We start from the raw sequence: 52240 nt of genomic DNA on the forward strand, positions 1-52240 counted from the left end.
GTGGAGGACCGAACCACATGACCGTTGAAAAGGTCTGGGATGAGCTGTGGGTGGCGGAGAAATTCCAATCGAACTCGGAGATAGCTGGTTCTCCCCGAAATAGCTTTAGGGCTAGCCTCAAGGGAAAATCATACGGAGGTAGAGCACTGAATGGGCTAGGGGCCTTACCGGGTTACCGAACCCTATCAAACTCCGAATGCCGTAATGATGTTACTTGGGAGTCAGACTATGAGAGATAAGTCCCATGGTCAAAAGGGAAACAGCCCAGACCATCAGCTAAGGTCCCAAAATCACAGTTAAGTGGAAAAGGATGTGGGCTTGCTAAGACAACTAGGATGTTGGCTTAGAAGCAGCCACTCATTCAAAGAGTGCGTAATAGCTCACTAGTCGAGTGAGCCTGCGCCGAAAATTACCGGGGCTAAACTGTGTACCGAAGCTATGGATCAGCGTGCATCCAATAGTATCGCCTAGCAAGTAAAATAGAGCTAGGTAATTTCACCAAATGTATCATATGAAAAATGATTCAAAACATTTGGTCAAATTATCTCATAGCTAAACTGTGTACTAGGAGATAGTATTGGATGCACGAGGGTGGTAGGGGAGCTTACTGTTGTAGGTTGAAGCAAGATCGAAAGGACTTGTGGACGAAGCAGTAGTGAGAATGCCGGAATAAGTAGCGAGAGTAAAGTGAGAATCTTTACCGTCGAAAACCTAAGGTTTCCTGGGGAAGGTTCGTCCGCCCAGGGTAAGTCTGGACCTAAGCTGAGGCCGAAAGGCGTAAGTGATGGACAACAGGTTGAAATTCCTGTACTACCGTTAATCGTTATGAGAGAGGTGGGGACGCAGGAGGATAAGTCAAGCGATCAGCTGGAAAAGATCGTGCAAGCGAGGTAGATAATCCGGTAGGCAAATCCGCCGGATGTTTCGAAGACGTGATGCGGAGGGAAAACAAGTACCGAAGTGACAGATTCCACACTGACGAGAAAAACCACTATCCAGATTAAAGGTACCAGTACCGCAAACCGACACAGGTAGGTGAGGAGAGAATCCTAAGACGAGCGGGAGAAGCGTTGTTAAGGAACTCGGCAAATTGACCCCGTAAGTTAGCGAAAAGGGGTGCCTCAAGCAATTGAGGCCGCAGAGAATAGGCCCAAGCAACTGTTTATCAAAAACACAGGTCTCTGCTAAATCGAAAGATGAAGTATAGGGGCTGACGCCTGCCCGGTGCTGGAAGGTTACGGGAATTGCTTAGGGGAAACCCGAAGGCATGAACTTAAGCCCCAGTAAACGGCGGCCGTAACTATAACGGTCCTAAGGTAGCGAAATTCCTTGTCAGGTAAGTTCTGACCCGCACGAATGGCGTAATGACTTGGGCACTGTCTCAACAACGTACCCGGCGAAATTGTAGTACTTGTGAAGATGCAAGTTACCCGCGACTAGACGGAAAGACCCCATGGAGCTTCACTGTAGCTTGATATTGGGTTTCGGTATTTTTTGTACAGGATAGGTGGGAGACTGAGAATTGGTGGCGCCAGCCATCAAGGAGTCGACGTTGGGATACCACTCTAAAAGTACTGGAACTCTAACCTGAGACCATAAGCTGGTCTAGGGACACTGTCAGGTGGGCAGTTTGACTGGGGCGGTCGCCTCCCAAAGAGTAACGGAGGCGTCCAAAGGTTACCTCAGCGCGGTTGGAAATCGCGCAACGAGTGCAAAGGCATAAGGTAGCCTGACTGTGAGAGAAACACCTCGAGCAGGTACGAAAGTAGGGCTTAGTGATCCGGTGGTATGAAAGTGGAATTGCCATCGCTCAACGGATAAAAGCTACCCTGGGGATAACAGGCTTATCTCCCCCAAGAGTCCACATCGACGGGGAGGTTTGGCACCTCGATGTCGGCTCATCGCATCCTGGAGCTGTAGCAGGTTCCAAGGGTTTGGCTGTTCGCCAATTAAAGCGGTACGCGAGCTGGGTTCAGAACGTCGTGAGACAGTTCGGTCCCTATCTGTCGCGGGCGCAGGATATTTGAGAGGATCTGTCCTTAGTACGAGAGGACCGGGATGGACGAACCTCTAGTGCACCAGTTGTCATACCAATGGCACAGCTGGGTAGCCAAGTTCGGCAGGGATAAACGCTGAAGGCATCTAAGCGTGAAACCCACCTCAAGATGAGATATCCCACTAGCAATAGGTAAGACCCCATGTAGACTACATGGTTGATAGGTCAGGAGTGTAAGCATAGTAATGTGTTAAGCTGACTGATACTAATAGGTCGAGGGTTTGACCCAAAGAAAACAGGTATTCAAAAGTAGAAGGTCTTAACCAGACAATGAGAGCTTTACATCTTCTTAAGAGAATAACATTAATCAGTTCTGAAGGTACAAAAGTATCTTAAAAAAAGTTAACAAAATTGTCAGAAGCGAGTAGTACAAGGAAGATGAGTGATGAGGAGCGGAGTTTATACACATAAATGAGCACCACAAGAACTAAATCTGACGCAGTAATACGAAGCTTATCACAATTTTAAATTTTCTGGTGGAAATGACGAGATGGATACACCCGTTCCCATACCGAACACGGCAGTTAAGCATCTCAGTGCCGATAATACTTGGCTGGAAACGGCTCGGGAAAGTAGGTCTCCGCCGGATTTATATGAAAACCTCAAGCTTATAGCTTGAGGTTTTGTTTTGCTTTAGGCGAAGTCATAGCATTCATGACTGTGTAATTCAGAAAAAAGATTTATCTAGAACCTTTGAGTAATAAAATACCTTCTTAAGTTTCAAGCAGGAAAATTTGCTAAAAAATAATATAAGTTTACTAATAGTTCAGGATGTAAGAGAATAGCCTTATATGTGAACATGCAGTTTATATAAAACTGTGATGCAAATTATGTAAATATATAATACTAAAATGTGAATTATCATGCATTATGTCAAAATATAAAATAAATTGTAAAATATAAGATATGATATAAAATTTTACAAAACTATTGATTTATGGGACTTTCAGTGCTATAATACTTTTGTGGCATTGACCACACACTTCTCTCACATTAGGGTTAATCAATCTTAGAATGACATCCTCACGTATTAAAGATTTTTTTATGTTTAACGGCAGTATAGACATTTGAAAATTAGAATTTGGATAGGCAACATTAGTATAGTTATGTTAACTTGACCTTCCATAAACTTGTCCTTTTGCAACCTGCAAAAGTTATCCTGACAAGCATAATATTCAAGTAAAAAACGTGACAGATTCTAACTTTACTACCGTTAAACAGAAAAAATTAGTCACTTAAAATCAAAAGTATTTCAAACCATCAAAAAAGAATAGGTCACTTAATAATTTTTCTTTTGGTACAAGATTAAGTACAATGTAAGTCAAACAAAGAAAAAATAAATTAAGGTGGCCTATTTTTCATTAGTTTCCTAAATATGTAAACGATAAGCTATACATAAATTCTATTTAGTCGACTGTTACGGAAATTAAATTTGAAATTAATACATATAAATGGTAAATTATTGTTATTACAGCTATAAAATGAAAGGGTTTGGTAATGTTGAAAAAGGCAGTAGTTTTATTATCAGGAGGTATGGACTCCACAACAGCTTTATACATAGCAAAATCTCAAGGATATGAAATATATGCTATATCTTTTAATTATGGACAAAGGCATTTTAAAGAGCTTGAATGCGCCAAGATAATTTCAGAAAAAGCTGGTGTTAAAGAACACATTATTGTAAATACAAATATGGATGCATGGGGTGGCTCTGCGCTAACAGACTCTAGTATTAGTGTACCCGACAGTAATATACATAATGGTAAAATTCCAATAACATATGTACCGGCACGAAATATGATTTTCTTGTCCTTTGCAGCATCTTACGCAGAAGTAATCGGTGCACAAGATATATTTATCGGTGTAAGTGAAGTTGACTATTCGGGGTATGTTGATTGTAGACAAGAATTTATTGATGCTATGGAAAATGCTATTAACTTTGGTACAGTATGTGCTGTAGAAGAAGGTAAAAAAATTAAAATTCATGCTCCTCTGGTATGTATGACTAAATCGGATGAGATAAAGTTAGGTATTAAATTAGGAGTAGACTATAGCCTTACATGGACATGCTACCGTGGCGAAGAATTGGCTTGCGGAACATGTGACAGTTGTTCCTTGCGCTTGAAGGCTTTTAAAGAAGCCGGGGAAAAAGACCCGCTACAATATACCGTGATTTAGATGAAGAATTGAACCTTTAATATTATGTTAAAGTTAGGAGAGAACTGATTGGGTAAAATATCTATAACTAAAGAATTTTCTTGGGATATGGCGCACATGTTATCAAACCACAGAGGGTTGTGCAGTAACCTACATGGTCATACATATAGAATGCAGGTTCAAATATCGAGAAAAGATAAAGGGGTACTTGAAGATACTCTTCACTCAGATGGAATGGTAATGGACTTTTCTGACCTTAAAGCAATAGTTCAGAGAAAAATAATTGAGCCTCTTGATCATGCATTTATGTTTTGGTGTGATACGAATGATTCTGTAGAACGTCAGATAGCAGAATTATTAAAGAGCAGCGGAAAGAAAGTTGCATCAGTTAAATATAGACCTACCGCAGAGGAAATGGCAGCAAGTTTTTTTGATGTTCTTACTCAGGAATTAGCTGATAGTGATATTGTGGTTGATAAAATAAAAATATGGGAAACTACCACTAGTTTTGCTGAAGTTATCAGAGAGGTATAGTATGAAGTTACAGGATTTTGAACAGAGACGAATACCAATTATTGAGATTTTTAACAGTGTTTCCGGTGAGGGTATATCTGCAGGTTCAGTTGTGACATTTGTAAGGGCGGCAGGCTGTAATTTGAGGTGTAATTATTGTGATACTAAGTATAGCTATAACGAGTTAGGCAATGGCATTCAAGTACTCAAGCCGGATGGAATTGTCAATATATTGGAGAGCTATAATTGCAAGAATGTATTGTGTACCGGAGGAGAGCCTCTTGAATTAAATAAAGCTAAGAGATATCTTCCCCTATATCTGGCTTCTAAAGGATTTAAGGTGCGGATTGAAACTAACGGGAGCTGCCCTTTGTATAGTAAGACCGAGTTAAATGATTTTGCAGTAGATAATATTAGCTTTTTAACACTAAACTATGCTTTAGACGTTAAATGTCCTGACTCCGGAATGTCCAACTATAATATTTATAATGAGAATTTTGAGTTATTAGGCCCAGAGGATGAAATAAAATTTATAGTTGGCACCAGGAGAGATTTAAAATTCGCATTTGAAACCATTAAGGAATATAGTAATATTCTATCTAAAACAGGTGTTACTATTAATTTTTTGCCTGTTTTTGGGAAGCTGGAAGCTATTGAAATAGTTAATATGTTAAAAGAAAATAATGCGTACTTTGAGAAATACGGATTAAATGTGAGATTGAGTCTTCAAATACACAAATTCATTTGGCCCCCTGAAGCAAGGGGGGTATAAAGTATATCTGGTTTGTCCTCAATATTTCCCAAATTTATAAAAAACAACAATGTTCAGAGAAATAATTAAAAGCCTAAAAGCACATATTTACTTTTACAATCAGTGTACATGTGAAACAGGTGACAACTATAAAACATAAATAAGAGTACTACATACCTATTTTTTTACAGGTATGTAGTACTCTATTTATATGTTAAATTTTATTAGGGTAATGCATTGTAGGATATTACATAATTAGGATTGTAAAATGTACGGCCACTATATGTCACCTTGTTACCTGAAAACGATGTTACGTAACCATAGTACCCACCATCTGAATTAAGTGAATCTATAATTGCAAAATGAAGGTGAACTCCAGTAGCAGCTGAACCGGTTTTACCAGCAACTCCGATTTGTTGTCCGGCACTAACGGAATTACCTTTTGAAACTGAGTATGAACTAAGGTGAGCATAAAAACTATAAACGGTTGAGGAGCCTATTCTATGTTCAACAACGACATAGTTTCCGTTTGAACTGTTAAATCCAACTGCAGCAACGGTGCCTGTAGCGGCAGCATATACTTTTCCTGATGTGCCATATATATCAATACCAACATGGTAGTTACGTCCTGAACTATTACTATTATAATTACCCCAACTTAAGTTTGTCGAAGAACTCCATGTGCAGTAATAATTATCCATTGGATACCTCCAAGTTGAAGAAGATGTTGTTGCTGCATAAATCCAGCCAATTTTATATCCGCCGGATGTTGGATAAATTATTTGCGCCTTTCCACTGGAAATTGGAGATAACATATAAATTGTATCAGTTGTATATACAGTACCGAAATGGGTACTCATATCTGATTTAGTGTAAACAGTAGTATTTTCACCCATACTAATTCTTTTGCAATAGCTCGTATTGTTAAGTATATTAGATTTATTGCAATAAGCTGTCTTAGAACCATTAGATGTGGGGTAACTAACTTTCCAATAGGTGCCTGTTGCGCTTAGCACTGTACAAAGGTCATTCGGATATATTGAACCAGATACCGTTGTACCTGAAGAAGACGTATAAGTAGTTACATTTGATGATCCTAATATGTAGAACTTGGCGTTTGTAAAGTTTGCAGTTCCGTCATCTCCAACTGAAACCGTCACGGCAAACGTACTCAGTGTTGACGCAAACATAGTTGTCAATACGAGTAATAGACTTACTAGGGATAAGAGCTTTTTTGTTTTTAAATTTTTCATACTAATTTCCTCCTAAAGTAAAATATATTAAATGCCGTAATCATTATAGCTCATTAAAAATTAAATGTAAAATAATTTAATAAATGTAAATATATGGATTAAAACTAATGAGAGTATTTTATGAAATTGGATAATCAAAATGAGAATGGAAAGTTTAGTATTTTGTATCTGTTTCTACGATATAGTGTTAATTCAGAAATGCTTGATGATTATGTCAATTTGGCTAAACGGAACGCTGATGATTTAATGGCAATACAAGACCAAACCTATGAATATATTAAAACAGCATAACGACTATTTCCCATACCTATTAGAGGATTCCTAATATATCAGAAGTTAACTGATGTTAATCAAGTAAAAAATAGTATTCTGCTGAAATTACGCTTTTACATAACAATAGCCACTTTCGAGAAACCTCGAAAGTGGCTATTTACTTGGCAGGGGAGACAGGACTTGAACCCGCAGCCGACGGTTTTGGAGTGCGCAAAATATATTTATTTCTTTTTATTTTAAATCGTATATTCTTGATATATCAAGTGTTACATGGAATTCAATTTATTTGTTCTTATCTTTAATATGTAATATTTAATTAAATATTTTCCCCGAATTTTCCCCAAGTTTTCCCCGATATCTTTCGATGTATTAAACTAGTTTGATTTATTTAATACATGCTATATAATTATTTTATTAATGATTTTAAATAGGAGTATAGAATGAGAATAATAGAGAAATTATCATATAAAAGTGCTAATTATTTTGCTAAACAGCTCGGTCTAAATCATCAACAAAGAACAATACGCTATTTCGGGTTTCAATCATTGTATGGAGATGTAGTTAAAATCTTGATTATGGCAATAGTATCTTTAATAATAAAATCATTTTTAGCAACTATGTTAGTTGCTTTTTCATTTGCTATTCTAAGAAGAAATGCAGGCGGGTTTCACATGAAAACTGAAATAGGTTGTATAATATTTACAACTTTAATTTGTGTAATTCCCGGAACCATAATCAGCTACTTTCAATTATTATCAAATATATTAACCATAATCATTTTAATAATTATATTTATTTTTTGCCATATATGCTTATTCAAATATGCTCCTAAGGGTTCTAAAAACAATATGATAACAGATAAAGATGAAATTCTAAAATTTAAAAAGAAGTCTATAACAACACATCGGTTTTTATATATATGGGTTATTTTATTTCTTGTACTAAATAAAAATTACATATCTATATCAATAAGCATTGGTTGTATGTTGGAAGTTCTTACAATTTTACCGATAATTCAAAATACAAACAGAATGAAAAAGACAATCAAACTATATTGACTGTCTAGCGTAAATTTGGTATTATTAATCGACAAGAAATTATATTTATTGGCAACTTTCTCCGTAAAGTTGCTTTTTTTTACTTTTTAATCTTTTTTAATGCTTTTGGAGTTTTAGGTTGATATCCCCAAAGGAAACAAAAATTGTCTGCTTTTGTTTCTGCAACTTTAGTAACTCCTGAATCAATAAGTGATAATATTTTTTTAGTGTTGTCCATTTTCAACACTCCTTTCTATATGATATTTTGAAACCTTTGTTATAACCTTTATATAATGATATAATATCACAAAATTTAGAAGTCCACTACATGCACAACATAAACCTAGCAATATTTTTGTATCCAAGCTAAATACTGGGAAATAAGCAATCACAATTTTAGTAAGATTTAGTTCAATGAAAAATAAAGTGAAAACAATAAATATAAATCCTTTAAGCCCAATTTGATATTGCTTTAATTTTTGTATTACTGAGCTAAAGTTCCAAAAAGAAATTATAGCAATTATTTGTACGATTCTTTCAGGTATAAAACATAAAAATATCTTTAGTGCCGGAGAGTTTAATAAATTAGCTTCGCTACCATTATAAAAATAGCGAATGCAGTAGGGGACATATAATGATTCAAAACTAATAATAAGAATGGAAAAAGCTGCTACACCTAACAACGATTCCATCCATGTAGTATTGTAGAAATATTTCAGTATTATGCAATATACTACCATATATGCAATTGATACTATATTCATGCTAGGAATAAAAGTACCAATAAAAGAGCCAATAAATGAAACTATGCTCGCCAAAAATAATATTTTCAGTAAACTAATGATAAATTTGTTTGAATCACATTTAAAAGGGACTTCACTTCCCTTGCCGATAACGACTAAAGAAAACATAAAACAAAGGAAAAATTGCGGTATTGATAAAATACAAGTGTTTAATATACTAAAATTCTCCATAACAAACCTCCGTAAATTCATTTACATGACAAGAAATAAATTAATTAAAGTTTTCTTGCAATAATTATATTATCCAATGGTATTCCAGAGTTTTTTATTCTTATTGCAATATTCATAAATTCTCTATTATCTAAATTTGCAGCGAATTTTATTAATTTGTTTTTTTCAGTGTTATCTTCAGAGTATGGTTGATTCTGACCTAATAATTTATAAATACTAACACCAGAAAGATTAGCAATTTGGTTAATTGTATTTATATCTACTGACTTACCGTCTTCAATGTCTTTAATTTCTTTTACTTTTAAATCATTATATAAAGCAAATTCTTTCTGGGATAAATTCATGGTTCGTCTTAATTCTTTTATAGCTGAAGCTATATAAGTTACATCAACTGTATTTAACATATCATTAATGTCTTCAATATCACATCCTAACAAATAATCAATACTAACATTAAAAATCCTCCTTAGCTTTTTTAAATTTTCAATACTGGGATACCTGCCTTCTTCTGCCAATAGTTTACTTATCGCTGATGGAGTAACTCCCAATTCGTTGGCTAAGTCGGCTGGCTTTAAATTAAACTTTTCCATCAACAATGCAAGTCTTCGAGAAAACATTTCAACTCCTCCATATATTATACTTTAAGTATAATAATAGACTGGCAGTCAATAAATGTCAAGAAAAAATGAACTATAGTCAAAGAATGTTTAAAAAAATGGAATAATATTCATAAATCATCCATAATTATGAATTATAGTCAATATTCAAAATTGCTAATAATTGACTGATAGGATAATATGTTAATGAAAGGAAGTGATAAACATTTGAGGAAAACAAAGGTAGATAAGTTAAATGCTTTAGGCAGACTTCGAGAAAATGTTGGATTAAAAAGGGAGGATGTTGAATCTAAAGTAAAAGCCCTACAAAGTGCAGAATTGAGTTGTTCTATCTCTTATCTTTGCAAATTAGAAAAACTAGGAACAGACAAAAAACCTTCGTTACAGTTAGCTTTAGAGTTGTGTAAAATGTACGGTTGCAAGCTCGAGGATATATATCCAGATTTGAAAGAAAAACTTAGAGAGTATCAAGCTAGTTGATGAATCTTAGAAAGCAGGTTAGATTATGGAAGAAAAAAACTTAACAAAGGAACGTGTAACCTGGGATGCAAAGACTGCATCAAATTATTTAGGAATATCCTATGGATTCTTACTGAAATTGGCTAGACAAAAGGAAATACCGTTCATTCATGTCGGAAGAATATACTTGTTTCGCAAAGAATCATTGGATATATGGTTAAGAAATCAAGAAACACAGGCAATCCAAACTGAATCCACACAGCTATACGGAAAGTTAAGAAAAGTTCAAGAATAATTTCAATGCAAGCGAGAAAGGAGGCGATTTAAATGTTAACTATTAAAATAAAAGAATTGAAGGAAGTACTTCATTGTGATGAAGCTAACCTCCTTCTTAACAGGGGATGGGTACTCCTTGATGTTACTATCAATGCTAATATAGTGTACATGATGGGAAGACCTGAAAACGTGGAGTATTAATCCTTTTGATTTTGAAGGATTTCAACATTTACTTTTCCGGGGACTATTTTCTTAGTGTTTCCTAAGATGTACACGGTTTCGGAATATTCCTTATTGGTTCTAAATCCGGCATTTATAAGATGCCAACCTTCATTAATACGCTGCTGTGCAATTTGACAACTACTAACTTCAGTGATGGTTTGGTATAAAGCGTTTAATTCAGTCATAGAACATCTTCCTTTCTATTTACTCGGCTACTGCAATAGCCTGTGAAAGGATTATACCACAAAATACAAAAGATTGAAAATTTAGGAATTTAAAGAAAGGAGGCGAGCTAGATGGATTATAAATCAGTAATTGAAGAACAGATAAGAACCCTTCAAAAGCTACAGGATAATGCAACTAAAAATGAGTGTTTTGAAATTTCCTGTAAGTTAGCTGAAACAATATCAAAACTTTGTTTTCAGGCAAGAGATATTTAGAAAGGAGGCAGTTTAATGGGATTCAATAGAAATTTATTACATGATGGCATTTGCAGTATGGTAAAAGGTTCTGAACTTCCTGTAAGTACAGTATTAAGTGTCCTTGAATCTGTAAAGGATACAGTGTTAGCTGAAACCGTGGCATTTGATGGAGAAACTGAAAGACAAATTGTTGTAGTAAGTAAAGAAGAAAATTTAACGGCAGCGGACATTGGTAAGTAATTATTTTTTCAAAGTTTTAATTGTAAGTTTTGTTGGTTCAGGAGTGTATATCTCTTTTACCAACCTACGTACTTCTAAATATTGGTCACAATAAGATTTTGTTAATTCCTCAATATCGCTAGTTTTATTGAAGTCAAAGCGATTGAGAATTTCAGTAATAATGCTGTGAAAGTTTTCGTTTAAAATTTCAATATTAGTTTTTTCTCTCTCCATATAAATCCTCCTTGGTAGTCCGCTGCCAAGTACATTTTACCATTAATTGTTAAATACTAAAAGAAAGGAGGAAACCCCTTGAACGAATTATCAGAATTAAACCAAATGACTTCAATGGAAATCGCAGAGGTAACTGGGAAACAACACCCACATGTAATGAGAGATATAAGAGATGAAATCGAAAAGCTTGTATCCGGTGGGATTGAGTACCAATCCAAATTTGGATTGGTTGAATACAAAGATGCAAAAGGTGAAAAAAGACCATACTACATACTTACCAAAGAAGGAGTACTTCAATTAGCAGCCCGGTATGATGCTGTAGTCAGAGCGAAATTAATTGAACTGGCCATGAAACATGAGCCTAAACCACAATCAATAGAAGACCTGATTATAATGCAAGCTCAGTCAATGAAAGATTTGAAATCCCAAGTCAATACGTTGCAGTTAACTACTCAGACAATAAAAGATACTGTAATAAGCACACCGGATAAGTGGAGAGATGATATAAACCGTATGCTCAATAAGATTGTAAAGGCCGTTGGGAACTCGAAGTACCGGGAGTTAAAAACAGAGAGCTACAAACTACTGGAAGAACGTGCTCATGTTGATTTAAACCGCAGGCTTAACAATCAAAGATACAGGATGAAGATTGAAGGAGCTGCGAAATCAGCAATAGATAAAGTAAATAAGATGGACATTGTTGAATCAGACCCAAAGCTTCGTGAAATATATTCAGCAATTGTAAAAGAGTACACAATCAAATTTGTAGCCTGAAAGGAGCCACCACCATGTTAAAGAAAATCGAAACAAAATGTCGTGAATCAAATTCTTTCGCTTGGGGATTTACCGGATTCGGTATCTTACTGATGATTCTAATTTACTTACTGTAGGAGGGTAGTATGAAGTATCGCAAAAAGCCTGTAGTGGTTGAAGCTTTTAACCAGAATCAAGAAGAAACGCCAGATTGGTTTATCGAGGCAATAATAAGCGGTGCAATTAAATATATAACGGTAGCCTCTGGTATTAAAGTACTTATTAAAACGTTAGAAGGGCCTATGTTAGCCGATAGTAACGACTACATAATCAAAGGTGTTAACGGTGAATTTTACTCATGCAAGCCTAATGTCTTTGAAAAAACATACGAACCAGTAACAAACGAGTAACCATCAATTTACTTCTGACAAGAGCTAAAGAAACCAAAGAACTATATTAATTTTGTCAGGAGTCGGAACAATGAAAATTCTAAGTCAAGACAAGGATTTAATCTTTAATTTCAATTCATTTTCAAAAATTTATGCACAAGACAAATACATAAACGGCAGGTACTACGGGACTAACATATTTGGCAAATCATTATTTAAGAAGCACCTTTTAGGTACATATGAGGACGGCGAAGCTCAACTTGTAGTGACTGAGATTTATAAGCTGTTAAAAGCAAACAGCAAAGTTTTTTACACAATGCCGGAGGTAGCATTGGATTTAACAGAACTATTTTTGTAAGGGAGGTATCAGGATGAAAGATTTTAAAGTTAGGTGTGTAAAAGGTGATTGTCCATATTTCACTAAAGGTAAAGTTTATAAAATAGAAAACGGCCATTTCATTACCAACCAAGGAATTAAAAGTTTTAAATCATATAACAATGTCGAAGAAATAAACGAGTCTTGTTGTGCCAAATTCGAACTTGTCCCCGAACCGCAAAAGTTCACAAAGGATATGTTGAGGACGGGAGATTTAGTTATTTCAAGGGATGGCACATTTAATAAAGTAATTTTAGACCCTGCAAACGTTCTTTTAGATGTAGATGAGTGTTACTTAAATATTTCTTTATTAACTGATGATTTAACAGTAGATTCTAATCACACTTTGGACATTGTTGAGGTGTTAAGGCCAAATCGTCATTACTATAGTTTATCTTTTGACAAATCAAAACATCATCTTCTCTGGCAACGTCCCGAACCCCGGAAAATTAATAAATCTGAAGCTGAAAAGTTGCTTTCAGAACACTTGGAAGAATTGATTCAGATTGAGGGGTGATTGGAATATGAAATGTCCGTATTATGAGAACTCTTGCGACAAGCTCAAGAAGATAAATTGCAAACGTGGAACAGAGCGGACAAATTTTCAAGGAAAGGGATACGATAATCAGCTTAAAAGCTACTGTGATAATACATATAACAAGTGTTGGTGTTATCAACATTTAGAGGGCTTGTGGTAATGAAAGGAGGTCTATAGTTGGGTGGCGGAAGAAATTATGATAGCAAAATATTTCAAACAAGTTGTCCGGAATGTTATTCAACAGCTGAATTAGTTCAACTTCTTAAAATTGATGTTTCATGTATAACTATGAATCAACTTAAACAGCTGTGGAACTGTACGGATATATACATTTACAATTGCATGGTAGAAGGGATGCCACACACTGGTACCGGTAATAAAAGCACGTTTAATCTTGATAAGTGCCAACGGTGGCACAGAGGTGAAGAAGTTATTTAAACAAAAAAATATTTTTGAAAGGTAAAGGTGAATGATTATGAAAAGTACAGGAGTAGTAAGGAAAGTAGATGAATTGGGAAGGGTTGTTCTGCCAGTTGAACTCAGGAGAACAATGACTATTGAAGAGAAAGACCCGTTGGAAATCTTTACAGAAGGTGATTGCATAATTCTGAAAAAGTATACTCCCGGATGCGATTTCTGCGGAAATGTTGACGAAAATTTGAAAACATTTAAGGGTAAAAATTTCTGTCCTGCTTGCTTAAAGGAGCTGAAAAAGCTGTGAGAAAGCGAAGATTCAGGATTAAAAAGCCAGTAGCCCTAATTATTGCATTTGTCTTAGGAGTTTTATTATTACCTTGGGCGGTGGATTATGCAGACAAAGTTAGAGGATATGATGGCACAGGTAGTGAGTTTTTATTGCCTTTGGTATTTGTGGCAGCTGTTGTATTGATTTATGAGGTAAGGCCAGAACAAAAAGAAAACACCTAATTTAAGGTGTTAAGAAAATAAATTCAAACAGATTATATATCGAAAGGACGGTAATGTAAAGATGGATATTATGAAAGAGGCTAACAATGCTATTAATAAAATGAGTAAAGAGGACTTGAAAGAAAATGTGATGCAACAGTTTAAGGTGCATTTTTTAACTATTGGATTAGGGTTAATGCTCATATCAGATGAAAATGGGAAAAAAGAAATTATTAACAGTACTGCGGATAAGTTTGATGGAGAGCTTAAAGCACTTGGATTTAATCCCCCAGAAAGCATGGTTGCATGTTTATTAATGGCTGCAATTGCTAGAGCAGGACGAAGAGACAGGGAAAATTTATTTCAGAACGGAGGAATTATAGTGATTGGGAAAAACATAAAAAAGGCTTTAACTGCAAAAATAGAGGATTGGTTGAAATATGTGGACGATACAGAAATAGTTAAAATCCTTCGTGAAAACATTATTATTACAGGTGGTTGTATTGTTTCAATGCTTAATGGAGAAGAAGTTCACGACTATGATGTGTATTTTAGAACAAAAGAAGCATGTCAAAAAGTTGCTGAATACTATGCTAAAAAGTTCAATGATACGCATTGTAGCGAAGTAAAAATTGAGGATAGAGATGATAGAATACAGTGCTTTATTCGAAGTGAAGGTATTGCAAAGGACGAAGAATTCGAGGAAGAACAGGAATCAAATGGGATATCTGATGAAACTGAACCTTATGCCGAATCACCAACAATAAATGATGATAAGCCCAAATATAGACCAGTTTTCTTTTCTACTAATGCTATATCTTTATCAGACAAAATTCAACTAGTAATAAGATTCTACGGTTCGCCGGAAGAAATACATAAAAACTATGATTTTGTTCATTGCACATGCTGCTATTCATTTTTTGATAATGAATTAACTCTGCCATCCCGGGCTTTAGAATCAATTATTAATAAAGAACTGTACTATATTGGTTCCAAGTACCCTGTATGCTCGATTATACGCACAAGAAAATTCATTTCAAGGGGTTGGACTATCAATGCAGGTCAGTATCTAAAAATGTGTTTACAGGTCGGTGAATTAAATCTGAAAGATTTTAAAACATTCAAAGACCAGTTAGCCGGGGTAGACAGTGCATATTTTTCTCAGGCAATCGCTTGTATGGAAAAAAAGGCAGAGGAAGATTCTAATTTCAAAATTGATAACACATACCTTTTTGAAGTAATAAATAGGATTTTTTAATTATGATTCTCCATGATACAGAAGGTGCTCCTGTGCCGGTATTGTGTGTAATGAACTGTAAGAAATATGAGATATGTAGGCTTAAATATAGAGCTAAAACATGTGAATTTGTGAAGGAGGTTCGAACAGTGAGGATAACACTCAAGCAATTGATAATAAAGAACTTTAAAGGTTTAAAAGAGTTCACCCTAAATGTGGACGGCAAAAATGCTGACATTTACGGAAATAACGGTAAGGGAAAGACCACAATTAAAGATGCTTTAAACTGGCTGTTATTCGATAAGGATAGCCAGAATAAAAAGGACTTTGCAATCAAGCCACAGGATGAAGCAGGAAATGCAATTCACTTTCTGGATACAGAGGTTGAAGCTGTCATGGACTGTGACGGTAAAGAAGTCAAGCTAAAAAAGACATTCCGTGAAAAGTGGGTAAAGAAAAAACGGCAGGAGTTGCAGGAGTTTTCCGGCCATGAAACTGATTACTGGTGTGATGATGTTCCTTTGAAAAAAGGTGAATATACAGCCAAAATTGACAGTCTGATAAATGAAAACCTTTTCAAACTGATTACGGACCCATTGTACTTCAATACTCAACTTAAATGGGAGAAAAAAAGAGAAATATTATTTGAGCTTGCCGGAGCCAATATTTCGGATGAAGATGTAATTTTCTCAAACCCGGATTTAAAAGACTTATCAGTAATCCTGAATGGGAAATCAATCGAGGACTATAAAAAGATAGTATCTGCAAGATTAAAAGCCTTCAATGAACAAATGACCAAAATTCCGACCAGAATAGATGAAGTTACAAAAAGTATGCCGGTTGAAGTTGATTTATCCGAAGTCGAAAAGGATATTCAACAACAACAAATTGCTTTGCAGGCAGTTGAAGCAAAACTAATGAACTTTGATGAAGCAGCTAAGGAATACATAGAGAAGCAGCAGAAATTGAGCAACCTAAAAATTCAGCTCCAACAGAGGGAAATTGATTTAACAAATGCAGCTAATAAAGCTGCTAATGAAACAATTCTAAAGAAAAACCAACTTCAATCAACAATTTCATCGGTGAAATCAGAAATTAAGAATCTTGTATCCGACAATGAAAGATATGGTGTTGAAATTGAGGACTTGGAGAAAAAGAACTCTGAACTGAGGAATCAATGGATTGAGGAAAATGCAAAGAAATTTGTTGAGCCTACAGGGTTAACATGTCCTACATGCAGTCAGAATTTACCCGATGATATGGCAGGAGCTAAGACGGAAGAACTTAGAGTAAAATTTGAAAAACAAAAGTCAGCAACACTTGATTTAATTAACAATTCAGGAGTACCAAATAAAAAGAGAATAGAAACTTTGAAAGAACTTATTCAAAAAAATCAGGAAAGCATGGTTGTTAAACAGGGTGGACTTGATAAATTTACAGAAACATTGAATAGCCTTCCTGACGTTCAAAAGGTAGATGTAGACCTTGATTCTGACGAGGAATATAAGAATATTTCCGAACAGATAAAAACCTTGCAGACAGAATTACAGAAGCCTGCGGAGGACAATACCTCTGAATTGAAACAGTCAAAGGCAGTAATAGAAAGTAAAATTGCAATTCTTAATCAACAGCTTGGAAACAAAGACACAATTGATAAGGCGAAAGCTAGGATTGAAGAGTTAAAGCAGGAGCAAAAGAACACTGCTCAACAGATTGCTGACCTTCAAAAAGACGAATTCCTTATTGAAAAGTTCACAAGGTCAAAATGTAATCTCTTGGAGGATTGCATAAACAATAAATTCTCTCTTGTTAAATTCAAGTTGTTTGACACACAAATTAACGGAGCTGTGGTTGAATGTTGCGAAACTCTTATTAATACAAACGGCTCTTACGTTGAGTTTAACAGTGCAAACAATGCCGGAAGGATAAATGCAGGACTAGATATTATAAAAGTTCTTAACGGATTCTACAATGCATCAGCACCGATTTTTATTGATAATGCTGAAAGTGTAGTTGATTTAGCACCTGTAAATGCACAGGTTATAAGGTTGGTTGTTAGTGATACTGATAACAATTTAAGAGTAGAAGGGAGGGATATATAACAATGGACGGATTAAATATTTTAAACCTTGCAAAAGGTGCATTGGTAGAACAAGCAGATATTGAGATTCAAAAAGTACTCGAGAATATTGCAGACCCAAATACTGATGATAAAAAGGCTAGAAAGTTAACCATAACGATGACTTTCAAGCCACTTGACAGGGAATCCGCAGCAATTGAAGTTGTAACGAAGTCTACAGTCGCACCTTATAAGCCTGTTACAACTCAGGTGTTCATTGGCAGGGATGATGATAGTGGAGTGGTAACTGCTAAGGAATACATTAAAGGTCAGGTGAAAGGCCAAATGAGAGTTGTTGACGAGGACACCGGGGAAATTCTCGAAGATAATGCCGAGAAGCAAAGTTCAGGTAAGAAAATCTTAAACATAAATAGATAATGATGGAGGTATGAAAAATGATTAAGGCAGCATTACAGTATTTGATGAGTTTGAAAGACACTAAGGTTATGGAAGTAAACGGGGAATCGTATTCTACGGAAGAACTTCACCGTATCGGTAAGGTGTATGACCCAACACCGATTGTAAGTCCAGTCAGAATTTCTACTCTTACCGGGCTAGTTGATTACATAAAGGAAAATGTTGATAAGCTCACCGGGCCACTCGTTGTACATGTAAACTCACCAATAAGTGTAAGTGTATATTCCGAACTCAGGGACGATGCACGTAGGCATCAATATATTGAGTGCGAAGCGTGGACACCAAGGATTCGTTATGGGGAATTTATGGACGTTGAAAATTTCAATATTATGTTACAGTCTTGCTTTTTGGAAAACCCGGACCGTGCAGCTATATTAAAGGTTGCCGGAAATATTGTTGAGGAAAACAATGTAACCACTAAGGACGATGGAGTATCACAAAAAGTTGTTGCAAAAGCTGGTATAGCAAGAGTTGAAGAAGTTGAAGTTCCTAACCCTGTTACCCTCTGCCCATTCAGGACTTTTGCAGAGGTTGAACAACCCGAAAGTAATTTTATATTCCGTATACAGGCAGGCCCCAGAGCTGCAATATTTGAAGCAGACGGCGGTATTTGGAGATTGTATGCAATGCAGAATGTAAAGGCCTATTTGAATGAAAAGCTTGAGGAATGCAACGTAAAGATTATTTCTTAAAGGGATGGGGAGTATATCTCCCCCTTAACCCTTCTTATTGAAAGAGAGGTTATATAAATGTCGCAGGTTAAGAAAATAGTAAACTACTATGTTGTATTACCAAAAGATATATTTGTTTTTTTGGTAAGTAATAATGCAAACGGACTGGAATTTACAAAATTTAGTGAGAACGCTACATGTTTTTCTAAAGATGAAGCTTTTAAAATTGCTAGTGATTACGGACTCGCTGTTCTCGAAAGAACTGTAACTACAACAATAGAAACATGGGATAACGTAATAAAAGTGGAGGATAAATAAATGGATAAGGAAACATTAAGGCCTGTAATAGTTGATATTCCTGATTGGTCAGGTTATACGCAAAAAGGTATTAACACAGGTATTCAAGAGGGATATTTTCATGGATTCTCTGAGGAAGGTACTAGAGAAGATGGCTTAAACAGTATTGCCATAGTCGAATTGAGAAATGGCAATATTGTAACGGTAATCTCTGAAAGAATAAAATTTGCAGACAGGAAGGATACGTAAATGACAGAACAAAACGCAACAACGGCGGTTACAAAAGCTGCACCAAAGAAGTTGAATGCAAGTGAAAGATTTACGGCAATGGTTATGAAAGAGTTTTCAAGTGGTGTCGGTGAAATACAACTTACAGACTTCCAGAAAAGGTTAGCTCGGAACTATTTTATTGTGCTTGATGCAACTTTAAAAACAGCTGAGGCAAAGAGAATAGTAAAAAATGAAAAGACTACAAATGAGAAGTATAAAGAAACATTGTCTTTTTCATGGGAAAACATCAATATGGAAATCTTAGCAAGGAATGTTGTCTCATATGCACGAATAGGTCTTGACCCTGCTCAAAAGAATCATATCAATATGATTCCCTACAAGAACAATACTACAAAAAAATATGATATCGGTTTTATTGAAGGATACCGAGGGCTTGAATTGAAGGGTAAAAAGTACGGCCTTGATATTCCTGACAGTGTAATTGTTGAACTTGTTTTTTCAAAAGATGTTTTTAAACCCATCAAAAAGAGTGCTTCAAATAAAATTGAAAGTTACGAATTTGAAATTACAAGTCCTTTTGACCGCGGGGAAATAGTCGGTGGTTTTTACTATCATATTTTTTCAGGAAATCCCGAACATAACAAACTTGTTATATTTAATTTACATGATATTGAAAAAAGAAAGCCTCAATATGCAAGCGTTGAGTTCTGGGGCGGTGAAAAGGATAAATGGGAAAACGGTAAGAAGGTCGGCACAGAGAAAGTCGAAGGTTGGTATGAACAGATGTGCCACAAAACGATTTCAAGAGCTGCCTACTCTGATATTACAATTGACAGCCAAAAAATTGATGATGATTACATGAGATTGAAGCAAAATGAAATTGCCTTTGCTGAAGCTGAACTTGCAGAGGAAGTTGACAAAGAAATGTGTTCTGAAACAATTGACGTTTCCGGTGCTGTAGATGTTGAATCTCAACCAGTTAATGATTCAGGACCCGAACCAGAACTACAATCAGAGAATACACAAGACGGCTCACAGAATGGACCCAAATTTTAACTGAGGGGTGAAAACCCCCTCCCCGTGGAGGGATTATGGATGTTTTATTAAATCTAATTGGAGTCGTTATATTCTTTGCAATACTTACTGTTGGTGTCGTAATTGCAGCTATTATTGCAGCAAATAAAACAAATAAGATTACGGAGGATTCAGACGATGAAAATAAAAGTAGTTGGAAGTAGTTCTTCTGGCAACTGCTATATATTACAATCCCCAACTGGAAAGTTAATTTTTGACTGTGGAATGCCATGGAAGGACACGTTAAAAGCCTTAAATTTTGATTTAAGTAATGTGGTGGGGTGTTTAGTAACCCATTGTCATAAAGACCACTCAAAAGCTATTTTGGACGTTCTGAACAATGGCATAACAGTTTTAACGGATAAAAATACCGCTTCAATCACTGGGACACAGTACAGCCTTATAGGAGTAGAACATAATAGTCAACATGTAATGGGTGATTTTCTGGTAATTCCATTTAATATTGAACATGATGTGCCTAGTCTTGGATACATAATCAAGTATATTCCTACCGGGGAAACAATTCTCTTTGCTACTGATACATACATGATTCGATACAACTTCAAGGGACTTAATTATATTTTGCTAGAGACAAATTACTGCAAAGATACCTTGGATAAAAATGTAGCTGACGGATTTATTGATGTATCAATGAAAAAGAGGCTTCTAAAATCTCATTTCAGCCTTGAAAACGTAAAAATATTTCTGGATAGAACAGATTTAAGCAAAGTACAAAAGATTGTCTTATTACACCTTTCAGACCGTAACAGCGATTCTGACAGGATTTTGAGAGAGGTTAGCAAATATGCTGACACTGTAATTGCAGAGCCGGGTATGGAGATTATTTTGGGGTGTGAGTGGTAAAGGAGAAATGACGGTGGTTGATGTAATCGGTTATGGAGGTTGATAGGGAATATGCCAATAGAATATAAAGTTTATGGTTGTAAGTTCAAATGTGGATATAGACACAAAAGCAATATTAAAGATATAGAAGAACATGAAAAAATATGTTGGTACAATCCAGACAATAAAACTTGTATAACTTGTGCACATGGAAGTATTGTCCATGATTATTGCGACCATCCGGAATTACCGGGAGGAGATACAGAACATTGGTTGTACAGAGAATGTAAGATAAATTCAGAATTAGAGTTTGAGAATAATATCTATAAGCAACCTATAAAACCTAAAGTGAATTGCAAAAATTGGGAACCAAAGGAGGAATGACGTATTAAAATATCATTTAAATTATTTTTATGGAGAGTTTCCATAAGTACAAAAAAATTGGATGAAGATGAAAAGATAAAATACCTTGCAAATGAATTGGTAAAGTCGATTCAAGCCAGTGGAAGAATAGTATCACTCCAAAATGTGGGAGAAGGTTTTGGCAGAATCGATATAAATTTATTCAATATAGGTACGAAAAAGGAAGAATTATGTGTTGAAAACATACTTAACAAATGGTCAATTTCAACCAAACCTACTTTTGGAAAACTGGAGGTACGTAATGAATAAATCAATACTTATGGGCCGATTGACTAAAGACACCGACCTGAGATACACCAGTGGAAACAATACAGCGGTTGCGAGCTTTACTCTTGCCGTAAACAGGCGTTTTGCAAAAGAAGGGCAGCCACAGGCAGATTTTATTAATGTAGTTGCATGGGGGAAAACTGCCGAATTTGTAGGCAAATACTTCACAAAAGGACTACAGGTTGTTGTGGTTGGTAGGATTCAGACCAGAACATGGGACGATAATGAGGGTAAAAAACATTATGTTACAGAGGTTGTTGCAGAGGAAACTTATTTTGCAGACAGCAAGAGAACAGCTCCAATTGCTAATAAGCCGGATAGTTCAGAACCTACTGTAAGTGAATCCGGGGACGGCTTCTATCCTCCTATGGAAGATGATGATTTGCCTTTTAACGGAGGGTTAGACTTCCCGTAAATAAAAAGTTAACATAAATCTTTTTGACCGCCAAACATTATTTATAGTAGTAGGATTAATAGCAATAGGAAGGAGGAATACGACTATGAATTTAAAGGAACTCAGAAATAAAAAGGGACTTACACAGATTGAGGTAGCGGTAAAAGTTGGTGTTTCTGTTTCAGCATATATTTTGTGGGAAAAAGGCGGTTGCTCTCCATCTCCTGAAAATCTGGAGAAGTTGAAGGCAGTTTTAGGGGTTGAGGGGTGAGATGATTGATTCAACCCGTTGGATATTTTAAAACTTGGCGAGAGTTATTTACCAAACCTATATGGCTGAAAAGTACACCTGAACAAAAAGCTATATTAGTTACTTTATTAGCAATGGCAAATTTTAAGCCAAAACAATGGGAATGGGAGGGTAGAAAGTTTGAAGTAAGTATAGGTCAATTTGTTACAAGTGCAAATTCAATTATTGATTGTTGTGGTGTTGGAATCACACGACAGAATGTAAGAACTGCTCTAGAAAGATTTAGAAAACTTGATTTTTTAACCTACAAAACAACCAAGACAGGAATCCTTGTAACCATTATAAATTGGGAGTTATACCAAAGTGATAATGAAGAAGCTAACCAACCAATTAACCAAGACCTAACCAACAGCCAACCAAGACCTAACCAAGACCTAACCACTAGAGAAGAAAGAAAGAAAGATAAGAAGGTAAAGAAGGTAAATAATAATATACCTTTCCAGTCTATTATTGATTACCTCAATCAAAAAGCAAATAAGAATTATAAACATACTTCAGCCAAAACACAAACCCTTATATCAGCTCGGTGGAATGAAGGATTTACGGTACAAGACTTTTATACAGTAATAGATAACAAAGTAGACACATGGCTTAATGACCCCGTGATGAATAAGTATCTTAGACCGGAAACTCTATTTGGTACAAAGTTTGAAGGGTACTTGAATGAGAAAGGGAGTAAGAATGGATCCAATAGCGGAAATAATCAACAAAATACAGAAGGGGAGTATGACTTTGCTAAAGTCATGTTTAACGGAGACACAAGTGCAGCAGACGAAGAAGTCGACTTTTGATTGTGAATTGTGTCAGGATACAGAGTTTATATTCAATGCGGAATCTAATAGTGCTGCTCCATGTAAGTGCCGAGAGTTGAAGTTTTACAAAAGAATCATGGCAGCAAGTGGAATATCTGACAGTGATAAATCTAAAACAGTTAATGCTTATAAGCCTAAACTTGATAGCGAGGGCAAAGAACACATTGAACAAAAAAAGGCTAGAACAATAGCAACTGAGTATTTACATAACTTTCAGACTATCAAATTAGGACGAAATAATTCTATTGCTCTGTTAGGTCAACCCGGCTCAGGTAAAACACATTTAACAATAGCAATAGCAAATGAACTGCTGAAACGTGGCATTGGAGTGCTATATATGCCTTATCGTGAGGTGGTAACACAGCTCAAGCAGATAATAAACGATGAAGAAGAATACCAATCACGAATGGATAAATTTAAAATGGCCCCGGTTTTGCTGATAGATGATTTATTTAAAGGAGCAACTAAAGACGGAAAAATGAATGAATCAGAAATGCGAATAATGTTTGAACTTATTAACCACAGATATCTGAAGCAATTACCTATACTCGTTTCTTCTGAGTATTATTCTAGACAATTAGTTGACTTTGATGATGCAACCGGGAGCAGGATTATTGAAATGTGTAAGGGACGAATTGTTGAATTAAAGGGAAAGGAATTAAATCACAGAATGGAGGGCTTATAATGCGACAAGGACTAATCAATGATGCGGAAATGTTAATACATAATGAACTGGTTTGGAGCTACGATGAACACGGAAAGTTTCCAAGTCAATATCACGGGATAGCTATAATTTATGAGGAATTGCAGGAATCTCAAGAAGAATTACAGAGAGTAATGGACGGCTTTGAAAAGGCATGGGAACTTATAAGAAATAATTTGGACGCAGCTGAACAAATTAAACAACTTGGGGAAAATGCAAAGCTTTTAGCCTGCGAAGCAAGTCAAATGAGTGCCATGGCTCTGAAATTTATTGAAAGTTCGGAGGGGTGGAAGTGAGCGAGATACAAAGAGCCCAAAAAGTAATGGAACAACACAAAGGTCATTGGGAGGATGATATTGTAAAAGTTATATTTGATTCTCTTGAAAAGCAAGTGCCAAAAAAAATACTAGACATAGATAATAGGAATGCATGTCCACACTGCCGCAAAAAATTACCAAACATAGTATTTGAAAATTTGAGCTGTTGTTCACATTGCGGGCAAAAACTAGATTGGAGTGAGCCAAATGAGTAATAGATTTATCGACACTATCCGTGAAAATGTTAAATACCCTAACTCAGACGGAGTATATGGAAATTGGGATATTTTAAACATAGGACAACGGAAATTCATGATTGAATGTGCGGATTACATGGAAAGTATGGAACATGTGATTGAACAATTATTCAAAGAACAGCAGCAACAAAGGTGGATACCTGTAAGCGAGAGGTTGCCGGGTAATCCTAATCCTGAAAACGGAGAGCCTAAAGCATATTTGGTAACAATCAATAAGTTTGCGATAGTGCCAACTACTTTGTACTACATGGGTGATGGCAGATGGGTTAGAGAGTGGGATGAACCGTCAGAAATATACACCAATATATTAGCCTGGCGGGAACTACCAGAACCATACAAGGAGGGCAACCATGAGTGACACATTGCAGATTATCGGAATCGGATTGATGATGCTTTTCATGTTAATAGCGGGATTATATGCCTATGGGCAAAAAATTAAATGGTTAAGGGCTTTATGGTGCATGATGACTGCTTTAATCCTGGGGGTGATTTTGTTTTGATAAAACTGACAATACCGGGTGAGCCGTGTGCAAAAGGTAGGCCAAGAGTAGGTAAGTTTGGTACATATACACCTGAAAAGACACTTAACTATGAAACATTAGTTAAAGAATTATACATTATTCAACACGCCAATAAGAAACTTCAAGGACAACTCAAAATTGATATAAAAGCATATTTCAAAATCCCACAAGGCGAAATTCCCAAGGCTAAAAAACCAAAGCCCCAGACATTACAAAGATATAACGATATTCTTAACGGCAAGATAAGGCATACGAAAAAGCCTGATTGGGATAATGTCGGGAAAATTATATCTGATGCCCTCAACGGTCTTGCATATGATGATGATAGCCAGATTGTAAGTGCTATAGTTGAAAAATTCTATAGCAATGACCCAAGGGTTGAAGTAGAAATTTCAGAGGTAGCAGTATGATTACTGAACAGCAGAAAACAGACTTAATTCTCTTTGCTGCAATTTGCGGATATCTGACCGAAGGAGTAATGCAGTTAGGATTAAAAGGCAATGAAGTCGAAGAAGCTCAAGAACTCGGGAAGCATGGTTTAGAGTTGTTTCAGGCGATTGTTAACAGGATACCGGCTCAGGACTGTAAGAAGATATTGAAAGCAACTAAGACCTGTGAGATTGCTGTAATTCCACCGGATAAGGTTAAAAAGAAGGTTGGAGAGAAGGAGCTCACTGTAAAACGTGAACATCTCGATGAACTGACGGAGCAGGCGTTGACTGTCTGTGAGACTTGTACCAGAGATTACAAACGGTGCAATTTGAGGAAGACATTGAAGAAATTAGAAGTTGCACCTTGCCACGATGAAAAAGGCAAGTGTGAGTTTAAGGTGTAGTAGACAATAGCAAAATATTACGCACAAAGAAGGTGATAAATTGAATGTTGCAATAGCAGATGCAGACTTAATTGCAAATGTAAATCATAGATTCCCCAATTCATGTTGCATGCGAATAAGCGGGTACCACTTGGGGCTAGGAGATACAACGGAACTTATAACCGAATGGAAACAAGTACACAAGTTTGACAAAGTATACATATCAAAGGTATTCACTGGAACAATTGTACCTGATGAAATATTAAATTTACCAAATGTAGTATACGGCGGTACTGGCTTTTATTATCCTAAGACAGCCCCGAGACTGCCACCCGAGATTGAGCACCATATGCCGGATTACAATTTATATTCTGAATGGGTTAAAAGAATGATTGATAAAGGTTATAAAAAATCAGAATTTTTCTTTTACACTAGCTGCTCAATCGGGAAACTAACAGATGGTTGTTTTATGGGTTGCTCATTCTGTGTAAACAAGGATTGTACAAAGGTACGTTTCAATGCTCATATAGAGGAATTCCACAACAAAGATTACGGGGTATTCATTTTTCTGGATGACCAGTTTCTTGGGTATAAAGATTGGGAGCCCTTGTTGGACGAAGTAATAAAGACAGGCAAGCCGTTTCAATTTAAACAGGGCTTAGACATAAGGCTAATGACTGACAAGAAAGCCGAGAAGCTCACAAATGCAAATTATTACAAGGATTTTATTTTTGCTTTTGACAATATAAATGATGAACCAATTATAAGAGAAAAGTTGGCATTGTGGAGGAAATACACTCAGAAACGAACTAAGTTATACACTTTCTGCGGATATGAGGAAAAAAGAAACAAACTCCAAGAATATGAAACTGAATTTTGGGTAAAGGACTTGAACAGCGTTTTTAAAAGGATTTTTATTCTAGCTGAATATGATTGTGTTCCTTACATAATGCGGCATTTAGACTACAAACTAAGTCCATTTTCAGCTATCTACAATGAAATAGCAAGTTGGTGTAATCAGCCTTGGGCGTTAAGAACAATGACATATAGACAATTCTGCATCGGACGGGGTATGGGCAAAAGATATAAGCAGTACAAACATGACCCTGAAAGATACTTGCAAGACGGACATAAAAAAGGTTCTTCTTGGGTTCAGATGGAGAAGTTTGAACAGATGTATCCCGAAATTGCGGCAAAGTATTTTGACAAAAAGTATTCGGATGCATGCATGAAAGCAGCATAGAAAGGGGCGTGAAACCATGAATTTAATACCTCAGTTACAAAAGCGGTTAGACAGGTTTGTAAAACAGTCTGAGAAAAACGACAAGGAATACACCGAAAACAAAAAAAGTTTTGAATGCTATTTTTCCGACAGATTCGAAATTGATAAGAAGATCAACGGAGTGTTTGAGCTTCAGAGAAAGAAAATTCGAGAACAGGAATTCTCTGACAAGCAACTGGATATATGGTTGATGAAAATAGCGAACGAGAAGAAGCCGGGTAAGTTAGTACGGAATATAGAGGAAGTGCGAAAGGAAGTGAACGACATTGGGTAGTAAAAAATGGGAGCAGAGTGGAGACAGGTACGTATTGTATTTTCGCCCATTCTACGATGATGAAAAAGTAGCGGAATTATTTAAGGATGAAGATGGAGATTGGTGTTATTCTTCGCCAGTTACTGACTCAACAGAGGAATTTGTTTCTGACGGGAATCGCTGTTTGCATGATGTAAAAATTGAAGTAGAAGATGCAATATATAAACACTATGAGGATGAAAGAAATTACTATCAAGACATATTAGACAGATTTAGTGAATGATAGGCCAGAGGCCGGAAAGTGAGGATTTTATGAGAGTAAATGACACCGCAAAAATAAAAACTGGGCCTTGTGCAGGTATTGAAGGTCTTGTTACAGGAGCTGATTTTCAATTATACAGGGTTACAATGAGACTTTCAGATGGAACATATATAGAGACTAATTGGGAAAACGTCCAGCAAAAAAGTGAGGACACTGATACAGGTGAATCCTTGTGTAGAATTTGCGGGAAACCAGTGAGTCAATGTGACCGAGGATAAAGAGAGGGAGTGAGGACGTTGAACAAAAGTAAAATTGAGTGGTGCGACAGCACTTGGAACCCGGTAACGGGGTGTCTGCATGGTTGTGATTACTGCTATGCTAAAAGAATAGCTGAAAGATTTGGGCAAGTGCCTTGTGAAAACGGCAATTGTAACATAAGCGGTGATTGCGAGATTGAACCATCGTTTAACTGCAAAAGATATTTACAATATGAAAAAATTCATGATTTAGAAGTAGCTATTAGAAATTTTAAGAAAAGGACACAACATGGGAAAGGGATAATACAAGCTTACCCTTATGGCTTTGACCCAACCTTCCACAAATACCGCCTCCTAGAACCATCCCAAAAGACCAAACCTCAAAACATTTTTGTTGTTAGCATGGGCGACCTGTTCGGGGATTGGGTGCCGGATTCATGGATAGACGAAGTATTTCAGGCTTCCTTTAATGCAGACCACCACAGGTATTTGTTTTTAACCAAAAACCCAAGTAGATATAAAAGGTCAGTACAACACTATGAAAGTGAATACAATCCATATGAGACTGAAAATTGGGATAATATCTGGTTTGGAACGACTATAAATAGCCAAAAGGATGAAAGAAGAGTTGTTGAGCTATTGAACTTTGATGAAGGACACAAATTTTTAAGCATTGAGCCTTTATTGGGTGAAATAGATTTGACTGATATTCCGGGGCTAAGTTATCCGGGCTGTACTACACATGATTCGCTTGAAGGAAAACTATACCACCTTGATGATGATGGAAAATGGACACCAGATAATAAAATTGAATGGGTAATAGTCGGAGCAGAGACAGGGCCGGGAGCAAAGCCGCCGGAACCAGAGTGGGTGCAATCAATAATAGACCAGTGCCGGGATGCCGGGATACCATTATTTTTAAAAAATAATCTTAACTGGCCCATGAAAATACAAGAATATCCATGGGAGAAGGAGAAAGCAAAATGAAAGCAATAACACTTTATGAACCTTGGGCAACACTGGTTGCTATGGGTGAAAAGAAAATTGAAACTAGGTCATGGGCTACAAGTTATAGAGGCCCATTAGCAATTCACGCAGCGGCTTCAATGCCGAAGTGGGTAAGAGAACTCTGTCCCAAGTTTGCGAAGATACTCAAAATAAAGGATTATAATGGCTCATGGCTTTACTATCTGGAACATGGAACTGGCCCTTTTGGGAAGGTAGTTGCGACTTGTGACCTAGTTGCTTGCCTACCTATTAGGACAAAAGACGAACTCAATGAAATGGCCTATGCAGACATGGGTGAAAATTGGTATGTAATAGACGGCAATGAGTATCATTTTGGAGATTATACGCCAGGAAGGTATGCATGGATACTCAAAAACATTAAACCACTTCCCGAACCAATCCCGGCAAAAGGGATGCAAAGAATATGGAACTGGAATAATGAAAGGATGTGTAAAGGATGAAGAAACTGAAAATAGTCTTTAAGGATAAATCACAGATTACATACACAATAAAGGATTATGGTCCGTGGGAACCGTACTTCGAGAGACATTTAAAATCAGATATGGAAAGTGCTATATTGCAGCAGTACCCGATAAAAAATAATGAAACAGTAGTGTTAGTTTGAAAGGAAGGTGTAAAGCATGAGGAAAGCAAGATGGAAAGCGTTTGCAATGGATGATATGAATACCGTAGCAGCTAGGACTATGCATGAGGCGGTTGAATGGTATTGTAATGAGTTTGGAATTGACAAAGAAGATACATATCCTTATGAAGTTGATATGAAAAGCCAGTACATGGAGTACCCGATAAGCGAGATACCATCTAACCGCAAGAGAAGGGCAACATGCAACGGAGAAGGTGGACCATGTGTTGAAATTCCACTTAAAAAAGCTCTGAAATATCAGTTAAGGCTACATAAGTATAAAGAACCGTTTATATTGTGTGTTAGTCCGTAGTTCAGCAAATAGAGGAAGTGCGAACCAAGAAAGGGTGAAAGAAATGGTTTGTCCAAAATGTAGCAGCCCCGTGATTGAAACAGATGCAGATGAAGATTATGAGGGTAGAGAAATCAAACGGTATGAATGTATAGAATGTGATTGGTACACATGGGAGTGATAGGCCAGAGGCCGGAAAGGGAGGATTTTATGGGTAAAGAAATAGAGGCACAACAAGAAAATGTTAAAAACTTATTAAATCTAGTACAGGAAAATCCAGAATTAAGAATACTACCGCTAGTAGACACCGAATGTGTAGTGAGTGATGATTACGGTTCATGGGTTGCAAGATGGGACACAACTGAGATTGATTTTGTTTTTGTAAAGGACGAAAGAATGTACCGAAAATCGGCTGATTTTGAAGATTTGGTAGACGAAGCAATGCATGATTTTGATTTCTCCGATGAAAAGGCTAGAAAAATTGTTGACGGTTACGAATGGGAGAAAGTAATACTTGTAAACATTGTGCCATAGAAAGGGTGATTATGATGAAAAATAACAATAAATTTGATAGACATAAACAATTGTGCGAAGAACTGAACGAAGTCTACAAGGCTAAAAACATAGCCTACGGGGACAGCTTCGGGAAGACGTTTCAGGAACTTGGAGTTATCTCGGCTGTAACCCGTATGTACGATAAATTCAACAGAATTAAGGCACTTTCTACCGGGGCAGAAAATAAGGTCATGGATGAAAGCCTGAAAGACACGTTTAAAGACATGGCAAATTACTGCCTTATGACGTTGATAGAGTTGGAAATACAGGAGCAGAGAGGGAGTGAGGACGTTGAGTAAAATGAATGAAATATTAAAAAAGGCAATAGAGACATGGGGCAAAGATGCACAACTAGACATGGTTATAGAGGAAATGTCAGAACTCACAAAAGAGATATGCAAGCACAAAAGAGGTAAGTCAAACAGGGCTGAAATAATCGAAGAAATAGCAGACGTTGAAATAATGATTGAACAACTTATAATTATGTTAGAAATTGATGAGGGCGAAATTGGACTTTTTAAAAGAGAAAAAATAAATCGGTTGGCTGACAGGCTTGGAATAGAAAGGACGGTGTAAAGGATGAAATTCTTTGATTTCATTGATTTTCCATATTACGCATTGATATGCGACGAAACAGAAGAACAGGCAATAAAATTCTACGAAGAACAGGTGTGTGACATAGAAGAAGGCAACGGACCACCTAAGGAACTTACACTTGAAGAAGCAAAAGAAAAGTTTCTTAGTTGTTGTACATCTGAGGCAGACAAGCAAAAAGTACTTGATGAATTTAATATGCTAATTAGTTTTAAAGAACCAACATTATTACTGATTGATGGATGTTTGGTATAGTTCAGCGAATGAATAAATGTATAGCCTAAAATGGCGGAAAGTTGAGGGAAATTTTATGAAAAGAATTATTACACTTTTAATGGTTGCAGTGATGATTATTGGGTTATTTGTATTGACAGGATGCACAGAGGCAGAAAGAGTGTCCCAAAATTTATCACAAGAAGCAGACAATTTTAATGTAGTTAGGCAATTAACAGTTATAAATTGCATACAGGGTGATGTATTGTTTCAAATGACGGGGAAGATGTCTATAACATCCGATAATACAGACCATCAACTTGAAGTAATTGTAGAAGATGAAAACGGGTTATATCAAAAGCATTTTATTGGGTTAAGTGATAATGTTACATATGTTGTTGAACAGAAAAACTTTAAAAATGTTGATAAATACAAGTATACCTTAAACTACAATCCTAAAATGTGGATTCCTGTTGGAGTTAAAAACATTGACTAATACTTAAAAATAAGTCTATTACGCACCAACAGGAGGTGGGATTGATGTTAACAGCAAAGCAATTATCACTAATTGATATAAAAAGTTACGACGTTGAATCAAAATCAATAGAATTGATTAAATACTTTGAACCATTAGCTTTGCAGCATGATCCCAGAGGTTATTGTGTTGCAATGTCTTGGGGCAAGGATAGCATGGCTAACCTAAAATTATTTATTAAAGCCGGAGTTAAATTTTTTATACAGTGGAATATTACAGGCATTGACCCTCCAGAGCTGATTTACTTTGGACGAAGGCAAGCTTATGAACTTGAACTAAAAGGATATAAAGTTATACCCATACATCCAGAAAAGTCTATGATTCAAATGATTGTAGACCATTGTACTCCACCAACAGCATTAATGCGATATTGTTGTGATGAATTAAAAGAAAAACGTCCTGAGATAAATAAAAATTGCATACATTCCTTTGGAGTCAGATGGGATGAAAGTCCTTCAAGAAGCAACGGAAGAGAAGCGATGGAAGTAATATCGAAAAACAAGGAAAATATAAGATTATTCAATGACAATGGCGAAAACCGAAAGCAATTTGAGGTTTGCATGGCGAAGGGGGTTAAAGCTCTAAATCCTATAATTTCATGGACTACAGAACAGATTTGGGATTATCATAAAGCCGAAAGGATAACGTATTGCAAGTTATATGATTGTGGCTTTGATAGGTTAGGTTGTGTCGGCTGTCCGCTAGCAAATAAACCAAATAGAGAATTTGAATTTAAGATGTTCCCTGAGTTCAAAAAGTATTACATGTTGGCCTTTGAAAAAATGGTAGTTGAAAGAAAAAGGCGAAAAGTTGATGAAAAAAGGATTGCTAAAGGGAAAAAGCCTATGCCTTTTGATACTGCAAAGAATGTATGGAATTGGTGGATAGAAAGAAAATCATTACCGGCATTTAATCCAAATCAAATGTACTTAGAGCCGGATGATTAGTACGCATTATGAATAAATTATGTACTTATTATCTGTAATGTGATATCATAAAAACGAACAAAACATTCAATTAGTGAATCAGATAGAACAAATTATGCATGTAAAAGAGGGAACCTATGGCTAAAAAGTACTTAACTCCTGAAGAGCAGCAGGAAGTAATAAAAATGTACCAAACCACAAAATACTCTTATCAGCAGATAGCAGATAATTTCTATGTAAGCAAGGGAACAATTATAAATGTTGTTAAAGGATATCCTTACAACTGCGATAAGCAAGCCGTATACAGTCGTCTACAACAGGAGGCAAAGGGCAACCTTGATGATTGTATTACCAGAGAAATAAAAAAGGCTCAGGAGGCGAACAGAAGGGGAAGTATGACGGCGTATAGTCTACATCTTGAAAGGTTGAAAGAATTATACAAGTATCAGGTGCAAGATAATATATACGAACCAATTAAGCAGCGAAGGTTACAGTGTGAGCAGACAGCATGGCAAGGATTAGCCGATAGTAATTACATAGAGTTTGCAACCAATGCTGATATGTGGGAGATACTGACTGAGATTATCGGGGATTCCCGGAAAAGTCCTTTTAAGATAATGATTCAGGATTCCAACGCCCGACACAAAAGCAAGTCTGTGAGGTATAGTAATCTAATACCGCATACGGTATTTAATTCACGAACAGTAGATTATACAAGGATTTCAGACGATAGTTGGCAATTAATATCAAGGGTATTGCCAGAGCATAAGCCGTTCCGTGGTAAACAATATGCAGGAGATAGGAGTTATTTCAATGCAATTTATAATTCAATCACCACCGGTTCATCTTGGAGGTTATCCGGGAAAAAATATAAACTCGACCCTGACAACCTGAGAAAAGCATTCATTCGATGGTATCAGGCAGGTATTTTTAAAGACCTCTTGGAGCTATGCAGTGTTTGCCGGAAATTACAGGCAATAGAACCCCAATTGATTGAGCTTGAAAGAATACGGCAGGAGAAAGGAACTGTACCAAGGATGAAGGATTTACAGAGCAATAAAATAAGCCCCGGCGATTGCTAGGGCTTTTTCCATTTTGATTATATTAAATTATTGCACAAGTGGTTAGTAATAAAATTTACATTCCAAATTGATTATATTAACCATAACAATATTATACAATTTTTACATAAAAGTCAAGCCGGAATTAACCGCCCCGGCTCGGCTTATGGGGTTATATTGCTTTTGGTTCGTATTTATGTAATTGCCAATCATCGTCATATACGCCAACAAAATCGCTCCATTTGTTTTTGACGATTTTTTTCTGCTTTGCAGCTTCTCCGGTGAACTTATCCGGAATTGGAAGACCATTTTCAACAGCTATCTGTTGCAACTTAACGCCAGTTTTAGTAGTTTTAATTACCTGATAAGCTTTGTATATGCTATTGTCAGCAGGACGGCACTTACACAGAATATCACCTACTACAAAAGGATTTTTGATTTCCTCTGTCTTTTCTTTGGCTTCTACAATTTCCACAATGGCAGCGTAAGGGTCAGTCAATACCATTCCGGCAGCTCCACCATAAAGAATTTTATAAGTTACATTAACAGGTCCACACGATACAACTTCACATTGCCTTCCTGAATTTCTGATACTGACTATAAACCCCGGCTTTATATTTGCCCGACTGAATTGAATTCCGCCCAAGTCAGATAAAGCCTTTTCAAAAAATTCTAGTTTGTCGTGCTCCCATTCGTATTTTTCAAGTCTTTCAGAGATGCGTTGTTCAATATAGTCAGGCGTCAACGGTTCCCCAGAACGTTTTTTTAAGATTTCTCCTTGTTGAACTTTATACAGTGCATTTTCGTATTTTGCAATGTTTTCTTGATGAAATTTAAGGGTTTTATTGCACTCTTTTATTTTATTATCAAGATATACCTTGTCATTCAATTTTGCATTATTTGCGGTCGTTCTGGCTGTTGCTGCTCTATCCTGATAATATTCAGACTTTTTATATTCTTCAAAACCTCTTTCATATCGTGCAATAACTTTGTTTCTGTGTCTGGCGAACGCCTGACTTCCTGCATGACCGGCAATTATCGGCTGAGTTAACCACGACCAATCTTTACGGTATTTATTAAAGTCAGCCTGTAAGGTTACGGCTCTTTTTTCTGCATTCTCAGAATATTGTTCGTATCTTTCGGCCCTTGATTCAGCTCTCTCAGATTTACGTTCAAGTTCTTCAGCATATGAAAGCCTTTCACCAATTGTTCCTGCATCTTCAAGACCTAATTTTTGAGCTGTTTGGATAGCCCAGTAATGATTGTTTATGCTTCGGCTTACCCATGCCCCGGCTGTACGTGACCATAAGAAGCTAGATTTTATTTCCCTTTTCTGCTGTTCTGATAAAGCCATATATTCGGTCTTGCCGAAATGAAGTTCAATTTTCTGTGTTTCCTTGTTTAATAAATATTTACCCATGATATTACATTCCCCTTTCGAATTTACCGGGAATGTGCTAAAATTATAGTTGCACATTCCCATTGTGGTTGTGTGTTCGTGGTACCTCATTACAAAGCTTTGGTCGGTTGTGTAATGGGGTATTTGCTATTTGCTCATACTTTCGATTTTTACACACTGTTGCATGTTGTCAACTACTGTACCTATATTAAAATACTGATTCAAAAAATATTGGTTTGCATCATCGACAGTTCCGTTAAAGCTAGTTGTAATTGTATCGCCGTTTGAATAGATACATTTTACAGTAATCATATTTAACCCACCTTTCGATTAAATTTGCCTGCAGCGTTTGGACTGCATACCTTACGGTATCGGCATTAACCGGATTTCTCCGGCCCATCTGCATTAAATCAAAAAATCCAATGTCAGTATACGAATAAGCTTCGCTCGCTCTCTTTGTTTCTGCTCATATTCAGTGTTTATATCAGAGCCAGAAGTATATCTTATTTGGTTTGCCTGTTTAATGTGTGCATCTGCAAGATGTTCTAATGCCTGCCTAATTGTATCAAGTTCAGCGTTTGTAAAATGCTTTGCTATTTCAATACCTCTCTCGGATTTTAAATAATTGTTATCCATTCCAACACCTCCTATAATAATTTATCAAAGTCAGCTAAACTTTCAACAATACTTTCAAAAGCTTTTTTAAATGCTAACATATAATCAAGGTTGTTAGCATCACAGCATATGTCATATTGCTCCCTAAATTCTTCCTCTAAAATTTCTCTCATTTCATTTAACTTTTTGCTTTTATACATTTTCATTCCTCCATTCTCCCAAATTACGGGAATTAAAATACTACTGAATCCTTACTATTCCTAAATTTTCCTTAAATCTGGTATTCGTAAAATCAATATATTCTCCGGCCTCATCTACACAGACTGTCATGCAACAGTTGTGTATTAAAGGTGTACCGCCTTGGCGGTTTTCCTGAATTTTTACTGATATGCTTTTGTGCATTTTTCCGTGTGTCAGTATATTTGGTACGTCGCTTTTACTGCCTATTCCGAGTAAAGTGTAATATCCTTTCATGTTTGAGTCCTCCATTCTTCTTAAATTCAAGTTTATAATTTAAATCTCAACTCCATAATTGAATTATATTCCACGTACTTTAAATTGTCAAATATATTTTTAAAATATTATTAATAATTTTAAAATAGATAGTTGAATCGTATAATCAAATGTGTTATTCTATACTCAGGAGGTGGTAGTATTGTCTTTAAAGGGAGAATTAAAAGCCTTAATAATCAAATCAGGATGGACAATGACGCAAGTTGTTGATTCCTTAAACAAAAAGCATGATAGAGATACAACAGTTCAGAATTTTAGTTCAAAATTAATTCGGGGAACCTTAAAATATAGTGAGGTTTGCGAAATTTTAGATTTAATAGGATATAAAATTGAATGGGTTCCGAAAGGGGAAAAAGTATGATTACTGCCAAAAGGGCTATCAAAATTACTACTGAGACTGATGATAATAAGCGTAATGAGTTGATTGATAAACTATCAGAGGAAGATGCAAAAATGCTACTAAAACGCTGCTTAAAGGCCGTTATGGATAATTCAAAGCCGGATTTTGAGATTAATTAAATATATGCTCGAGTACAACAAAAAAAGCAAGGGAATTATCACCCTTGCTGATTTAGTCATTTTATATTTCAACTTCTCCCTTGAGCCATTTCTCAAGGAGCTTTATTAAAACATCTGATTCCCGAATAGGTCCGTACACTTCATTGCTATTATTCAGCGATTCTATTTTACGGGTTACAGCTTCTTTCATTCTCGGCGTAACTCTTGCACGTACGTCCTTGTTTTTTGTTGCTTTTTTCTTTGCTTCTGGCATCATATCACCCCAATATTATTCTATTTGACTTCCTGCGACCGCCGAAGCGGTTTCGGGTGGTAGTCAGCCACCCATCATCAGGCAGACTAGAAAATCTCATATCCTGTAACATCACAGTCACGGGATAATATTTCATTGTATATGTCCTCAGCATCTTCTTTGTTGAGTTCGCCATTTTCGATTACTTGTGTTGTAAGGTCGCTAGTAAAGGATACAAATACTTTACCATTGTCTAGTGTTTCAAATTCAACATTCCCAGTATGTTCTTGCCCTTCAAAATCCCAATGTACATTCAATTTCTTCATGCATTACCTCCAATGTAGCCGACACCTTGTTGTGTCTGTCGCTCTGTTGTCTATGCTCATATTGTAGCACGAATGTAGCACAAAAGTAAATAGGGAATCGTTAGACATCTTTCGACAAATTGACCTCAAACCCTTGCAGGAGTAAGTAAAGAAATTTTGAAATTAATGGGAATAGTGCTTTTTCAGGGTTTTTGACTTGGTGTTTTAATCTGTTGTGCATAATAAGATTATAGACAGCAGGAAAGTGAGGGAACTTTGATGGCTAGACGTATGAAATGGGGCAGTTTGGAGGATTTAAGAATTAAAATAGATACTTACTTTGAAACTGAGTCAATACCTACAGACGCAGGATTTTGCTTGTTTATGGGAATAACAAAAGACTGCTTTAATTATTACAAAAATGATAGATATAAGTATAAACACAAATCCGAGGATGAAAAAGCTGAAATATTAAAAGAAATAGAAACAGAAGCGGATGAAAAAGCTGAAATGGAAGCGTTAGAGGACTTTTTAACCATTGCACCCGATATGGAAGTTATTGACAATTACGATGCTTGCAGTAAGTACGATAAAAACGTAGAAGATACTATAAAACGGCAATTGTCCGCAGAATTTAAAAAGGTGTTTTTAAGATTAGAGGATTTTAATCAAAAAGCAGGATACACAGCTAAAAACCCAGCTTATGCTATATTTACTGCAAAAGCACTATTTGGCTACCGCGAAACAGCACCGGAGCAGTCAAACAGCAATCAACTTCCTTCAAAAATTACTATTCAGATTATGCCAGCTCCAGATAAAACAGAGCTTCAGCAACCAACAAAAGTGAGTATAAATGCAAGTAGTGAGTAATTACTACGAAATTGCTATTTCGTGTAATTGATTGCGTTAAAGTACTAAAGTAGCCTAGAACCATAAGGGTTTCGGGTTACTTTATTTTTTCAGCATTTTCCAAAGCGTAATTAAAATGTATTTATACAGTATATTTATACAAGTATTACCCTATAATGTGTATACTTATACATAATAGTACATATATCACAACCACATGGGTGAGTTATAGTATCGTAACATTAAGCCAGAGCTCAGCCGGATTTATGCATCAAGCAGGAGCAGACAGCAGCAACAAACATACCTAATCCAACATACAAGGTTATAGGGGAGGGGGTACACTTAAAACGGGCCAGTCGCAGGATAGGACAGTCCACGTACGTAGTATCCACCAACCAATGTTTAACCGTATAAAAAAGCAGCCCAAAAAGAGTCCACTTGACACCAGAGTGAGAATCTTCCGTCCCACTTTACAAAACAGCCTTAAACTTGCAAGATAATTTCACGTTATAGTGTCAAGCCGGTTGCCAAATTCAATAGCTTTTCTCCTTCTGGTTGCATTCATATTTCTGATAGGGGGAGGGATACCCTTGAAAATGCCTAATGCCTCTGAAAAAGACCTGCCAATTTTAAAATAAAATCAATAAAAAGACCAAAAACATTTATTTTCACATATTATTTTGACCAAAAACATTAAATTTAAGATTTATTATGAGAGTGAAGGAAAACCAAAAGCCTTTTGTGCCTGTTTCAAGTTTTTTCGTTCCAGTCAGAGTTGTATATATAATATATTATACGTATCTGTCTGGCGATTTCCTTGTAAACCACTAATAACAAATATTTCGGGAGTTTTGGAGTGACCCTGTAGGGTCGCAATTTCTTCAAAAGTGACCTTTTAGGGTCGTTTTATTATCAAGGAATTGGAGATATCAAGATGGATACATACTACAAGCGGGAAAGTGTATCAAGTGATGGTGAATTACTCGCTCAAAGGACACAGAAGTTCTATAACCCAATGAAAGAAGGGTATGGATACAACTTCAAATACAAGTCAGCAATGACAAAAAGCTACTTGTCGATTTCGTTGCCGGAATGTTTCTCGGATGCGGAACTGGGCAGGATATATAAAATATCCAGAATGATATATTCCAAGTCCAATTTACTTGCCAAGAGAACCAATGGCGGTATAGTTCCTTTAACACGGGAAGAAATACATGAAAAAATAGGTCTGCATAGAACAAAGTTCGTTCAGTTCTGGAAGAAACTCATTGAAAACAAGATTATTAAATCAATTCCTATCAGCGGAAAAAACTTTTTTTGCATAAGTCCACTTTATTTCAATTCCACAGTTTATATTCCTGTAGATATCTTCATTGCCTTTCAGGAAGAATTAAGGGAACACCTGAGCAATAGAGTATTTGAAGCCTATATGGACATGCATGCAAGCGGAAACTACATGCCAATTATTATGACGGACGGAGATGTGGAAGGAGAAGAATATTTATAATTCTGCCTCATTTCCAGATAAAAATAAATAAAAGTATAAATTTAATACGTTGTACTTGATTATGATAATAACCCGGTTTATAATAAAGTTATCCACAGATATGTGTGGATAAAATGTTAATAAGTGAAGTTATTCACATGTGGAAAACTTGAACAATAGAAGTTTAGGAGGAGGAACATTAAATCAATGAGAAAACATAAATTCAGAGGCAAGAGAGTAGATACGGGTGAGTGGGTGTATGGGTGCTACATAAAAGTTACTCCATATAAAGATAGTGATGGACATAGGATTTGCACTCAGGATACTTGGCTCATAATTCCTGTTATCCCGGAAACAGTAGGACAATACATAGAAACCATAAATGGGCATGAAATATATCATCACGACATTGTGAAAGCCTATAAATACGGAGATACAGAAACTAGTCCATTTATATACGATATAACATATAGAAATGGCACATGGTGGTTTGGAAATTGGACTTGGATTGAATTCTTACAATCATTCAGATGTGTTGAAGTTATCGGCAACATACACGACAATCCGGAGATGATGGAGGTACCTCATGAATAACGATAAGCCACTTTTTGATGTATCAAAAATAGTTATGGATAAAACTGTGCTTTATAATTCGCTTTCAGGTAAAACTTTTAGAGCAGCAGTTGGACAAGTTGACAATATGGTCCTATTCTTATTACAAGATATAGATACCGGGAACATATATGTGATTGACGAAATTGAAATTGACAAAGAGAATAAGCCTGAAAACATAAATCCATACTTCTTCGGACACCCGCATAACGGTACAAGTATACATAGCCCACAAGACAACATACTATCCCTTAAAATACGTCTACCCAACAATGAAGTAGCCATAATTGACGATAAAAAAGTTGCAAAAGTCCAGGAGATTCCTGACTTAATACCGTTTTTTACTGAGCTTGTTACCTTCCACACTGACTATTCCACGGGACAAGTAAAGTCATTACCCACTATTTACGGCATAACTAAAACTAAAAAGTGTGTTAGGCAGCTTCGAGAACTTCGTATAATGAGGTCTAAAAGGTCAAGGAGAGTAAGCCAATATGTACTAATGGATGGGGTTTACAAGGTGGAGGAAGAAGGAGGAATATAAGTGAAGATGGAGCAATATTATGATGCTGCTACTAGTAAAGATGTATACGTTACAAAAATAAGTGAGCAAGAAAAATATCAAAATTTATATGAACCTATAATGCTGACTGTGATTGAAAAAGTAGCACACCAAATAGCTTGTGATATTTTGGAAAAAAACTATTCTGAAATAGTTAGCAAAATTTCACCAGATGCAATAGCAAATATGGCAATTGCAGAAGCAGGAGCTAAAATTCATGAAACATTAAACAAAAAACTACCAGACAAAATATTGGAAATAGAAAAAACACAACAAAAATATATAAACAGGGAATCTTCGGAGGTTTAACAAAATTATGAAAACACTTAACGAAATCATTGAACAATGTAAAACCAACGGCAGACCAGAGTATGACGAATTGCGGTATTCAGTTCTGGTAATGACTGGAATACTAAATCTTGTAAACAGTGAATTAACAAAGCTTTACGTCAAAGGTGAAATGCCAAATGAATTTATACGGAAATTAAAGCTTGATGGCGGTATATGCTCAATGTATGGAAAGGCCTTGAATAAATCTCCAAAGGAATACCTTGGATGGAATAATGACCCTGAAAACCCGGCATATCAAAAGTTTTATGCTATGGGAAATAAGCTACTAGATAAAGTCATTAAGAAGATGGAGGACAGCAATGAAAATACCTGAGAAAGTAAGAATTGGATATATGGATTATGATGTAATTCAGACTGAAAACAATTTGTGTCTGGAGGGTAGAGAATGTCTAGGAATTATTCATTATGAAGATGCAAAAATAGAACTCAATACAAACCGAAATATTCAGAAACAGCAGCAAGCATTTCTACATGAAGTTGTCCATGGAATAGTTAGGGATAGAGGTATTGAATGGGGAGAAAACAATGAATTGTACACTGATGAAATAGCAAAAGGCATTTACTGCTTAATCAGAGATAACCCCGAAATATTTAAGGAGTGTGAGTAAATGAAATGTTTTCTATGGCTCAAACATAAAGTCCGGTACAAGAATGGCAAAGGTTACATATGTATAAGATGCGGTAAAACCGCTCTTGAATGTCAAAAAGATGAAAGGAGGAAAGCCGATGCCTGAAACTGATTTATACCAGTTGGCAATAAAAACAATGGATAAAAAGTGGGAAAATGAATTAATGGAACATGATGAAATAGTCCAATACATGAAATCATACGGATTCACACAAGTTTCTCCACTGATAAATAATCCCGGGCGTTATTTATGCATTACCAAAGAAGGCATAGCTTTAATTACAAAAGATGGTAAAAACTTTGAGCTAAGTGAAGAAATAACCAAAATAAAGCAACATATTCTTAGCCAACAAAATGAAGGGAGAAAAGCATAATGGGAATGGGAAATGAAAATTTATGTGTAGCAGTAGATTGCAAATCTGAAAACCTTAGTAAACTTGCAGATAGTGTAGAAATCAAGGCATGTGACATTTTGAATGGTGTTGTATCCATCTACTCGAAGCTGTTTACTGGGACACAAGAAACAAAAGGCAATGCACCGGTATCAAACGGTGCAAGTATTTTAATGTCTATTAAAAGAACAGACGAAACACTTGCTCAAGTACTACATGCGTTAGCCACAATTGAAGATAACTTATAAGGAGAAGAGTACATGATTTTTAAACAAGCATTTGAAGCAATGAAACAAGGAATGGCAGTAAAACTTCCAAGTTGGAAAGGTTACTGGAAATGGCAAGACGGCACAATCAAGATGTATTGCAAGGACGGAAGGATACTAGATATAAGAGAAAGCGAAGAAATGCTTTTTACTTTAACCAATATCTGTAGTGATGAATGGGAAGTAGTCGGAGAGATACCTACAGACCTGAATATCCAGACATTCACATTTGGTGAAGCAATCAGGAATATGAAAAATGGTAAAAAGGTAGCCCGTAAAGGTTGGAACGGTAAAGGAATGTGTTTACAAGCGCAAATTCCTGATGAACACAGCAAAATGACATTCCCTTATCTTTACATGACAATACCTGACTGCTCAGAAGGAATCAGAAAACTTCCTTGGCAACCGGCACAAGTAGATGTATTTAGTGAAGATTGGGTTATAGTAGAATAGGAGGACTTATGTTGACAAACGTATTAGCTTTTATTATTAGCGTTGCAATGCTTGAAGTATACAGCAGAATTACAATGAAACAAAGATGTCGTAATTGTCAGAAGAGTAAATAAAAACTACATACTCAAGGGACTAACAGCACCGGGACGGATACTCGGTGTTGTTTTTTATATTTTGACCATCTGAACATATCCTGTCTGATATCCTACAATTGACTTCAATATTCACACTATATACCTCCTATTCATGAGCTTACCTTCGGGTAGGCTCTTTTTTTTGACCATTCGTATTGCTGATTTGTTGCAGTATGTAAATATGAAATCTGGCTTCTGAGTAATCAGCAGAAGAATATGGGGGGTGGTTCATCCGGTGGCTAAACAAAGAAAACCAACACCAGGGCAAAAACAAAAGGAAACAATTATTACATTAACTGAAAAGCAAGGAATTTTTGTTAATTGTGAAGCAGACGAAGTTTTATATGGTGGAGCTGCCGGGGGTTAACTGGGCGGAAAAAGTTTTGTTCAGTTGGTTGATGCTATGATTTTTGCTATCAACCACCCCGGAAGTAAGCAGTTGATACTGCGTGAAACATTTCCAGAGCTTGAACGTTCGTTAATAATGACTTCCTTGACAATGTACCCTAGCGACCAATTTCAGTATAATGCCGGGGAACATAGATGGTATCACCTGAATGGCAGCACAATTGAATTCGGGTACTTGGAAAGCTATACAGATGTGTCTAAATATCAATCTGCGGAATATGACATTATCCGAATTGATGAAGGTACGCATATGGATGAAGCAAGAATCACGTATATGAAATCCCGTATTCGTGGTGCCAACGGTTATCCAAAACAAATGAAAATATCAACAAATCCGGGAGGCATAGGACATAAGTTCCTTAAAAAAAGGTTTAGAATCGGGGTTGAAAATGAAAACGAGATATTCACAGATTATGTTGGCAAGGATAAAAACGGCGTTGATAGGTATATAACACGATGCTACATTCCGGCAAAAGTGTACGACAACATATTCTTAATGGAGAAGGACCCAAACTACATAACAAACCTTATGCAGTTACCTGAACGTGAAAGGGATGCCTTGCTAGAAGGCTCATGGGATATATTTGACGACCAAGCATTTCCTGAATTTGACCCGGATATACACACTTATGACCCAGAAAAGACGTTTAAGAATGGGCAAATTCCTAAACACTGGAAACGATGGCGGTCTGCTGATAATGGGTATGACGACCCATTTGCTTTTTATTGGCACGCTATAGACGAACATGGACATGTATGGACATATCGTGAATACACCCGTAGTGAGAAAGACCCCAAGGTAGCATATAAAGACCAAGCTGCGGAAGTTGTTTCCCGGTCAACATACCTAAACGAAGAAACGGGATTATTAGAACCAGAAAAAATACTATATACAGTTATTGGACATGATGCTTTCTTTTCGAATGAAAGGTTAGATGCAAAGAGTATTGAGGAATTTTACAACGAGGGAGGTCTATACGGCTTTGTCCCAACTGCTACGGACCGTAAGCTAAGAACTATAGTTGCACACGAATATTTAAAACCTTATTTTGATGAGAATATTGGGAAAATGACAGCTAAATGGCATATATCAAAAAACTGCAAGGTATTAATTGAGAAATTACCGGATGCAATTAAAGACCCAAAGGATAATGAAAAGTATTTAGATAAAGACGACCACCAGTTAGATGGTGCATTTTACGGAATATTATCGCACCATTCCAAAAAAACCAGACCATTACCGAGCGAAAAAACCGAGCTTCAAAAGCATAAGGAAAAAGCATTAAAAAAATTAAAACGCCAGAGGCGATAAGGAGGAATAAACCCATGTTAGAAATTAAAAAGTTTCCGCACAAACACAAATGTCAAGTAAGAAGCTGCAAGAATCTTGACGTATACACAATTGGTGAAGAAAACGAACACCCGGCATTTACACAGTTATACTGTAAGGACACCTTACTTGAAATGGCAGAGGTTATAAATCAGTTCTTTTCTTCTGATGGAGAAACAAAGCGAATCAATCCGGAAGAACTCCAAGCTAGAATTGATGAATTAACTTCCCAAAACGAAGAGTTGCAAAAACAAGCTGATGGACTTGAACAGATTAAGGCAGAATTTGAATCTGCAAAAGCTTCAGCTGACTTATTCAAGGAAAAGTTGGGTGAACTTGAATCTGAGAACGAGAAACTTAAAAAAGAAAACAAGTCTCTTAAAAAGAAAGCGGAAACCGTTGAAGACAAGAAAACCGACTCTAAAACGGAAGAAAGCCCGGTAAATTCCAATGAAGGGAAGAACGCAAATGGAGACAGCAATTGAAAAAGCACTTAAACAGATAAAAGGTAAATCTGTAAAGGTTGATAAAATTGAAGAACCAAAAAAGAGTAAGAGTAAAGGTGACCCAATTGTTTATTCATCCGACCCACGACCCACCCTATACTTGGACGATAAGGAATTTACATCAATTCCAAAACTTACAGTTGGGGATAAGGTTGTACTAGTAGTCGAATGTGAGGTAAAGAGTGTCAGCAATTATTCAAGGCTTGATGATAAGAACAAACCTAAACAATCATATAACTGCGACCTTGCCATTAATGCTATTTCGGACATAACGGGGTGATAAGCCATGCAGACAATCATCATAGTATTTTTGTGTGTTGTAATCTTAGTACAAAATATAACTCACAGGATAGAACGTAAAGACCTGTATAACCGCATTATGGCAAATGACCTTACGGAGTATAATCAAAAGCCAATAAAGCATAAGTCAGTGAAATGTGCAATCAGAAAAAACCATGATGGAAGGAGGGAATAACTTGAAATTATTAGACTATTTCAAAGACCTATTCAGTAATAAAAATCCTATTGACGATAAATTAACTGAAAATAGCTATTATAATACAGTTGAAGTTGAAGAAGTTGTATCTTTTCTTAAAAAAGAATTTAAGCGGAGGCAAGAAGATAGAAGACCTTTTGAACTCCAATGGATTCTTAACATGAACTTCCTAAATAACAACCAATATTGCGATATTAATCTTACAGCCGGTGAAGTATCGCAAATTAGTAGGGATTTTGAATGGGAGGAAAGGGAAATATACAACCATATAGCCCCTATTTATGAAACCAGACTAGCAAAGCTCTGTAAAATTGCTCCTTCCCCTCATGTTATTCCTGCAAATTCTTCAACAAAATCTCAGGCTGCCGCTAAAATGAGTAAATGTATACTTGAAGGTGTTGACAAAGACCAAGACATGCAGAAAAAAAGGGCTACTGCCACGGCGTGGAGCGAATTGTGCGGTTGTGTTTTTTATGGTGACAGATGGGAATCTGGTGAGGGAAGGCCTCTGTTTTACGATGAAAACGGCAATATAATACACGAAGGTAATCTTGAAAAAGATGTTATTACTGCATTTGAAATATTTCCGGACAGTTCTTTTTCACAGGGGATTACAGGCTGCGAAAGCATAATAAGAGCAAAAGCCATTAAGGTTAATAGTATATATGATAGGTGGGGCGTAAGAGTAAAAGGCAGAGAAGTAGATGTATTTACCCTTGACCAAACAAATGTTGGTGTAGGTGGATTTAACCGTAATTCCGTGGTATCTCAGTTCAAATCAACAAAGATAGAAAAGGCTGAAATTGTTATTGAGTACATGGAACTACCAAATAGACGGCATCCAAAAGGCTTACACATAATCATGGCCGGAGATAATTTACTTCATTATGGTGAGTTTATATATCGGGTTGGAAACGATGGCAAATATGGATTTCCCTTGGTGATGCAAGTTTGTGTTGAAACACCCGGACGATTCTGGCCTGTTAGTATCATTGAAAGACTAATACCTATTCAAAGAAGTTTTAATGCTTTAAAGAATAGAAAAAAGGATATATTAAACCGTAAAGCAATAGGAAATTGGGCTGTAGAGGATGATGGAAATGTAGATGTTGATGATTTAGAGGAAGAAGGTTTCTACCCTGGGAAAATACATTTCTACTCACGGGGAGGAAAACCACCGCAAGAAATACAAAACCGTTCTTCAATAACAGATTTTGATGTTGAGGAACAAAGGTTATTAGACGAATTTACAACAATCAGTGGAGTATCTCCATTTGCTTCACAGAGCCTGCCCCCTACCGGGAGTAATAGCGGTGCTACACTGGAAAAAATCAAGGAATCAGACGATACAAGAATAGGGCTTACCGCTGAGAATATCAATATTGCTGCTATAGCCAGTTATAAAATTGACTTGAGAATGTATCGGCAATTTGCAAAGACTCCAAGGCTCCTGAGACATGTAGGGAAAAATGATGAAGTGCAAATAATCGAATGGCAGGCAAGCGACCTTACTTCCGATGATATCATTATCGAAAAAGAAGACGAACTCAGTCAGACCCCGGCACAGCGTAGACAAATGGTTCTTGACTTACTACAATACAAATTATTTTCAAATGATACAGACCCAAAAATAAGAAATAAAGTTATTAATCAATTGCAAATGGGTGACTGGGAGAATGTTGACGACATAGAAGATGCACATGTCAGTAGGGCATTAAGAGAAAACATGTTTATTAAACAGGGAAAACCTATTCAAGTTAAAGAATATGATATGCACGACCTACATATTCAGGAGCATAACAGGTGGAGGCTTGATGTAGATTTTGAGGAATTTGAAGCAACTCAGCCGGAATTGGCACAAGCCTTTAATCAACATGTAGCCGAACATGAAGCATTAGCACAACAAAAAGTGCAGCAGCTCATAGCAATACAACAAGGACAGCAATTACAACAGGCTCAGTAAGATATTCTTTCCATAAAAGTACTCAAAATAATGAGTGCTTTTTCTTTTTGACCATCCGCACATTTACTTTGTTTTACTCTGAAAACAAGAAATTTATTGCGGAGGTATAACATGAAAGAAAAAAATATCGACACACGCACACATGACCTAATACTCAATTATCAGCTTTTTGCTGAACCTAGCAATCAGAGCCAGAATCCAGAAGATGGACACGCTGCTCTTAATGTTAGTCAAAGAATTGCAGCAATACTAAATAGTGCGTCCGATAACAATCAACCAACAAATCAAGTTCAGCAGCCAACAGGTGAGGGAAATCAAGCATCGGCTCCTACAGATGGTACACAAAATCAACAGCCCTCACAATCTGCGCAGTCTGCTTCACAAACTCCTGCACAGAATACCGACACTCCACCATCAAGTGGAACCGGGGAACCAAGTACTGGAACAGGGAACGAACCTGTAGTACCTGAAAAGCGTTATAAAGATGTTCAGGCTTGGGCAACAAGATTGAGTCAGGAAAATTCACAGTTAAAACAGGCTATTGAACAGTATCAGCAGCAACAGCAAACTTCACAGCCTCAAACACAGCAGCAGGAACAAACTATTGACCCACAGGCTTTCTTGGATTCGCTTTACGAAAAACCTCAACAGGTTTTAGGTGGGGTGGCAAAGTCGGTAATCGATAAGGAATTGGCACCCATCATTGACTTTGTAAAGAATCAAATGAAAGTTGACAGTTGGGGTAACGCTTTAAAACAGTTTCGAAGCAGTGTTCCAGATTATGCAGACAATGAACAGTCCATTATTCAGTACATTAATGACAATGGCCTTGGGGATAGTGACAATCCAGATATTGTTTTAAAAGATGCTTACATAGCTGCAAGACAACAGAATTACCAACCTCCGCAACAGGTAGACCCAACAAGCTACCTTCAAGATGAAGATTTTGTAACTCAGAACATACTTAGCAATCCAGATATTGTTAACCGTGTTATAAAAGCTCAGGCCGAAAAAATGCAGCAAGGACAACCACCAGTTTCCATAGCATCAACAGGCGGTCAACCTATTGCTACACCAGTTGAAAAGCCTAAGAACACAGATGAATTTAGAGCTAGAGCACGGGCAATATTAGGTGGAAATTTTGGTGGATAACTAAAAGGAGTGAAATAATATGCCAATCACAACGGAATCAATAAATCAGGTTTTTAAGACGGTATACCTTCCTATGGTAAGCGAACAGATTAATGTAAGCTTGGCAGCGGTAGCACAGAAGATTGAATCAACTACTACAGATATTGAGACTACGGGAACAGTCGTAAAATGTGTACCGTATGGACTTAACGGTGGAACAGGTTCTATAAATGAAAATGACCCTTTGCCGATGAGTGGCTCTAATAAAAGAGAGAATTTCAGAAGTGAGTTAAAAACTCTGGCCGGTACTTTGGAAATTACAGATAAAGCTTGGAAATCATCTATTTCCAACGTAGCTGCTTTTGAAAATCTTTTAACTTCAAATATGGACGGACTTAAAAAGTCTTGCCAGTTCTCAGCAGGAAGACAGTATTATGGTGACGGAACTGGTGAGCTTACACGCTGTGGTACTACCACCGATTCGTTAACGGTAGAGGTAGCAAGTACTCAGTATCTTGTAGAAGGTATGATAGTTGATTTAATAACCAATTCAACAGGAGCAGAAATAACAAACGGATCTAAAAGACGTATCAAGTCCATTGATAGAGCTAATAAAACCATTACTCTCGAAGGAACAGCAACGGTTACAACTGCATCAACTGTAAGTGTGTATGAACAGGGTTCTAAAGATAAAGAAATGACTGGACTTGGCAAAGTATTTGCAAAGGTAGGCTCTCTCTATGGCCTTGAAAAAGCTAGTTACAGTTGGCTTGTCCCTCAGCTTTTTGAAAATGTCGGCACTTTGACAAGCAGAAAGTTTGTAACAGCTATGAGACAGGTGAGAGATTATGCCGGAGGTAATGTTGATTTCATTGCAACTGCTCCTGCTGTATACGAAGAATACTATGAATACTTGGAAACTATGCAAAGACAAGTCAATGTTGTTGACTTACAGGGTGGATTCAAGTCTTTGAGTGTAAATGGTATTCCTCTGACATCAGACAGGTTTATAAAGGATGGCGAAGCTCACGGCTTAACCTCAAATGAATGGAAACTGCATCAGTTAGATGATTGGAACTGGATGGAAGATGATAAAGGAGCAATCATAACGTTGATTAAAGGATATGCAAAGTATACTGCTTCTCTTATCAAATATGCTGAACTGATTTGCGACCATCCCGGAGCTAATTTCAAAATGTCCGGTATTACTGTTACAGGCGGTTAATTAAAAATGTATTCCCATTAAAGGGGAGGGAAAATTAAACTTCCCTTCCCTGATTTTATTTTTGGAGGTAATTTGATGTTTGATTTAACTTATTTCAAAAATCGTGGTGATGTAGAACCACAATGTATACTTGTTGAAAATGACGTTTATGGGATTGTTGACAGGTTACGTGAAATTGACAGTGGATACTTTGTTGTATTTAATCCGGATACACAGAGGTTTGAACTTCACCATTCAGAACAAATAGACGGTTCGTATTGTTTGACATTCCCATATGAAGAGCTTGACGAAAGAGCAGTAACAAAAACATTAGAGACTTCATCAGCCAGAGCTAAGATAATACGTGCTGAAATGATAGCTCACAACGAAAAAATAGAACGTGACAGAAATAATAAAATTCAGGATGAAACATCATGGAAAACTAGAGAAATGTATCATTATGCTTTAAGGCATGGAGTTGACGGAGAAATTGACAGTGCAGCCTATTCTACAAAATGGGCATAAGTTTAGGAGGAGATTATAAAAATGACATTAAATCCATTAAGAGAAATTTTAAACAAAGCATCATATGAAGCAGGAATGCCGATTTCTGATAAGGATTTTATTAAACATTATAATAAATGCCTTAGTGATTTAAGCGACTTATATGATACTGCTAAAGCCACGCAGGAGCAAACTATTGTTTGTGAGGATATAAACAATAAGTTTCCTCTTTTAAATAACTGCACAGGTATAAATCAGGTACTGTCTCCTGAAGGATTTAATATAAGAAACTTCAAAATAATAGACGGAAAATACATTCAGTTCTATTGGCGTGGCACATATACGGTAAGAGAATATATTTTAAACACTCAAATTGCTAGTTTGAATGAAGATTTTGAATTAAATCCGGTATACGAAAGATGTATTCCTATTTACATAGCAGCCCAAATGGTTAAAAAAGTTGATAAAGATAATTACAAAGAATTAATGTCAGAGTTTACAGAGCTTGCAGCATTAGCCAATAGCAGCATCAGGAAAGTATCAAATAGATATAGACAGATAAAAGCTCCAAGATTCCGCTAAGGGGGAAGGCTTATGGAAATTGAAAAAGTGTACTACATAGCACTTGATATCAAAACCCGGTTAAAGTTCGAATTTATGGAGTTTGTAAGAGGGGATACGCTTAATAAAATTAGTTTTACTATTACAAATAATGGGCAGAAAGTTAAATTATCTGACTACGCATTTAAAATATTACTAAAACGGCCGGACGGACAGATTGTACAAAGTAGCCCTACTGTTGTCGTAGATAAATTAGTTTATAGCATTGGGACTACAGAGCTTGAAAAGTGCGGATTAGTTATAGGTACCGTAGAAATATATGAGGGTTTGGACAAGATTACAACAAAGAACTTTACGTACCGGGTTGTGAACTCATTTAATGTTGAGAATATGTTGGACAGCGAGACTGAATACCCCATAAATGAAATTACAAACTATACCCATACACAAGTAGTTCCGGCGAAAATTTGGACAGTACACCATACCTTAAATAAAAAATGTAGTGTCATTGTGGTAGATTCTGCTGACAATACGGTTTTAGGTGACATTACATACATAGACATGCAGACAATAGAAATCAAATTTCAGGCTGAATTTTCAGGCAAGGCTTATTTAAATTAAATGGAGGACAGAGAAATGCTTGTATTAACAAATCTTAATCTTAATAAAAATGAATTACAGAATGTCAGACTTCAAAATCTTGCAACAGGGCCTTCATCACCTTTAAGCGGTATAGTATATTTTAATACTGCTGACTCGAAATTCTACGGGTGGAATGGTAGTGGATGGATTAATCTTGGTGGAACAG

Annotated in this window: 90 protein-coding genes and 2 rRNA genes (2 of these 92 cut by a window edge); 79 read left to right on the forward strand and 13 right to left on the reverse strand. The window is 36.4% G+C overall.

Features of this window, described 5'->3' with window-relative positions; translation table 11 throughout:
- From P0092_RS08545 to P0092_RS08565, 5 genes are all read left to right on the forward strand, one after another.
- Window positions 1–2285 (forward strand): 23S ribosomal RNA (locus P0092_RS08545) (it extends 768 nt beyond the left edge of the window).
- A 243-nt stretch (window positions 2286–2528) separates the two neighbouring features.
- Window positions 2529–2645 (forward strand): 5S ribosomal RNA (rrf, locus tag P0092_RS08550).
- A gap of 911 nt (window positions 2646–3556) precedes the next feature.
- Complete coding sequence (gene queC / locus P0092_RS08555; RefSeq protein ID WP_040759050.1) at window positions 3557–4234, forward strand: 7-cyano-7-deazaguanine synthase QueC; 678 nt, start codon at window positions 3557–3559, stop codon at window positions 4232–4234.
- 48 nt (window positions 4235–4282) lie between these two features.
- Complete coding sequence (locus P0092_RS08560) at window positions 4283–4747, forward strand: 6-pyruvoyl trahydropterin synthase family protein (protein ID WP_004620013.1); 465 nt, start codon at window positions 4283–4285, stop codon at window positions 4745–4747.
- 1 nt (window position 4748) lies between these two features.
- A complete protein-coding gene (locus P0092_RS08565) occupies window positions 4749–5498 on the forward strand; it encodes a radical SAM protein (protein ID WP_004620014.1) in 750 nt (249 codons plus the stop codon).
- Window positions 5499–5701: 203 nt separating this feature from the next.
- On the opposite strand, the gene P0092_RS08570 is transcribed toward P0092_RS08565, so the two are convergent.
- Complete coding sequence (locus P0092_RS08570; RefSeq protein WP_276187168.1) at window positions 5702–6730, reverse strand: M23 family metallopeptidase; 1029 nt, start codon at window positions 6728–6730, stop codon at window positions 5702–5704.
- Window positions 6731–7443: 713 nt separating this feature from the next.
- Here P0092_RS08570 and P0092_RS08575 point away from each other — a divergent pair.
- A complete protein-coding gene (locus tag P0092_RS08575; protein WP_004620032.1) occupies window positions 7444–8061 on the forward strand; it encodes an accessory gene regulator ArgB-like protein in 618 nt (205 codons plus the stop codon).
- Between the two features lie 79 nt (window positions 8062–8140).
- On the opposite strand, the gene P0092_RS08580 is transcribed toward P0092_RS08575, so the two are convergent.
- The 3 genes from P0092_RS08580 to P0092_RS08590 are packed head-to-tail and all read right to left on the reverse strand — an operon-like array spanning window position 8141 to window position 9631.
- Window positions 8141–8278, reverse strand: coding sequence for a cyclic lactone autoinducer peptide (locus P0092_RS08580; protein ID WP_004620033.1), 138 nt, complete (start codon window positions 8276–8278; stop codon window positions 8141–8143).
- The gene (locus P0092_RS08585; RefSeq protein ID WP_004620034.1) at window positions 8265–9014 is read right to left on the reverse strand and encodes a hypothetical protein; all 750 of its coding nucleotides are present in this window, start codon (window positions 9012–9014) and stop codon (window positions 8265–8267) included. The genes P0092_RS08580 and P0092_RS08585 overlap by 14 nt, the downstream gene beginning before the upstream one ends.
- 44 nt (window positions 9015–9058) lie before the next feature.
- The gene (locus P0092_RS08590) at window positions 9059–9631 is read right to left on the reverse strand and encodes a helix-turn-helix domain-containing protein (protein ID WP_004620035.1); all 573 of its coding nucleotides are present in this window, start codon (window positions 9629–9631) and stop codon (window positions 9059–9061) included.
- A gap of 186 nt (window positions 9632–9817) precedes the next feature.
- On the opposite strand from P0092_RS08590, the gene P0092_RS08595 reads away from it, so the two are divergent.
- From P0092_RS08595 to P0092_RS08605, 3 genes are read left to right on the forward strand one after another with little or no spacing between them, the layout of a single operon-like run.
- The gene (locus tag P0092_RS08595; protein ID WP_004620038.1) at window positions 9818–10111 is read left to right on the forward strand and encodes a helix-turn-helix domain-containing protein; all 294 of its coding nucleotides are present in this window, start codon (window positions 9818–9820) and stop codon (window positions 10109–10111) included.
- 25 nt (window positions 10112–10136) lie between these two features.
- Complete coding sequence (locus P0092_RS08600) at window positions 10137–10385, forward strand: excisionase family DNA-binding protein (protein ID WP_004620040.1); 249 nt, start codon at window positions 10137–10139, stop codon at window positions 10383–10385.
- A 32-nt stretch (window positions 10386–10417) separates the two neighbouring features.
- Window positions 10418–10567 (forward strand): hypothetical protein, encoded by a 150-nt coding sequence (locus tag P0092_RS08605; RefSeq protein ID WP_004620045.1) that lies wholly within the window; start codon window positions 10418–10420, stop codon window positions 10565–10567.
- Here P0092_RS08605 and P0092_RS08610 read toward each other — a convergent pair.
- A complete protein-coding gene (locus tag P0092_RS08610; protein WP_004620048.1) occupies window positions 10564–10773 on the reverse strand; it encodes a hypothetical protein in 210 nt (69 codons plus the stop codon). The genes P0092_RS08605 and P0092_RS08610 overlap by 4 nt on opposite strands.
- Window positions 10774–10884: 111 nt before the next feature.
- On the opposite strand from P0092_RS08610, the gene P0092_RS08615 reads away from it, so the two are divergent.
- Window positions 10885–11028: a hypothetical protein gene (locus tag P0092_RS08615; RefSeq protein ID WP_004620049.1), complete on the forward strand. Its 144-nt coding sequence runs from the start codon at window positions 10885–10887 to the stop codon at window positions 11026–11028.
- Between the two features lie 15 nt (window positions 11029–11043).
- Window positions 11044–11250 (forward strand): hypothetical protein, encoded by a 207-nt coding sequence (locus P0092_RS08620; RefSeq protein ID WP_004620050.1) that lies wholly within the window; start codon window positions 11044–11046, stop codon window positions 11248–11250.
- Here the strand turns inward: P0092_RS08620 and P0092_RS08625 are convergent, their stop codons facing one another.
- A complete protein-coding gene (locus P0092_RS08625; RefSeq protein WP_004620051.1) occupies window positions 11251–11463 on the reverse strand; it encodes a hypothetical protein in 213 nt (70 codons plus the stop codon). It lies immediately after the preceding gene.
- Window positions 11464–11541: 78 nt separating this feature from the next.
- Between P0092_RS08625 and P0092_RS08630 the strand changes: the two genes are divergently transcribed.
- The 44 genes from P0092_RS08630 (at window position 11542) to P0092_RS08845 (ending at window position 34034) form a co-directional block, all read left to right on the forward strand.
- Window positions 11542–12237 (forward strand): Rha family transcriptional regulator, encoded by a 696-nt coding sequence (locus P0092_RS08630; protein WP_004620052.1) that lies wholly within the window; start codon window positions 11542–11544, stop codon window positions 12235–12237.
- Window positions 12238–12362: 125 nt separating this feature from the next.
- Window positions 12363–12626 carry a hypothetical protein gene (locus P0092_RS08635; RefSeq protein ID WP_004620053.1) on the forward strand — a complete coding sequence of 88 codons (264 nt, stop codon included), beginning with the start codon at window positions 12363–12365 and terminating at the stop codon, window positions 12624–12626.
- 70 nt (window positions 12627–12696) lie between these two features.
- Complete coding sequence (locus tag P0092_RS08640; RefSeq protein ID WP_004620055.1) at window positions 12697–12963, forward strand: hypothetical protein; 267 nt, start codon at window positions 12697–12699, stop codon at window positions 12961–12963.
- Window positions 12964–12976: 13 nt separating this feature from the next.
- The gene (locus P0092_RS08645; RefSeq protein WP_004620057.1) at window positions 12977–13498 is read left to right on the forward strand and encodes a hypothetical protein; all 522 of its coding nucleotides are present in this window, start codon (window positions 12977–12979) and stop codon (window positions 13496–13498) included.
- Window positions 13499–13505: 7 nt separating this feature from the next.
- Entirely contained in the window at window positions 13506–13679 is a 174-nt protein-coding gene (locus tag P0092_RS08650) for a hypothetical protein (RefSeq protein WP_158498420.1), read from the forward strand.
- A gap of 17 nt (window positions 13680–13696) precedes the next feature.
- Window positions 13697–13957 (forward strand): hypothetical protein, encoded by a 261-nt coding sequence (locus P0092_RS08655; RefSeq protein ID WP_004620058.1) that lies wholly within the window; start codon window positions 13697–13699, stop codon window positions 13955–13957.
- A 37-nt stretch (window positions 13958–13994) separates the two neighbouring features.
- Window positions 13995–14240, forward strand: a complete 246-nt coding sequence (locus tag P0092_RS08660) for an AbrB/MazE/SpoVT family DNA-binding domain-containing protein (RefSeq protein ID WP_040759002.1) — start codon at window positions 13995–13997, stop codon at window positions 14238–14240.
- The gene (locus P0092_RS08665) at window positions 14237–14446 is read left to right on the forward strand and encodes a hypothetical protein (RefSeq protein WP_004620062.1); all 210 of its coding nucleotides are present in this window, start codon (window positions 14237–14239) and stop codon (window positions 14444–14446) included. The genes P0092_RS08660 and P0092_RS08665 overlap by 4 nt, the downstream gene beginning before the upstream one ends.
- Before the next feature lie 70 nt (window positions 14447–14516).
- Window positions 14517–15683 carry a Gabija anti-defense Gad2 family protein gene (locus P0092_RS08670; RefSeq protein WP_276187169.1) on the forward strand — a complete coding sequence of 389 codons (1167 nt, stop codon included), beginning with the start codon at window positions 14517–14519 and terminating at the stop codon, window positions 15681–15683.
- A 128-nt stretch (window positions 15684–15811) separates the two neighbouring features.
- The gene (locus P0092_RS08675; protein WP_158498421.1) at window positions 15812–17764 is read left to right on the forward strand and encodes an AAA family ATPase; all 1953 of its coding nucleotides are present in this window, start codon (window positions 15812–15814) and stop codon (window positions 17762–17764) included.
- 2 nt (window positions 17765–17766) lie between these two features.
- Complete coding sequence (locus P0092_RS08680; protein ID WP_004620067.1) at window positions 17767–18159, forward strand: hypothetical protein; 393 nt, start codon at window positions 17767–17769, stop codon at window positions 18157–18159.
- A gap of 17 nt (window positions 18160–18176) precedes the next feature.
- A complete protein-coding gene (locus P0092_RS08685; RefSeq protein ID WP_004620070.1) occupies window positions 18177–18890 on the forward strand; it encodes a hypothetical protein in 714 nt (237 codons plus the stop codon).
- 57 nt (window positions 18891–18947) lie between these two features.
- Window positions 18948–19187: a hypothetical protein gene (locus P0092_RS08690; RefSeq protein WP_004620073.1), complete on the forward strand. Its 240-nt coding sequence runs from the start codon at window positions 18948–18950 to the stop codon at window positions 19185–19187.
- The gene (locus P0092_RS08695; protein WP_004620075.1) at window positions 19188–19415 is read left to right on the forward strand and encodes a hypothetical protein; all 228 of its coding nucleotides are present in this window, start codon (window positions 19188–19190) and stop codon (window positions 19413–19415) included.
- Window positions 19416–20453: a recombinase family protein gene (locus P0092_RS08700; RefSeq protein ID WP_004620076.1), complete on the forward strand. Its 1038-nt coding sequence runs from the start codon at window positions 19416–19418 to the stop codon at window positions 20451–20453.
- 35 nt (window positions 20454–20488) lie between these two features.
- Window positions 20489–20635, forward strand: a complete 147-nt coding sequence (locus P0092_RS08705) for a hypothetical protein (protein ID WP_004620079.1) — start codon at window positions 20489–20491, stop codon at window positions 20633–20635.
- On the forward strand, window positions 20610–21335 hold the full coding sequence (locus P0092_RS08710; RefSeq protein ID WP_004620080.1) for an MBL fold metallo-hydrolase: 726 nt from the start codon (window positions 20610–20612) through the stop codon (window positions 21333–21335). The genes P0092_RS08705 and P0092_RS08710 overlap by 26 nt, the downstream gene beginning before the upstream one ends.
- Before the next feature lie 51 nt (window positions 21336–21386).
- The gene (locus P0092_RS08715; protein WP_004620082.1) at window positions 21387–21698 is read left to right on the forward strand and encodes a hypothetical protein; all 312 of its coding nucleotides are present in this window, start codon (window positions 21387–21389) and stop codon (window positions 21696–21698) included.
- Between the two features lie 57 nt (window positions 21699–21755).
- A complete protein-coding gene (locus P0092_RS08720; RefSeq protein ID WP_004620084.1) occupies window positions 21756–21986 on the forward strand; it encodes a hypothetical protein in 231 nt (76 codons plus the stop codon).
- On the forward strand, window positions 21979–22419 hold the full coding sequence (locus tag P0092_RS08725) for a single-stranded DNA-binding protein (RefSeq protein WP_004620085.1): 441 nt from the start codon (window positions 21979–21981) through the stop codon (window positions 22417–22419). The genes P0092_RS08720 and P0092_RS08725 overlap by 8 nt, the downstream gene beginning before the upstream one ends.
- A gap of 85 nt (window positions 22420–22504) precedes the next feature.
- Window positions 22505–22669, forward strand: a complete 165-nt coding sequence (locus P0092_RS08730; protein WP_004620087.1) for a helix-turn-helix domain-containing protein — start codon at window positions 22505–22507, stop codon at window positions 22667–22669.
- Between the two features lie 5 nt (window positions 22670–22674).
- Window positions 22675–23499 carry a conserved phage C-terminal domain-containing protein gene (locus tag P0092_RS08735; RefSeq protein ID WP_004620089.1) on the forward strand — a complete coding sequence of 275 codons (825 nt, stop codon included), beginning with the start codon at window positions 22675–22677 and terminating at the stop codon, window positions 23497–23499.
- Complete coding sequence (locus P0092_RS08740; RefSeq protein WP_004620090.1) at window positions 23471–24205, forward strand: ATP-binding protein; 735 nt, start codon at window positions 23471–23473, stop codon at window positions 24203–24205. The genes P0092_RS08735 and P0092_RS08740 overlap by 29 nt, the downstream gene beginning before the upstream one ends.
- The gene (locus P0092_RS08745; protein ID WP_004620093.1) at window positions 24205–24519 is read left to right on the forward strand and encodes a hypothetical protein; all 315 of its coding nucleotides are present in this window, start codon (window positions 24205–24207) and stop codon (window positions 24517–24519) included. Before P0092_RS08740 ends, P0092_RS08745 begins: the two co-directional genes overlap by 1 nt.
- The gene (locus P0092_RS08750; RefSeq protein ID WP_004620096.1) at window positions 24516–24755 is read left to right on the forward strand and encodes a hypothetical protein; all 240 of its coding nucleotides are present in this window, start codon (window positions 24516–24518) and stop codon (window positions 24753–24755) included. The genes P0092_RS08745 and P0092_RS08750 overlap by 4 nt, the downstream gene beginning before the upstream one ends.
- Window positions 24748–25155: a hypothetical protein gene (locus P0092_RS08755; protein WP_004620098.1), complete on the forward strand. Its 408-nt coding sequence runs from the start codon at window positions 24748–24750 to the stop codon at window positions 25153–25155. The genes P0092_RS08750 and P0092_RS08755 overlap by 8 nt, the downstream gene beginning before the upstream one ends.
- Entirely contained in the window at window positions 25148–25297 is a 150-nt protein-coding gene (locus P0092_RS08760) for a hypothetical protein (RefSeq protein ID WP_199398954.1), read from the forward strand. The genes P0092_RS08755 and P0092_RS08760 overlap by 8 nt, the downstream gene beginning before the upstream one ends.
- Window positions 25294–25728, forward strand: a complete 435-nt coding sequence (locus P0092_RS08765) for a RusA family crossover junction endodeoxyribonuclease (RefSeq protein ID WP_051132018.1) — start codon at window positions 25294–25296, stop codon at window positions 25726–25728. The genes P0092_RS08760 and P0092_RS08765 overlap by 4 nt, the downstream gene beginning before the upstream one ends.
- Window positions 25725–26153: a DUF5651 domain-containing protein gene (locus tag P0092_RS08770; RefSeq protein ID WP_004620102.1), complete on the forward strand. Its 429-nt coding sequence runs from the start codon at window positions 25725–25727 to the stop codon at window positions 26151–26153. The genes P0092_RS08765 and P0092_RS08770 overlap by 4 nt, the downstream gene beginning before the upstream one ends.
- Before the next feature lie 40 nt (window positions 26154–26193).
- A complete protein-coding gene (locus tag P0092_RS08775) occupies window positions 26194–27375 on the forward strand; it encodes a radical SAM protein (protein ID WP_004620104.1) in 1182 nt (393 codons plus the stop codon).
- A 16-nt stretch (window positions 27376–27391) separates the two neighbouring features.
- Window positions 27392–27688 carry a hypothetical protein gene (locus P0092_RS08780; RefSeq protein ID WP_004620107.1) on the forward strand — a complete coding sequence of 99 codons (297 nt, stop codon included), beginning with the start codon at window positions 27392–27394 and terminating at the stop codon, window positions 27686–27688.
- A gap of 34 nt (window positions 27689–27722) precedes the next feature.
- Window positions 27723–27950 carry a hypothetical protein gene (locus tag P0092_RS08785; RefSeq protein ID WP_131451632.1) on the forward strand — a complete coding sequence of 76 codons (228 nt, stop codon included), beginning with the start codon at window positions 27723–27725 and terminating at the stop codon, window positions 27948–27950.
- A 29-nt stretch (window positions 27951–27979) separates the two neighbouring features.
- Window positions 27980–28207 carry a hypothetical protein gene (locus P0092_RS08790; RefSeq protein WP_131451634.1) on the forward strand — a complete coding sequence of 76 codons (228 nt, stop codon included), beginning with the start codon at window positions 27980–27982 and terminating at the stop codon, window positions 28205–28207.
- A 9-nt stretch (window positions 28208–28216) separates the two neighbouring features.
- Entirely contained in the window at window positions 28217–29173 is a 957-nt protein-coding gene (locus P0092_RS08795) for a DUF5131 family protein (protein WP_422784826.1), read from the forward strand.
- Complete coding sequence (locus P0092_RS08800; protein ID WP_004620116.1) at window positions 29170–29655, forward strand: ASCH domain-containing protein; 486 nt, start codon at window positions 29170–29172, stop codon at window positions 29653–29655. The genes P0092_RS08795 and P0092_RS08800 overlap by 4 nt, the downstream gene beginning before the upstream one ends.
- On the forward strand, window positions 29652–29819 hold the full coding sequence (locus P0092_RS08805; RefSeq protein ID WP_004620118.1) for a hypothetical protein: 168 nt from the start codon (window positions 29652–29654) through the stop codon (window positions 29817–29819). The genes P0092_RS08800 and P0092_RS08805 overlap by 4 nt, the downstream gene beginning before the upstream one ends.
- 16 nt (window positions 29820–29835) lie before the next feature.
- Window positions 29836–30150 (forward strand): hypothetical protein, encoded by a 315-nt coding sequence (locus tag P0092_RS08810; RefSeq protein WP_004620119.1) that lies wholly within the window; start codon window positions 29836–29838, stop codon window positions 30148–30150.
- A gap of 189 nt (window positions 30151–30339) precedes the next feature.
- Window positions 30340–30663, forward strand: a complete 324-nt coding sequence (locus tag P0092_RS08815; RefSeq protein WP_004620121.1) for an HAD family hydrolase — start codon at window positions 30340–30342, stop codon at window positions 30661–30663.
- An 11-nt stretch (window positions 30664–30674) separates the two neighbouring features.
- A complete protein-coding gene (locus P0092_RS08820) occupies window positions 30675–30983 on the forward strand; it encodes a nucleotide modification associated domain-containing protein (RefSeq protein WP_004620123.1) in 309 nt (102 codons plus the stop codon).
- Window position 30984: 1 nt separating this feature from the next.
- A complete protein-coding gene (locus P0092_RS08825; protein ID WP_040759081.1) occupies window positions 30985–31260 on the forward strand; it encodes a nucleoside triphosphate pyrophosphohydrolase family protein in 276 nt (91 codons plus the stop codon).
- Window positions 31261–31263: 3 nt separating this feature from the next.
- Window positions 31264–31533, forward strand: coding sequence for a hypothetical protein (locus P0092_RS08830; protein WP_004620127.1), 270 nt, complete (start codon window positions 31264–31266; stop codon window positions 31531–31533).
- A 55-nt stretch (window positions 31534–31588) separates the two neighbouring features.
- A complete protein-coding gene (locus tag P0092_RS08835) occupies window positions 31589–31987 on the forward strand; it encodes a beta-sandwich lipoprotein (protein ID WP_004620129.1) in 399 nt (132 codons plus the stop codon).
- A 44-nt stretch (window positions 31988–32031) separates the two neighbouring features.
- The gene (locus P0092_RS08840) at window positions 32032–32973 is read left to right on the forward strand and encodes a phosphoadenosine phosphosulfate reductase family protein (RefSeq protein ID WP_004620131.1); all 942 of its coding nucleotides are present in this window, start codon (window positions 32032–32034) and stop codon (window positions 32971–32973) included.
- 116 nt (window positions 32974–33089) lie between these two features.
- Window positions 33090–34034: a transposase gene (locus tag P0092_RS08845; protein ID WP_004620133.1), complete on the forward strand. Its 945-nt coding sequence runs from the start codon at window positions 33090–33092 to the stop codon at window positions 34032–34034.
- A gap of 151 nt (window positions 34035–34185) precedes the next feature.
- Here the strand turns inward: P0092_RS08845 and P0092_RS08850 are convergent, their stop codons facing one another.
- The 5 genes from P0092_RS08850 to P0092_RS08870 all read right to left on the reverse strand — a co-directional run bounded on the left by P0092_RS08850 (window position 34186) and on the right by P0092_RS08870 (window position 36501).
- The gene (locus P0092_RS08850; protein WP_004620135.1) at window positions 34186–35433 is read right to left on the reverse strand and encodes a DUF3560 domain-containing protein; all 1248 of its coding nucleotides are present in this window, start codon (window positions 35431–35433) and stop codon (window positions 34186–34188) included.
- A 126-nt stretch (window positions 35434–35559) separates the two neighbouring features.
- Window positions 35560–35724, reverse strand: coding sequence for a hypothetical protein (locus P0092_RS08855; protein WP_004620138.1), 165 nt, complete (start codon window positions 35722–35724; stop codon window positions 35560–35562).
- Window positions 35725–35817: 93 nt separating this feature from the next.
- Window positions 35818–36048 (reverse strand): hypothetical protein, encoded by a 231-nt coding sequence (locus P0092_RS08860; protein ID WP_004620139.1) that lies wholly within the window; start codon window positions 36046–36048, stop codon window positions 35818–35820.
- An 11-nt stretch (window positions 36049–36059) separates the two neighbouring features.
- A complete protein-coding gene (locus P0092_RS08865) occupies window positions 36060–36227 on the reverse strand; it encodes a hypothetical protein (RefSeq protein ID WP_004620141.1) in 168 nt (55 codons plus the stop codon).
- 40 nt (window positions 36228–36267) lie between these two features.
- Window positions 36268–36501 carry a hypothetical protein gene (locus tag P0092_RS08870; protein WP_004620143.1) on the reverse strand — a complete coding sequence of 78 codons (234 nt, stop codon included), beginning with the start codon at window positions 36499–36501 and terminating at the stop codon, window positions 36268–36270.
- Between the two features lie 172 nt (window positions 36502–36673).
- Here P0092_RS08870 and P0092_RS08875 point away from each other — a divergent pair, with 172 nt between their 5' ends.
- Both P0092_RS08875 and P0092_RS08880 read left to right on the forward strand, forming a co-directional pair.
- Window positions 36674–36901, forward strand: coding sequence for an LLM class flavin-dependent oxidoreductase (locus tag P0092_RS08875; protein WP_199398951.1), 228 nt, complete (start codon window positions 36674–36676; stop codon window positions 36899–36901).
- Window positions 36898–37059: a hypothetical protein gene (locus tag P0092_RS08880; RefSeq protein WP_199398952.1), complete on the forward strand. Its 162-nt coding sequence runs from the start codon at window positions 36898–36900 to the stop codon at window positions 37057–37059. The genes P0092_RS08875 and P0092_RS08880 overlap by 4 nt, the downstream gene beginning before the upstream one ends.
- A gap of 61 nt (window positions 37060–37120) precedes the next feature.
- Here P0092_RS08880 and P0092_RS08885 read toward each other — a convergent pair whose 3' ends face one another.
- Window positions 37121–37315 carry a hypothetical protein gene (locus P0092_RS08885; protein ID WP_004620149.1) on the reverse strand — a complete coding sequence of 65 codons (195 nt, stop codon included), beginning with the start codon at window positions 37313–37315 and terminating at the stop codon, window positions 37121–37123.
- Window positions 37316–37398: 83 nt separating this feature from the next.
- The gene (locus P0092_RS08890; protein WP_004620151.1) at window positions 37399–37617 is read right to left on the reverse strand and encodes a hypothetical protein; all 219 of its coding nucleotides are present in this window, start codon (window positions 37615–37617) and stop codon (window positions 37399–37401) included.
- A 258-nt stretch (window positions 37618–37875) separates the two neighbouring features.
- On the opposite strand from P0092_RS08890, the gene P0092_RS08895 reads away from it, so the two are divergent.
- The 22 genes from P0092_RS08895 to P0092_RS09000 form a co-directional block, all read left to right on the forward strand.
- On the forward strand, window positions 37876–38466 hold the full coding sequence (locus P0092_RS08895) for a hypothetical protein (protein WP_004620152.1): 591 nt from the start codon (window positions 37876–37878) through the stop codon (window positions 38464–38466).
- Between the two features lie 913 nt (window positions 38467–39379).
- Window positions 39380–39952 carry a hypothetical protein gene (locus P0092_RS08900; protein ID WP_004620153.1) on the forward strand — a complete coding sequence of 191 codons (573 nt, stop codon included), beginning with the start codon at window positions 39380–39382 and terminating at the stop codon, window positions 39950–39952.
- Between the two features lie 186 nt (window positions 39953–40138).
- The gene (locus P0092_RS08905) at window positions 40139–40525 is read left to right on the forward strand and encodes a YopX family protein (protein ID WP_004620154.1); all 387 of its coding nucleotides are present in this window, start codon (window positions 40139–40141) and stop codon (window positions 40523–40525) included.
- The gene (locus P0092_RS08910) at window positions 40518–41087 is read left to right on the forward strand and encodes a hypothetical protein (protein ID WP_004620155.1); all 570 of its coding nucleotides are present in this window, start codon (window positions 40518–40520) and stop codon (window positions 41085–41087) included. Before P0092_RS08905 ends, P0092_RS08910 begins: the two co-directional genes overlap by 8 nt.
- Window positions 41088–41414 carry a hypothetical protein gene (locus tag P0092_RS08915; RefSeq protein ID WP_004620156.1) on the forward strand — a complete coding sequence of 109 codons (327 nt, stop codon included), beginning with the start codon at window positions 41088–41090 and terminating at the stop codon, window positions 41412–41414.
- A gap of 7 nt (window positions 41415–41421) precedes the next feature.
- On the forward strand, window positions 41422–41769 hold the full coding sequence (locus P0092_RS08920; RefSeq protein WP_004620157.1) for a hypothetical protein: 348 nt from the start codon (window positions 41422–41424) through the stop codon (window positions 41767–41769).
- On the forward strand, window positions 41756–42064 hold the full coding sequence (locus P0092_RS08925; RefSeq protein WP_004620158.1) for a hypothetical protein: 309 nt from the start codon (window positions 41756–41758) through the stop codon (window positions 42062–42064). The genes P0092_RS08920 and P0092_RS08925 overlap by 14 nt, the downstream gene beginning before the upstream one ends.
- A 118-nt stretch (window positions 42065–42182) precedes the next feature.
- Window positions 42183–42458, forward strand: a complete 276-nt coding sequence (locus tag P0092_RS08930; protein WP_004620159.1) for a hypothetical protein — start codon at window positions 42183–42185, stop codon at window positions 42456–42458.
- Window positions 42458–42724, forward strand: coding sequence for a hypothetical protein (locus P0092_RS08935; protein WP_004620160.1), 267 nt, complete (start codon window positions 42458–42460; stop codon window positions 42722–42724). Before P0092_RS08930 ends, P0092_RS08935 begins: the two co-directional genes overlap by 1 nt.
- A 12-nt stretch (window positions 42725–42736) precedes the next feature.
- Window positions 42737–43195: a DUF2829 domain-containing protein gene (locus tag P0092_RS08940; RefSeq protein WP_004620161.1), complete on the forward strand. Its 459-nt coding sequence runs from the start codon at window positions 42737–42739 to the stop codon at window positions 43193–43195.
- Window positions 43196–43564: 369 nt separating this feature from the next.
- A complete protein-coding gene (locus tag P0092_RS08945; protein WP_276187176.1) occupies window positions 43565–43696 on the forward strand; it encodes a hypothetical protein in 132 nt (43 codons plus the stop codon).
- Window positions 43697–45049: a terminase large subunit domain-containing protein gene (locus P0092_RS08950; RefSeq protein ID WP_276187223.1), complete on the forward strand. Its 1353-nt coding sequence runs from the start codon at window positions 43697–43699 to the stop codon at window positions 45047–45049.
- A gap of 14 nt (window positions 45050–45063) precedes the next feature.
- A complete protein-coding gene (locus tag P0092_RS08955; RefSeq protein ID WP_004620164.1) occupies window positions 45064–45552 on the forward strand; it encodes a hypothetical protein in 489 nt (162 codons plus the stop codon).
- Window positions 45536–45853 carry a hypothetical protein gene (locus P0092_RS08960; RefSeq protein WP_004620165.1) on the forward strand — a complete coding sequence of 106 codons (318 nt, stop codon included), beginning with the start codon at window positions 45536–45538 and terminating at the stop codon, window positions 45851–45853. Before P0092_RS08955 ends, P0092_RS08960 begins: the two co-directional genes overlap by 17 nt.
- A 6-nt stretch (window positions 45854–45859) precedes the next feature.
- Window positions 45860–46048: a hypothetical protein gene (locus P0092_RS08965; protein ID WP_040759018.1), complete on the forward strand. Its 189-nt coding sequence runs from the start codon at window positions 45860–45862 to the stop codon at window positions 46046–46048.
- A gap of 1 nt (window position 46049) precedes the next feature.
- A complete protein-coding gene (locus P0092_RS08970; protein WP_004620166.1) occupies window positions 46050–48032 on the forward strand; it encodes a portal protein in 1983 nt (660 codons plus the stop codon).
- A 111-nt stretch (window positions 48033–48143) separates the two neighbouring features.
- Entirely contained in the window at window positions 48144–49184 is a 1041-nt protein-coding gene (locus P0092_RS08975) for a hypothetical protein (protein ID WP_004620167.1), read from the forward strand.
- A gap of 19 nt (window positions 49185–49203) precedes the next feature.
- Complete coding sequence (locus P0092_RS08980) at window positions 49204–50388, forward strand: phage major capsid protein (RefSeq protein ID WP_004620168.1); 1185 nt, start codon at window positions 49204–49206, stop codon at window positions 50386–50388.
- Window positions 50389–50463: 75 nt separating this feature from the next.
- The gene (locus P0092_RS08985; protein WP_004620169.1) at window positions 50464–50892 is read left to right on the forward strand and encodes a hypothetical protein; all 429 of its coding nucleotides are present in this window, start codon (window positions 50464–50466) and stop codon (window positions 50890–50892) included.
- A 21-nt stretch (window positions 50893–50913) separates the two neighbouring features.
- On the forward strand, window positions 50914–51453 hold the full coding sequence (locus tag P0092_RS08990) for a hypothetical protein (protein WP_004620170.1): 540 nt from the start codon (window positions 50914–50916) through the stop codon (window positions 51451–51453).
- A gap of 12 nt (window positions 51454–51465) precedes the next feature.
- Window positions 51466–52053, forward strand: a complete 588-nt coding sequence (locus P0092_RS08995) for a BppU family phage baseplate upper protein (protein WP_004620171.1) — start codon at window positions 51466–51468, stop codon at window positions 52051–52053.
- A gap of 15 nt (window positions 52054–52068) precedes the next feature.
- On the forward strand, window positions 52069–52240 hold the 5' end (the start) of the coding sequence (locus tag P0092_RS09000; RefSeq protein WP_004620172.1) for a hypothetical protein. 431 nt of this gene lie beyond the right edge of the window; 172 of the gene's 603 nt are visible here — the first part of the coding sequence; the start codon lies at window positions 52069–52071; the stop codon falls past the right edge of the window.

This window comes from Ruminiclostridium papyrosolvens DSM 2782 (assembly GCF_029318685.1).
Classification (GTDB): domain Bacteria; phylum Bacillota; class Clostridia; order Acetivibrionales; family DSM-1351; genus Ruminiclostridium; species Ruminiclostridium papyrosolvens.

Bases quoted from the DNA above. Each gene is read 5' to 3' on its own strand.
- P0092_RS08815 (WP_004620121.1), top strand. From the start codon at position 30,340: ATGGGTAAAGAAATAGAGGCACAACAAGAAAATGTTAAAAACTTATTA.
- P0092_RS08670 (WP_276187169.1), top strand. From the start codon at position 14,517: ATGAAAGAGGCTAACAATGCTATTAATAAAATGAGTAAAGAGGACTTG.
- P0092_RS08660 (WP_040759002.1), top strand. From the start codon at position 13,995: ATGAAAAGTACAGGAGTAGTAAGGAAAGTAGATGAATTGGGAAGGGTT.
- P0092_RS08865 (WP_004620141.1), bottom strand. From the start codon at position 36,227: ATGTATAAAAGCAAAAAGTTAAATGAAATGAGAGAAATTTTAGAGGAA.
- P0092_RS08820 (WP_004620123.1), top strand. From the start codon at position 30,675: ATGATGAAAAATAACAATAAATTTGATAGACATAAACAATTGTGCGAA.
- P0092_RS08870 (WP_004620143.1), bottom strand. From the start codon at position 36,501: ATGAAAGGATATTACACTTTACTCGGAATAGGCAGTAAAAGCGACGTA.
- P0092_RS08840 (WP_004620131.1), top strand. From the start codon at position 32,032: ATGTTAACAGCAAAGCAATTATCACTAATTGATATAAAAAGTTACGAC.
- P0092_RS08625 (WP_004620051.1), bottom strand. From the start codon at position 11,463: ATGGAGAGAGAAAAAACTAATATTGAAATTTTAAACGAAAACTTTCAC.
- P0092_RS08570 (WP_276187168.1), bottom strand. From the start codon at position 6,730: ATGAAAAATTTAAAAACAAAAAAGCTCTTATCCCTAGTAAGTCTATTA.
- P0092_RS08710 (WP_004620080.1), top strand. From the start codon at position 20,610: ATGAAAATAAAAGTAGTTGGAAGTAGTTCTTCTGGCAACTGCTATATA.
- P0092_RS08620 (WP_004620050.1), top strand. From the start codon at position 11,044: ATGGGATTCAATAGAAATTTATTACATGATGGCATTTGCAGTATGGTA.
- P0092_RS08810 (WP_004620119.1), top strand. From the start codon at position 29,836: ATGAGGAAAGCAAGATGGAAAGCGTTTGCAATGGATGATATGAATACC.
- P0092_RS08770 (WP_004620102.1), top strand. From the start codon at position 25,725: ATGATTACTGAACAGCAGAAAACAGACTTAATTCTCTTTGCTGCAATT.
- P0092_RS08575 (WP_004620032.1), top strand. From the start codon at position 7,444: ATGAGAATAATAGAGAAATTATCATATAAAAGTGCTAATTATTTTGCT.
- P0092_RS08580 (WP_004620033.1), bottom strand. From the start codon at position 8,278: ATGGACAACACTAAAAAAATATTATCACTTATTGATTCAGGAGTTACT.
- P0092_RS08995 (WP_004620171.1), top strand. From the start codon at position 51,466: ATGGAAATTGAAAAAGTGTACTACATAGCACTTGATATCAAAACCCGG.
- P0092_RS08990 (WP_004620170.1), top strand. From the start codon at position 50,914: ATGACATTAAATCCATTAAGAGAAATTTTAAACAAAGCATCATATGAA.
- P0092_RS08930 (WP_004620159.1), top strand. From the start codon at position 42,183: ATGCCTGAAACTGATTTATACCAGTTGGCAATAAAAACAATGGATAAA.
- P0092_RS08975 (WP_004620167.1), top strand. From the start codon at position 48,144: ATGAAAGAAAAAAATATCGACACACGCACACATGACCTAATACTCAAT.
- P0092_RS08905 (WP_004620154.1), top strand. From the start codon at position 40,139: ATGAGAAAACATAAATTCAGAGGCAAGAGAGTAGATACGGGTGAGTGG.
- P0092_RS08895 (WP_004620152.1), top strand. From the start codon at position 37,876: ATGGCTAGACGTATGAAATGGGGCAGTTTGGAGGATTTAAGAATTAAA.
- P0092_RS08940 (WP_004620161.1), top strand. From the start codon at position 42,737: ATGATTTTTAAACAAGCATTTGAAGCAATGAAACAAGGAATGGCAGTA.
- P0092_RS08755 (WP_004620098.1), top strand. From the start codon at position 24,748: ATGAGTAATAGATTTATCGACACTATCCGTGAAAATGTTAAATACCCT.
- P0092_RS08835 (WP_004620129.1), top strand. From the start codon at position 31,589: ATGAAAAGAATTATTACACTTTTAATGGTTGCAGTGATGATTATTGGG.
- P0092_RS08825 (WP_040759081.1), top strand. From the start codon at position 30,985: ATGAATGAAATATTAAAAAAGGCAATAGAGACATGGGGCAAAGATGCA.
- P0092_RS08955 (WP_004620164.1), top strand. From the start codon at position 45,064: ATGTTAGAAATTAAAAAGTTTCCGCACAAACACAAATGTCAAGTAAGA.
- P0092_RS08635 (WP_004620053.1), top strand. From the start codon at position 12,363: ATGAAGTATCGCAAAAAGCCTGTAGTGGTTGAAGCTTTTAACCAGAAT.
- P0092_RS08745 (WP_004620093.1), top strand. From the start codon at position 24,205: ATGCGACAAGGACTAATCAATGATGCGGAAATGTTAATACATAATGAA.
- P0092_RS08830 (WP_004620127.1), top strand. From the start codon at position 31,264: ATGAAATTCTTTGATTTCATTGATTTTCCATATTACGCATTGATATGC.
- P0092_RS08960 (WP_004620165.1), top strand. From the start codon at position 45,536: ATGGAGACAGCAATTGAAAAAGCACTTAAACAGATAAAAGGTAAATCT.
- P0092_RS08845 (WP_004620133.1), top strand. From the start codon at position 33,090: ATGGCTAAAAAGTACTTAACTCCTGAAGAGCAGCAGGAAGTAATAAAA.
- P0092_RS08790 (WP_131451634.1), top strand. From the start codon at position 27,980: ATGAGAGTAAATGACACCGCAAAAATAAAAACTGGGCCTTGTGCAGGT.
- P0092_RS08705 (WP_004620079.1), top strand. From the start codon at position 20,489: ATGGATGTTTTATTAAATCTAATTGGAGTCGTTATATTCTTTGCAATA.
- P0092_RS08850 (WP_004620135.1), bottom strand. From the start codon at position 35,433: ATGGGTAAATATTTATTAAACAAGGAAACACAGAAAATTGAACTTCAT.
- P0092_RS08610 (WP_004620048.1), bottom strand. From the start codon at position 10,773: ATGACTGAATTAAACGCTTTATACCAAACCATCACTGAAGTTAGTAGT.
- P0092_RS08645 (WP_004620057.1), top strand. From the start codon at position 12,977: ATGAAAGATTTTAAAGTTAGGTGTGTAAAAGGTGATTGTCCATATTTC.
- P0092_RS08860 (WP_004620139.1), bottom strand. From the start codon at position 36,048: ATGGATAACAATTATTTAAAATCCGAGAGAGGTATTGAAATAGCAAAG.
- P0092_RS08730 (WP_004620087.1), top strand. From the start codon at position 22,505: ATGAATTTAAAGGAACTCAGAAATAAAAAGGGACTTACACAGATTGAG.
- P0092_RS08985 (WP_004620169.1), top strand. From the start codon at position 50,464: ATGTTTGATTTAACTTATTTCAAAAATCGTGGTGATGTAGAACCACAA.
- P0092_RS08805 (WP_004620118.1), top strand. From the start codon at position 29,652: ATGAAGAAACTGAAAATAGTCTTTAAGGATAAATCACAGATTACATAC.
- P0092_RS08880 (WP_199398952.1), top strand. From the start codon at position 36,898: ATGATTACTGCCAAAAGGGCTATCAAAATTACTACTGAGACTGATGAT.
- P0092_RS08900 (WP_004620153.1), top strand. From the start codon at position 39,380: ATGGATACATACTACAAGCGGGAAAGTGTATCAAGTGATGGTGAATTA.
- P0092_RS08585 (WP_004620034.1), bottom strand. From the start codon at position 9,014: ATGGAGAATTTTAGTATATTAAACACTTGTATTTTATCAATACCGCAA.
- P0092_RS08600 (WP_004620040.1), top strand. From the start codon at position 10,137: ATGGAAGAAAAAAACTTAACAAAGGAACGTGTAACCTGGGATGCAAAG.
- P0092_RS08925 (WP_004620158.1), top strand. From the start codon at position 41,756: ATGAAAATACCTGAGAAAGTAAGAATTGGATATATGGATTATGATGTA.
- P0092_RS08700 (WP_004620076.1), top strand. From the start codon at position 19,416: ATGACAGAACAAAACGCAACAACGGCGGTTACAAAAGCTGCACCAAAG.
- P0092_RS08855 (WP_004620138.1), bottom strand. From the start codon at position 35,724: ATGATTACTGTAAAATGTATCTATTCAAACGGCGATACAATTACAACT.
- P0092_RS08920 (WP_004620157.1), top strand. From the start codon at position 41,422: ATGAAAACACTTAACGAAATCATTGAACAATGTAAAACCAACGGCAGA.
- P0092_RS08935 (WP_004620160.1), top strand. From the start codon at position 42,458: ATGGGAATGGGAAATGAAAATTTATGTGTAGCAGTAGATTGCAAATCT.
- P0092_RS08980 (WP_004620168.1), top strand. From the start codon at position 49,204: ATGCCAATCACAACGGAATCAATAAATCAGGTTTTTAAGACGGTATAC.
- P0092_RS08680 (WP_004620067.1), top strand. From the start codon at position 17,767: ATGGACGGATTAAATATTTTAAACCTTGCAAAAGGTGCATTGGTAGAA.
- P0092_RS08615 (WP_004620049.1), top strand. From the start codon at position 10,885: ATGGATTATAAATCAGTAATTGAAGAACAGATAAGAACCCTTCAAAAG.
- P0092_RS08725 (WP_004620085.1), top strand. From the start codon at position 21,979: ATGAATAAATCAATACTTATGGGCCGATTGACTAAAGACACCGACCTG.
- P0092_RS08695 (WP_004620075.1), top strand. From the start codon at position 19,188: ATGGATAAGGAAACATTAAGGCCTGTAATAGTTGATATTCCTGATTGG.
- P0092_RS08685 (WP_004620070.1), top strand. From the start codon at position 18,177: ATGATTAAGGCAGCATTACAGTATTTGATGAGTTTGAAAGACACTAAG.
- P0092_RS08715 (WP_004620082.1), top strand. From the start codon at position 21,387: ATGCCAATAGAATATAAAGTTTATGGTTGTAAGTTCAAATGTGGATAT.
- P0092_RS08565 (WP_004620014.1), top strand. From the start codon at position 4,749: ATGAAGTTACAGGATTTTGAACAGAGACGAATACCAATTATTGAGATT.
- P0092_RS08650 (WP_158498420.1), top strand. From the start codon at position 13,506: ATGAAATGTCCGTATTATGAGAACTCTTGCGACAAGCTCAAGAAGATA.
- P0092_RS08885 (WP_004620149.1), bottom strand. From the start codon at position 37,315: ATGATGCCAGAAGCAAAGAAAAAAGCAACAAAAAACAAGGACGTACGT.
- P0092_RS08640 (WP_004620055.1), top strand. From the start codon at position 12,697: ATGAAAATTCTAAGTCAAGACAAGGATTTAATCTTTAATTTCAATTCA.
- P0092_RS08590 (WP_004620035.1), bottom strand. From the start codon at position 9,631: ATGTTTTCTCGAAGACTTGCATTGTTGATGGAAAAGTTTAATTTAAAG.
- P0092_RS08760 (WP_199398954.1), top strand. From the start codon at position 25,148: ATGAGTGACACATTGCAGATTATCGGAATCGGATTGATGATGCTTTTC.
- P0092_RS08890 (WP_004620151.1), bottom strand. From the start codon at position 37,617: ATGAAGAAATTGAATGTACATTGGGATTTTGAAGGGCAAGAACATACT.
- P0092_RS08605 (WP_004620045.1), top strand. From the start codon at position 10,418: ATGTTAACTATTAAAATAAAAGAATTGAAGGAAGTACTTCATTGTGAT.
- P0092_RS08595 (WP_004620038.1), top strand. From the start codon at position 9,818: ATGAAAGGAAGTGATAAACATTTGAGGAAAACAAAGGTAGATAAGTTA.
- P0092_RS08800 (WP_004620116.1), top strand. From the start codon at position 29,170: ATGAAAGCAATAACACTTTATGAACCTTGGGCAACACTGGTTGCTATG.
- P0092_RS08780 (WP_004620107.1), top strand. From the start codon at position 27,392: ATGAATTTAATACCTCAGTTACAAAAGCGGTTAGACAGGTTTGTAAAA.
- P0092_RS08965 (WP_040759018.1), top strand. From the start codon at position 45,860: ATGCAGACAATCATCATAGTATTTTTGTGTGTTGTAATCTTAGTACAA.
- P0092_RS08910 (WP_004620155.1), top strand. From the start codon at position 40,518: ATGAATAACGATAAGCCACTTTTTGATGTATCAAAAATAGTTATGGAT.
- P0092_RS08690 (WP_004620073.1), top strand. From the start codon at position 18,948: ATGTCGCAGGTTAAGAAAATAGTAAACTACTATGTTGTATTACCAAAA.